Below are 56,790 nucleotides of genomic sequence, written 5' to 3'. Positions count from 1 at the left end.
GGATCTCGACCCCGCCTTCCATCGCCGCACGCATGATCGACGTGCCTTCCGGCACGCTGATGCTGCGGCCATCGACGGTCAGCGTAACCTGCTTTTGCGCCTTCGATTCCGGGGTTCCGTAGTCGAGTTCTTCGATGAGTGTCGGGAAGTCGGCCTTGATGTTCATCTGCCAGCTCCTATTCAGCAGCCACGCGCGCGGGCGCCGGCTTGAAATCCTCGGGGAAATGGGTGATCGAACTCATCACCGGGTAGGGCGTGAAGCCGCCCAGCGCGCAGAGCGATCCGAACTTCATCGTGTTGCAGAGGTCGGTGACCAGAGCGAGGTTCTTTTCCGGCTCGATGCCGGCGGCGAGCCTGTCGATGGTCTCCACCCCGCGCGTCGAGCCGATGCGGCAAGGGGTGCACTTGCCGCAGCTTTCGATGGCGCAGAACTCCATGGCGAAGCGTGCCTGCTTGAGCATGTCGGCGGTGTCGTCGAACACGGTGATGCCGGCATGGCCGATCAGCCCGTCACGCTTGGCGAATTCTTCATAGTCGAACGGCGTGTCGAACAGCGCGCGCGGGAAATAGGCGCCGAGCGGCCCGCCGACCTGCACGGCCTTCACCGGCCGCCCGGTGGCCGTGCCGCCGCCGATATCATCGACGATCTCGCCCAGCGTCAGGCCGAAGGCGGTTTCGAACAGGCCGCCATGCTTGACGTTGCCGGCAATCTGGATCGGGATCGTGCCGCGCGAGCGGCCCATGCCGAAATCCTTGTAGAAGGCGGCACCCTTGTCCATGACGACAGGGACGGAAGCCAGCGAGATGACGTTGTTGATCACCGTCGGCTTGCCGAACAACCCTTGGATCGCCGGCAGCGGCGGCTTGGCGCGCACCACGCCACGCTTGCCTTCGAGGCTGTTGAGCAGCGAAGTTTCCTCACCGCAGACATAGGCGCCGGCGCCGACGCGGATCTCCATGTCGAAGGCGTTGGGCGAGCCCAGCACGTTGGTGCCGAGCACGCCGGCTTTGCGGGCGACTTCGACGGCCTTGTTCATGACAGCCACCGCATGCGGATATTCCGAGCGGATATAGACGAAACCCTTGGTCGCGCCTGTGGCGATGCCGGCGATCGCCATGCCTTCGATCAGCACGAAGGGATCGCCTTCCATGATCATGCGATCGGCGAAAGTGGCGCTGTCCCCCTCGTCGGCATTGCAGACGATGTATTTGCGGTCACCCGTCGTATCCAGCACCGTCTTCCACTTGATGCCGGTGGGGAAGCCGGCGCCGCCGCGGCCGCGCAGACCGGACTCCGTCACCTGTTTGACGATGTCGGCGGGCGACATGGCCACCGCGTTCTGCAGGCCCTTCAGTCCGCCGAGCGATTTATAGGCATCGAGCGACAGCGGGTCGTTGATGCCGCAGCGCGCGAAGGTCAGCCTGGTCTGCTTGGCCAGGAAGGGGATCTTGTCCGGCGCGCCCAGCCAGCGCTTGTGATGGCCGCCGGTGAGGAAGCCGCTGTCGAACAGGCTCTTGACGTCGGAAGCCTTGACGGGACCGTAGGCGACGCGGCCGTTGGCGGTCGCGACCTCGACCATCGGTTCCAGGAAATAGGCGCCGCGCGAGCCGTTTCGCACGATCTTGGCCTCGATGCCGCGCTCGGCGAGCTCCGCGCGAACCGCCTTGGCGACCTTTTCGGCGCCCAGCGCCAGCGCGCCGGAATCGCCGGGAATGTAGATGCGGGGGATCATGAGCGCACCTCGGCGACGATCTCGTCGATCTTGTCGTCGTCAAGCCGTCCTATCACCTCGCCGTCGAGCATTGCCGAAGGCGAACAGGCGCAAAGCCCGAGGCAATAGACGGGCTCGAGTGTAACCGATCCGTCGCGGGTGGTCTCATGGAAATCGATGCCGAGCAGCTGCTTGACCTTGGCGGCGACAGCATCCGAGCCCATCGACTGGCAGGCTTCCGCCTGGCAAAGCTTGAGCACATGGCGGCCGGCCGGCCGGGCACGGAAATCATGATAGAAGGTCACGACGCCATGCACCTCCGCCCTGGAGAGGTTCAGCCCGTCGGCGATGACGGGCAGCACGTCATGCGGCACGTGACCGAATTCCTCCTGGATGCCGTGCAGGATCGGCAGCAGCGGACCCTCGACATCCTTCAACTCTTGGACGATCGCGGCCGTGCGCGATGCGATCTCGGTACTTGCAGGCTGCATCGTCATGCAGCGCCCTCCCTGGTCGTGGCTTTCCCTATGCATGTCGCCCAAAAATGCGAAGCGGTGTTAGGGCAACGACATGCATAAGGCGCAATATCGCTAAGTGCTTAAGAAATCAGAGGAAACCCCCGAAATCAATAAAGCGGTTTCGTCGCTCGATAGAAAATTTCTATCAAGCGTCTTCTCAGGCATTTCTAGCCTAGCGATGGGTGCGGAAATCGTCTGCCAGCGCCATCGCCTCGTCCAGCAGCGCCTGCACGAGCGGCGTGTGCGGCTCGCGCGGTGCCGCCACCAGCCCGACGGTATGGCTGGCATCCGGCTCGACGATCGGTATGGCCCGGATCGGCTCCGAAAAGCCGAATGTTTCCGCGAGGTTGAGAGGCATGATCGATGACCATTTGCCGGTCCGGATATGCGAGAACAAGACAATCATCGAGTTGGATTCCAGCGTCGGCCGCACCTGCACGCCGGCTTCCGCCAGATGCTGGTCGATGATGCGCCGGTTCTGCATGTCCGGCGTCAGCAGGCAGAGCGGCAGATGGCTGATCTCGGCCCACGTCACTTTGTCGCGGTCGGAATAGGGGTTTCCGACCGCCGTGATCAGCTGGTAGCGCTCGTCATAGAGCGGCACGCTGGTCACCCGCCCCAGGGGTTCGTTGTCGAGATAGGTGATGCCGGCATCGACATCGAAATTGCCGAGCAGCGTCAGCACCTCGATCGACGTCCGCGACAGGACGGAAAAAGTGACGCCGGGATGCTTTTCGCGGAACGGCGTTGTCAGCCGCGCCACCATGGCCAGCGCCGTCGGGACGGCGGCGATGCGGATGCGGCCGGCAAGGCCGTGGCGCGCCGCGCGCATTTCCTCGCGCATGGTCCTTGAGTCGCCGACGATGCGCCGCGCCCAAACCAGCACCTGCTTGCCTTCCGGCGTCAGGCCCTGGAAGCGCGAGCCGCGCAGCACCAGCATGACGCCGAGCTGGCCTTCCAGCTGCTTGATCCCGGCCGAAAGCGTCGGCTGGGTGACGCCGCACACTTCCGCCGCCCGGCCGAAATGCTCTTCCTTGGCCAGCGCGATGAAGAATTCGAGTTTGTCGATCATGCCATCCTTCCGGTCGTCGCGCAGGCTCGGGCAATTTGTCCTTTGCCGCAAGCGATATGCATAACGCCCGCATCCACATCTTTTCAGCCGGCTTACGGTTCCCCGCGGCGCCGTGCGGCGCTATGTCAGTAAAACGGTCGTGAACCGGCCGCGATGGGAGACTGACATGCTGGGCTGGTTCCGCAAGCTGCTGCCGCGCGAAGATCGCTTCTTTGATCTGTTCGAGCGCCATTCCCGCACGGTGGTCGGCGGCGCGGAGGCGCTGCAGCTCCTCCTCCAGGGCAAGGATATCGATCGCTGGTGCCAGAAGATCGTCGATCTCGAGGACGAAGCCGACCACATCACCGCCGAAGTCCTGCTTGCCGTGCGGCGCTCCTTCATCACGCCGTTCGATCGCGGCGACATCAAGGACCTGATCCAGTCGATGGATGATGCCATCGATATGATGCACAAGACCGTCAAGACGGTGAGACTGTTCGAAAAGAAGGAATTCGATCCGCTGATGCAGGAAATGGGCGGCGTCATCGTCGCTGCCGCCAAGCTGGTGGCCGAGGCGATCCCGCTGCTCGCCAAGGTCGGTACGCACACGGTGCGCCTCAACGCCATCGCCGAAGAAGTCATGCGCGTCGAAAGCCGGGCCGATGATCTGCATGAGCAGGGGCTGAAAAACCTGTTCAGGAAACACGGCAGCAGCGACCCTATGGCTTATCTGATCGGCAGCGAGATCTATGGCCAGCTCGAGAAGGTGGTCGACCGTTTCGAGGACGTCGCCAACGAGATCAGCGGCATCGTCATCGAGAACGTCTAGGCAATGGAAGCCACCATAGCCTTTCCCCTGCTGGCCGGCCTTGTCGCCGTCGCGCTGTTCTTCGATTTTCTCAACGGCCTGCACGACGCGGCCAACTCCATCGCCACGATCGTCTCCACGCGCGTGCTGAGGCCGCATTATGCGGTGTTCTGGGCGGCTTTCTTCAATTTCATCGCCTTCATGTTCTTCGGCCTGCATGTCGCTGAAACCGTGGGCAAGGGCATCGTCGACGTCAGCATCGTCACGCCGGCGGTGATCTTCTCGGCTCTCGTGGGCGCCATCGTCTGGAACATCGTCACCTGGATCGCCGGCATCCCATCGAGCAGCTCGCACGCGCTGATCGGCGGGCTGGTCGGCGCCGGCGTTGCAAAGGCGGGCGTCGGCGCCATCGTCTGGTCGGGGCTCGGCAAGACGGTCGCTGCGATCGTTCTGTCGCCGGCAACGGGTTTTGTCCTGGCGCTCGTCCTCATCCTCGTGGTTTCGTGGCTGTTCGTGCGCCAGACGCCGTTTGCCGTCGACAGCACCTTCCGCGTGCTGCAGTTCTTTTCCGCCTCGCTCTATTCGCTCGGACATGGCGGCAACGATGCCCAGAAGACCATGGGCATCATCGCCGTGCTGCTCTATTCGCAAGGCATGCTCGGCGAGAAATTCTACGTGCCGCTGTGGGTCGTCCTCACCTGCCAGTCGGCGCTGGCGCTGGGCACGCTGTTCGGCGGCTGGCGCATCGTTCACACGATGGGCTCGAAGATCACCAGGTTGAATCCGATGCAGGGTTTCTGCGCCGAGACCGGCGGTGCCATAACGCTGTTCGCCGCCACCTGGCTCGGCATTCCCGTATCGACCACGCATACGATCACCGGTGCCATCATCGGTGTCGGCGCCGCACGCCGCGTTTCGGCGGTGCGCTGGGGCATCGCCGGCAACATCGTCATCGCCTGGATCGTCACCTTGCCGGCGACGGCGGCGATTTCGGCTCTCACCTATCTCGCCGTCAACCTGACGGGCTGAGGCAACATCGCGGCGCCCGGACCCCCCGGCAATCGCGATGCGGTCTACTGGCTCACAAGATTGAGGATGTTGCCGTCCGGATCCTTGAACCAGGCGACCTTCATGCTTTGGCCGACATGGACGTCACCCTCGATCGTCAGCCCGGGCATTTCGTAGTGTTCGAAGGCAACGCCTTTCGATTTCAACGATTTGACGACAGTCTCGATCTGATCGCCGACCGTCCAGGTCACCGTCGTCGCCTTGTTGGTCCCGGCAAATTGTGAATGATAGACATTGATGAACGTGTCGCCGCTTTTGTAGACGATCAGTTCGCCACCCATGTCGTCGACCTGCTTGAGGCCCAGAGTCCCCTCATAAAAGGCCTTTGCTCTCGCCAGGTCCTTCACCGCGATGTTGGCCGTGGCGTTGCTGTTTTCGAGCATGATCCTATCCTTCCCTGATTGTCTTCCCTCATCCTCATTGAAATAGGTCGCGCGCCATGCTTGGCGACTTGTGCCCGCCGGTGCTCTCGTTCGCATCGGCCAAGGAGGCGTCAAGGGGTGCGTCGAGGCGGCTGCTTGGTTCTGCCCGAAAACTACACTATCTGAGGGGCCGAACGCCGAGGAAAAGATCATGTCCGTTACCAAGGAAATCGTCACCGAGCGCCTGAAGACGGTCAATGGGCCTGACTTCACCAGCAATATCGTCGATCTCGGCATGGTCTCCGAGATATTCATCGCCGACGCAAAAGTGTTCTTCTCGATCACGGTTCCCGCCGCCAGGGCGCAGGAGATGGAGCCGTTGCGCGCCGCCGCGGAGCGTGTCGTCAAGGCAATCCCCGGTGTCGCCGGCGCCGTCGTCGCGCTGACGGCGGAAAAGAAGGGCGGTGGCATGGAGGCGCCGGTTCCGGCGCGTCCCGCTGCCAGGCCGGCACCATCGGCTCCGCCCGCCGCTGCGCGCGCCGCGCCGCATGCCCCAGCTTCGCACAGCCATGGCAAGCGCGGCGTGCCCGGCATCGAGGCGATCATCGCCGTTGCTTCCGGCAAGGGCGGCGTCGGCAAGTCGACCACCGCCGTCAACATCGCGCTTGGCCTTGCCGCCAACGGCCTGCGCGTCGGCGTGCTCGATGCCGACATCTACGGCCCGTCGATGCCCAGGCTGCTCAACATTCACGGCCGGCCGCAGACGGTCGACGGTAAGATCCTGAAGCCGATGGAGAATTATGGGCTGAAGGTGATGTCGATGGGTTTCCTCGTCGACGAGGAGACACCGATGATCTGGCGCGGCCCGATGGTGATGTCGGCGCTGACGCAGATGCTGCGCGAGGTCGAATGGGGGCGGCTCGACGTGCTTGTGGTCGACATGCCCCCCGGCACCGGCGACGCCCAGCTGACCATGGCCCAGCAGGTGCCGCTGGCCGGCGCCGTCATCGTCTCGACGCCGCAGGACCTGGCGCTGATCGATGCCCGCAAGGGGCTGAACATGTTCAGGAAGGTCGACGTGCCGCTGCTCGGCATCGTCGAGAACATGAGCTACTTCCTGGCGCCCGACACCGGCAAGCGCTACGATATCTTTGGCCATGGCGGCGCACGCCGCGAGGCAGAGCGCCTCGGCGTCACCTTCCTCGGCGAAGTGCCGCTGGAGATGGGCATTCGCGAAAGCTCCGATGAAGGTTCGCCGGTGGTGGCATCGAAGCCCGACAGCGCCGAGGCGAAGATTTATCGCGATATTGCTTCGAAGGTCTGGGATCGGGTCAACGAGGAGCGTGGCGCCGCCGAAGCGGCGGTGCCGAACATCGTCTTCGAGTGATTCTCAAGGGCGAGGGCCTAGCCGCCCACTTTCTCGCCGAAAGTCGAAAAGAATTGTCCGGCCAGCTTCTTCGAGGTCGACTCGATCAGCCGGCTGCCAAGCTGGGCGATCTTGCCGCCGACATCGGCCTTGGCCGCGTATTTCAGGACGGTGGCATCCGGCCCATCCTCGGTCAGCGTCACGTCGGCACCGCCCTTGGCAAAGCCGGCAATACCGCCCTTGCCTTCGCCCTGGATGGTGTAGGCATGCGGCGGCTTGAGGTTTTTCAGCGTCACCTCGCCGTTGAAGGTCGCCTTGATCGGTCCGATCTTCAGGACGACCGTCGCCGCCATCTCGGTCGGCGACTTCATCTCCAGGCTCTGGCAGCCGGGAATGCTCTCCTTGAGTACCGCCGGATCGTTCAAAGCTTCCCATACTTTCTGTATAGGTGCGGCGATACGTTCCTCGCCTTCGATCACCAAAGCCATCAAAACCTCCCGGACCACCGATGTCGGATTGGTCGTAGCGTGCGGGTCGATACATGTCTATCGCACCAAAGTGCGGGTTCAGATCACGCGTGCCCCTTGCCTGCATCCGCGCGTTGTCATATCGATTTGTCATACAAATACGGAGACCATGATGGCTGGCGCCCCCACGAAGAAGAAAAAGTTTCGCTCGCAAGAGTGGTTCGACAACCCTGACAATCCGGGAATGACCGCGCTCTATCTCGAGCGCTACCTGAATTACGGGCTGACGCGCGCCGAATTGATGTCGGGCAAGCCGCTGATCGGCATCGCCCAGACCGGCTCGGACCTTTCGCCTTGCAACCGGCACCACATCGAACTCGCCAAGCGTGTGCGCGAAGGCATCGTCTCGATGGGCGGCATTCCATTCGAGTTTCCGTGCCATCCGATCCAGGAAACGGGCAAGCGCCCGACCGCGGCACTCGACCGCAATCTCGCCTATCTCAGCCTCGTCGAGGTGCTCTACGGCTATCCGCTCGACGGCGTGGTGCTGACCATCGGCTGCGACAAGACGACGCCAGCGCTGTTGATGGCGGCGGCCACCGTCAACATTCCGGCCATCGCGCTGTCGGTCGGCCCGATGCTCAATGGCTGGCACAAGGGCAAGCGCACCGGCTCCGGCACCATCGTCTGGGAATCGCGCCAGCGCCTGTCGGCCGGCGAGATCGGCTATGACGAGTTCATGGACATCGTCGCCTCCTCGGCGCCGTCCACCGGCTATTGCAACACCATGGGCACCGCCACCACGATGAATTCGCTGGCCGAGGCGCTCGGCATGCAACTGCCGGGTTCGGCCGCCATCCCGGCGCCCTATCGCGAGCGCGGCCAGATTTCTTACGAGACCGGCAAGCGCATCGTCGAGATGGTGCATGAGGACCTGAAACCGTCCGACATCATGACGCGCAAGGCCTTCGAGAACGCCATCGTCGTCAACTCGGCGATCGGCGGCTCCACCAACGCGCCGATCCACCTCAATGCGATTGCCCGCCATCTCGGCGTGCCGCTCGACAATGACGACTGGCAGAAGATCGGCCTCAAGGTGCCGCTCATCGTCAATCTGCAGCCGACGGGCGAGTATCTCGGCGAGGATTACCATCATGCCGGCGGCGTGCCGGCCGTGGTGGCCGAACTGATGAAGGGCGGGCTGTTGCCGCATCCCGATGCGCTGACCGTCAACGGCAAGTCGATCGGTGACAATTGCAAGGGGGTCGCCAACGAGAATGCCGAGGTCATCCGCAGCGTCGACAAGCCGCTGAAGGCCAATGCCGGCTTCATCAACCTCAGGGGCAATCTGTTCGATTCGGCGATCATGAAGACCAGCGGCATCTCGCCCGAATTCCGCGAGCGCTATCTGTCCAACCCGAAGGATCCCGAAGCCTTCGAAGGCAACGCCATGGTCTTCGACGGCCCCGAGGATTACCACGCCCGCATCGACGATCCGGCGCAAGGCATCGACGAGCACACCATCCTGTTCATGCGCGGCGCCGGCCCGGTCGGCTATCCCGGTGGCGCCGAGGTGGTCAACATGCAGCCGCCGGCCTACCTGATCAAGAAGGGCATCCACGCACTCGCCTGTATCGGTGACGGCCGCCAGTCGGGCACGTCAGGCTCTCCGTCGATCCTGAATGCCTCGCCCGAAGCCGCGATCGGCGGCGGCCTGGCGCTGCTCAAGACAGGCGACCGCGTCCGCATCGATCTCAGGAAGGGCACCGCCGATATCCTGGTCACCGATGACGAGATCACGCGGCGCCGTGCCGAACTGCAGAACAATGGCGGCTTTCACTATCCCAAACACCAGACGCCGTGGCAGGAGATCCAGCGCGGCATGGTCGACCAGTTCTCCGAGGGAATGGTGCTGAAGCCGGCGGTGAAATACCAGGATGTCGCGCACACCAGCGGCGTCCCCAGAGACAATCACTGATTGCTCCGGGGACAATCACTGATTGCTCCGGGGGACAATCACTGATTGCTCGGGGGACAATCATCGATTATTCACAGGGATAGTCATAGATTATTCCTGGCGACAATCACGGATGTTGGATCGACGGCTGGCGGCCTGCTTACTCAGGTCGCCAGCCGTGTTTCGTTTGGCGTGGCGCGTCGATGGCGGGCCGAGACCGTGCGCGATCCTTGACAAGGGCGCTCGACAAATCCACTGTCATGGCAAGGGGTGCATCGCGAAGACCCCGTGAGGCGTCAGCCCAACGTTCGCGTCCAGGCTTCTCTATCAGGAGGTGGACGCCATGCCGTCAACAACCGCTATCACCGTATCGCAACTGTCTCGTCTGGTCGGTCTGCCGGGTGCACCCATGATCATCGATGTCCGCATCGATGAGGATTTCGACGCCGATCAGCGCCTGCTGCCGGCCTCATGCCGACGCAATTTCAAAACCGTTTCGACCTGGGCTTCCGAATTTGCCGGCAGCCAGGTCGCGGTCGTCTGTCAGAAAGGTCAAAAACTCTCGCAAGGCGTAGCCGCATGGCTGCGGCATGAGGGTATTTCCGCTGAATCCCTCGAAGGCGGCTTCGAAGCCTGGCGCGACGCGAATGGGCTTTTGGTCCGCACCGAAAAATTACCGCCACGCGACGAAAGAGGCCGCACTGTGTGGGTGACGCGATCGCGCCCGAAGGTCGACCGCATCGCCTGCCCCTGGCTGATCCGGCGCTTCGTCGATCCTCATGCGATCTTCCTGTTCGTCGAGGCAGCCGAAGTGCCTGCTGTCGCCGACCGTTTTCAGGCCATGCCTTTCGACATCGACAATGTGTTCTGGAGCCATCGCGGCGATCGCTGCACCTTCGACACGATGATCGAGGAGTTCGGGCTGGAATCCGAGGCGCTCGATCGCCTTGCCCTGATCGTGCGCGCCGCCGACACGGCAAGCCTCGATCTGGTGCCCCAGGCCGCCGGCTTTCTGGCTGCATCGCTCGGCCTGTCGCGCATGTATCGCGACGATTTGGAGCAGTTGGAAGCAGGCATGCTGCTCTACGATGCGTTCTTCCGCTGGTGCCGCGACGCCACCGAAGAAACCCACAATTGGCCAGGAGCAGCTGGGGGTAAAACGGCATGAGCGCTCTTGTGCCGCAGGATGCGGCGGTAAACAGCGAGGCGCCGGCCGCACCGACCTTTGCCGAAGCCTTGAGGCTCTGGACGAAAATCGGACTGCTCAGCTTCGGCGGGCCGGCCGGGCAGATCGCCTTGATGCACAAGGAACTGGTCGAGGAGCGGCGCTGGATCGGTGAACAGCGTTTCCTGCATGCGCTGAACTACTGCATGCTGCTGCCCGGCCCGGAAGCGCAGCAGCTCGCCATCTATATCGGCTGGCTGCTGCACAGGACGATCGGCGGCCTCGTTGCCGGCATGCTGTTCGTCGTGCCGGGCGCGCTCGTCATGCTGATCCTGAGCGTTCTCTACGCACTCTATGGCGACGTGCCGCTCGTCGAGGCGCTGTTTTTCGGGGTGAAGGCGGCGGTGCTGGCCATTGTCGTCCAGGCGGTGATCCGGATCGGACGGCGCGCCCTGAAAAATCCGGTCATGGTGTCGATCGCGGTCGCGGCTTTCATTGCCATCTATGCGTTGAATGTGCCGTTCCCGCTCATCGTCCTGCTCGCGGGCCTGACAGGATGGCTGGGAGACCGCGTTGTTCCAGGCCTGTTTTCCGGCTCCGCCCATGGCAAGGGCGACATTGCCGATATCAAGGGCGCGGTCGACCTGATGTTCGAGCGCGGCGAACTGGCCCATGTCACGCCGACCAAATGGCATGCGCCGCGCACTGTCGCCATCTGGCTGCCGATCTGGCTCGGACCTGTCCTTGCGATCTGGTGGTTCACCGGCTCCGCGAGCGTCTGGACCGAGATAGGCCGTTTTTTCAGCCTGATGGCGGTCGTCACCTTCGGTGGCGCCTATGCGGTGCTTGCCTATGTCGCGCAGGCTGCTGTCCAGTCCTTCGGCTGGCTCGCCCCTGGTGAAATGGTCGATGGTCTCGGGCTTGCCGAGACCACGCCAGGCCCGCTCATCCTGGTGCTGCAGTTCGTCGGCTTCATCGCCGCGTTCCGCCACCCCGGGGGGCTGGACCCAGTGCTTGCCGGGTCGCTCGGAGCACTGCTCACGCTGTGGGTAACGTTCACGCCCTGCTTCTTCTGGATATTCCTCGGTGCGCCCTATATCGAGGCCCTGCGCGGCAACAAGGCCTTGTCGGCCGCATTGGGCGCGATCACCGCCGCCGTCGTCGGCGTCATCATGAATCTCGCTCTGTGGTTTGCCTTGCACGTCGTTTTCCGTGAGGTGCACACGATAGGTCCAGGCATGAATGTGCCGGTGCTCTCGTCGATCGACTGGCGCGCGGCGCTGCTTTCCCTGGCCGCCATGATCGCCATCCTGAAGCTGAAGATCGGCATGCTGCCGACGCTCGCCGGATCGGCTCTGGCCGGCGTCCTGTTGTTGGCGGTAAGCGGCTAATGCATGTCGCCCAAAAGTGACTCGGTTTTGGGAGAACGACATGGATCAAAACAAAGACCTAAAGCGCGGCGCTTTAGGATCCGTTGCCTTTGTAATCCGCTTGCGAACCACCTAAGTGGCTGGAAACGGATTGGACCATCATGGCAGGACGGCGCTCTTCCCTCGGCTTCCTCGGAATGTTCGGCCGCTCGGGCGATCTGAGGCAGCTCGACACGGCCTTGCGCGGCGCCGACCTGCATCCCGCCCTTGTGCCTGAGGGCGTAAAACTCACCATCGTCAATCTGATGAAGGACCATTGGCCCGACGAGCCGCCGCCGCAGGCCTATCCGCAAGTCGCGCGCCTGTTCAGCTATTGCATTGCCGGGCCGGAGACGTTCGAGCGGTCCCAAGGCCTGCAGCAGCGGCAGGATGCCGAGCACCGGATCGAAGCCGCGGTCGAGGCCGGCGACAGTTTCGACGCGAAGATCGTGCTGATGGCGCTGCACGCCAAGCTGATCGATGCCGAAGTCGTAGAACGCTACGGGCTCGGCACGGACTAGGGTGCGTCGATATTCAGGTGATGCCGGTCTGCAAACGATAGCTTGCTGCGCTTCCGTTGCTCACGTACCCAAAAGTACGCTCCGCTCCGGTTCTCGCAAGCCACCGTTTTCGACTCGGCCTGACCTGAATCTCAACACACCCTTTGACGAGAAGCGGCGCTACCCGCCCATATTGGCGCGCGGCAGCTTGATCATCTCGCCGAAACGCATGCGCAATTTGTCGTCGAGCGGCTTCGGCACGTGGCGCGGGAAACGTTCGGCAAGGACGCGCTTCTTCTCGATGATCGCGCGCTGCAGGATGTCGGGCCGGCCCTTCTCGTTCCATTCCTTCGGCGAGAAACGGTCGCCGACGGCGGGATAGAAATATTCCGTCTGCATCAGCCGCAGCGTCTGCTCGTTGCCGAGATAGTGGCCCGGTCCCCTCAGGCAGACATCGGCGATAGTGTCGATCGACAGCGCCTCGTCGGTCACCTCGATGCCGCGCACGCAGCGCAGGCAGTGGCCCAGCATGTCATTGTCGATGATCAGGCTTTCCAGGCAGAAGCCGAGCAGTGATGCATGCATGCCGGCCGATTCATAGACCAGGTTGAGCCCGGCAAGGCCGGCCATCACATCGGTGATGCCCTTCTCGTAGCCGGACTGAATGTCGGGCAGTTTCGAATCCGTCATGCCGGCGGCCGAACCACCCGGCAGATCGTAGAACTGTGCCATCTGCGCGCAGGCTGCCGTCAGCACCGCCTGTTCGGCCGAGCCGCCGGACATGGCGCCGGTGCGCAGATCGGAAACGAACGGCCAGGTGCCGAAGATCGCCGGATGTCCCGGCTTCAGGGCGTTGACATAGACGAGACCAGCCAGCACTTCGGCCACGGCTTGCACGACGGCGCCGGCAATCGCCGCCGGCGCGGTCGCGCCGGCCTGTCCAGCCGACAGCAACAGGATCGGGATGCCGCCATCGACGCAGGCTTCGAGCACGCCGCAGGCGTCCTCGGCGAACTTCATCGGCGGCACGACGAAGCAGTTCGAGTTCGACACGAACGGCCTGGCGCGGAAATTCTCCTCGCCGCCGGCGATGGCATAGAGCATTTCGAGCGCCGGCTGCACGTTCTCGCGCACCGTGAAAGAGGTGCCGACATGCTTGGACGTGCCCATCACGCAGGCGTAGAGCGTGTTGAAGTCCATTTCGAGCGGATCGGGAATGTCGCGCGGCACCATCGGCCGCTGGAAGAAATGGATGTTGTCGAGCCCCTCGACGATGCGGGCGGCGTCATAGATGTCCTGCAGCAGCGATTCGCGGTATTCGCGCTTTTCGACATCGACCAGGTGGACCGCGGCTCCGGCCGTGCCGTAGTGCACGCGCTTGCCCTGGATCACCATATCGTGTTTCGGGTCCTGGCCGTGCAAGGTGAAATTCCGGGCAGCTTTCTTGATCGTGTCGAGCACCAGCGCGCGTGGAAAACGAATGCGGCCATCGTCGCCATAGGTGGCGCCGACCTTGGTCAGCGCCTCGATGCAGGAAGGGATGGCATTGGCAAAGCCGACCGTCTCCAGCAGCGTCAGCACCGCTTCATGGATGCGCTCCCGATCATTGCCCGCCAGCGGTCCGTAGCTGCCGCCCTCGAGGCCTGCGCGCACCGGCTTGATGTCGTCGGCCAACGGCGCTGCCCGCATGGCGCGGCGCGCTTCGCGCCCGCCGGAGCGGCGCGAACGCTGGTCCGCCGCTTCCTGCTTTTCAACAACCACTGACATGGAGGCACTCCACCTTTTCTCGGAAACAGGGCGGCGGTTGGTCCACCATCGGCTGCTTCTTCCCCTTTGTGCCACGACTATGCCGCCGGCATTGGCACAGACTATGAGCCAGCCGGTCTGGTTGCATGTGCCAGGGCTAAAGGAGCCGGAGACGCTGTCGTGCGGCTCCGGTCAAGGGGATCGGGGAGTGGATCAGGCCGCTGCCGGCCTGCGTCCGGCCGCGGTGGCGAGCTCGCGAATGCCGGGCTCGATGTGCTGCAGCGCGATCGAGGAAATGCCCAAGCGCATGAAACGCGAAGGCTTTTCCGTGCGGTCGAAGAACCGGTCGCCAGGCTCTATGATGACACTGCGCGAGGCGGCGGCCTCGGCCAGTCCACGCGAATCGGTGCCGCGTGGACCTTCGAGCCACAGCGAGGTGCCGCCGGCCGAGTCGGTCGAACGCCATTCCGGCAGGAAGGCGGAAATCGCATGGACCAGGCGCTTGCGCCGTTCGTCGAAGGCGCTCGACAGCCGCCGCACCAGCGCTTCGTGATGCCCGAGCGACAGGAAGAGTGCCACGGCGCGCTGGTTGTTTGCCGGCGGGTGACGCAGCATGAAGCGGCGCAGCGCCCTGAGCTCCGCGATCAGTCCAGCCGACGCCACGATGTAGCCAAGCCGCAAGCCCGGAGCCAGCGTCTTCGACATCGATCCGACATAGACGACGCGGCCGGAGCGATCGAGGCTCTTCAGCGCCTGCTGCGGCGCCTCGTCGAGAAGCTGGCTGTCATAGCCGTCCTCGATGATGATCTGGTTGTGCCGGTTGGCACGCGCCAGCAGATCCTGCCGCCGCTCGGCCGACAACGGCACCATGGTCGGGCAATGATGGCTGGGCGTGACGAAGACGAAGCCGGAATCATTGGGGATAGAAGAGGTTACGATGCCGGACTGGTCGACCGGCACTGGCTGGATGTCGGCGCCCGCAAGCCGGAAGATCGAGCGGGCATCGGGGTAGCCGGGATCTTCCATCGCCACCTTGGAGCCCTTGGTCATCAAAAGTGTCGCCAGCATGTAGAGCGCGTTCTGGGCGCCCAGCGTGACGATGATCTCGTCGGGATTGGCGAAGATTCCGCGCCGGGGCAGGAGCCGCGCCTGGATCTGCTCGATCAGGAGCGGATCGTCGCGATCGACCATGTCGGACGCCCAGTTGCGGATTTCGAGCACTGCCAGGGCCATGCGGTTGCACTCGCGCCACTCGGCGGTCGGGAACAGCGCCGGGTCGAACTGGCCGTAGACGAACGGGTAGGACGACTTGATCCAGTTCTCGTGCTTGGCCGGCGGCGGCATATCGCTTGCCGCGATCTGCCGGCGTGCCTTCCAGTCGATCTCGTTGGCCTGGTCGGGCGCCTTCTGGTGCGGCTTGGCGGGTGTCGCCAGCACGTCGGGATTGACGAAATGGCCGCGACGCTCGCGCGCCACCAGGAACCCCTGGTCGACGAGCTGCTGGAAGGCCAGAACCACGGTTCCGCGCGCCACGCCGAGTTTCTCGGCCAGGATCCGGCACGAGGGGAGCGGCATCGAAGCGGCGATCTGCCGGTCTAGGATGGCGGCCACGATCGCCTGTCGGATCTGTGCCTGGAGGGTTTGGCCGGATTCGGCCGAAATCCGGAACAGGCCGGACCATATGGCCGTGTCATTGCGCTGTGGCATGGGAAATGTTCCTCGATGGCCAGCTTTTTTCGTTTGGCTGGACCAGTCGAATGTAACGGTGGCACAAGGGGTTGCGCCAATCAATTTTTCTGATCTTTGGGATTTATGCCAGTGATCCTTCGTCCGAAATCGACGGCTGCAAGCCGCGCCGATGTCACATTCTGTCATCGCATCGTGATGCGATGCGGCATAACCGCGTATTGACCGGACCGAGTTCGGCTCAATAGTTGTGGCGCGACGACACGCGCCGGAAACATCCGGTCTGATATGGTGCGTCGAAGACGCCAGGAGTTTCCCGCCAGTGGATCAGACAGCCTTCCAGAAACAGCTCGCCGCCTTGCGCGACTATCGCGCAAGCGCGCCGGGCGACATGCGCCAGGCCTTCGCCGCCGATCCGCAGCGGTTTGCGACATTCTCCGCCACCGACGGTGACATGTTGCTGGACTGGTCGAAATGCGCCGTCGACGCGACCACCATGGATTTGCTGGAAAAGCTCGCCAAGGCTGCCGATCTCGAAGGTCGCCGTGCAGCCATGTTCGCCGGCAAGAAGATCAACATCACCGAGGACCGCGCCGTGCTGCACACGGCGCTGCGCAACCTGAGCGGCAAGGGTGTCACGGTCGACGGCCAGGACGTCAAGGCGGACGTCATCGCCGTGCTCGACGCGATGGGCGCCTTCGCCGACGCGATCCGCTCCGGCAAGGCGGCCGGCGCCACCGGCAAGAAGATCACCGACATCGTCAACATCGGCATCGGCGGCTCCGATCTCGGTCCGGCCATGGTGACCCTGGCGCTCGCCCCCTATCATGACGGCCCGCGCGCGCATTATGTCTCCAACATCGACGGCGCCCATATCCACGACACGCTGAAGAGCCTGTCCGCTGAAACCACGCTGTTCATCATCGCCTCCAAGACCTTCACCACTGTCGAGACGATGACCAATGCGCAGACGGCGCGCGACTGGGTGCAGAAGGCGCTCGGCAAGGAGGCGGTCGGCAAGCATTTCGCCGCCGTCTCGACCGCGCTCGACCTGGTGGCGAAATTCGGCATCGAAGCGGATCGCGTCTTCGGCTTCTGGGACTGGGTCGGCGGCCGCTATTCGGTCTGGGGTGCGATCGGCCTGCCTGTCATGATCGCGGTCGGTCCACGGAATTTCCGCGCCTTCCTCGATGGCGCGCACGAGATGGACGAGCACTTCCGCACCGCGCCGTTGCGCAAGAACCTGCCGGCGCTGCTGGGGCTGGTCGGCTGGTGGCACCGGGTGATCTGCAAATACCCGGCCCGCGCCGTCATCCCCTACGACCAGCGCCTGTCCAGGCTGCCGGCCTATCTGCAGCAGCTCGACATGGAATCGAACGGCAAGAGCGTCACCCTCGAAGGCACCGCGGTGACCACACCGACCGGACCGCTGGTCTGGGGCGAGCCCGGCACCAACGGCCAGCACGCCTTCTTCCAGCTGCTGCATCAGGGCACCGATTTCATCCCGGTCGAATTCCTCGCCGCCGCCGTCGGCCATGAGCCCGATCTCAAGCATCAGCACGACCTGCTGCTCGCCAATTGCCTGGCGCAGTCGGAAGCCTTCATGAAGGGCCGCACGCTGGAGGAGGCGCGCGCGCAGATGCTGGCCAAGGGCATGAAGCCAGCCGACGTCGACCGCATCGCGCCGCATCGCGTTTTCTCGGGCAACCGGCCCTCGCTGACCATCCTCTACCGCAAGCTCGATCCGCGCACCTTGGGTCGGGTGATCGCACTTTACGAGCACCGCGTCTTCGTCGAGGGAACGCTCTTCAACATCAACTCCTTCGACCAATGGGGCGTCGAGCTCGGCAAGGAACTGGCCACCGGCCTCCTGCCTGTCGTGGAAGGCAAGGAAAGTGCCGCAAAGCGGGATGCCTCGACGGCCGGCCTTGTCGGACATATCCACCAATTGCGTGGTTCGGAGTGAAGCGTTTGGCCGACATCAAGGGAATATTGTTCGACAAGGATGGAACGCTTGTCGACTTCAACGCGACCTGGCTTGGCGTCGCCGACTTCATGGCCATGGACGCGGCCGATGGCGACCGCTGGAAGGCCGACAGGCTGCTTGCCGCGGCCGGCTTCGATTTCGCCAACCGCCGCTTCAAGCCTGATTCAATCTTTGCCTCGGGTACCAACATGGACGTCGTCGAATTGTGGTTCCCGCGGCTGTCCGACGAGGACCAGATGCTGGCCGTCGCCCGCTTCAACGAGATCACCTCGATGCAGGGCTCGGCGATGGCGGTGGCGCTGCCTGGTATCGTCGACACGCTGGCGGCACTGCATAAAAGAGCCTACCGCCTCGGTGTCGCCACCAACGATTCGACCAGCGGCGCTGAAAAGACGCTGGTCACGCTGGGCGTCGCCCAACTCTTCGATGCCGCCTATGGCTACGACGCGGTGGCCAATCCCAAGCCTGCCCCCGATACGATCCAGGCCTTCTGCGATCTTACCGGACTGAAGCCGGCGGCGATCGCCATGGTCGGCGACAACCGCCACGATCTCGAAATGGCGCGGGCTGGTGGCTGCGGCCTGGCGGTGGGCGTGCTCTCCGGCACCGGCACGCGCGAATCGCTGGCCGAAATCGCCGACGTCATCCTGGATTCGGTTGCCGACCTGCCGGATTTCCTTTCGGCGCGGGTCAAGGAGACGGTCTGACGACGGGCGCCTGGGGGTCAAAACTCAAATCAACTTGAGCTTGCCCGCCAATGGTCGAGATGGGTGGAGCCTTGGGCCGTGGCGGTGCCGGTGACGGCGGCCCTGGGTTGGAGCCGTGGAGCGAGCAGCAGGACGCCGAGCGCGAAGGGAATGAGGCAGGCAAGCGCGTTGCGCAGGCCGACCAGGTCGGCAATGAGGCCGACGACCGGTGGGCCGATGACGTAGCCGGAAAAGCAGATCAGCGATAGCGACGCGATGTTCATGGCGGCGGAGCGGCCGGGTTGACGGGCCGCGGCTGTAACCGATATCGGGAAGATCAGTGAGGCGGCAAAGCCCATCAGCGCAAATCCGGCCAACGCCGGCCACACGCCGGGGGCGACCCAGATCACCAGCAGGCCCAGGACGCCCGAGACGCCGCAGCAGTGGGCGATGAAGACCGGTCCGACACGATCGACGAGGCGGTCGCCGGTCAGCCGTGTTGCGGCCATGACGGCGGCGAAGACGCCGAAGCCGGCACCGGTGAGCGCAGCCTGAGCACCATGCTCGATCCGCAGGTACACAGCTGCCCAGTCGGCCATGGCACCTTCCAGCACGCAGGCGCAGAACGGCAGCAAGCACAGGACCAGCAGCGGGAAATCTGGCAAGGCCAAGGCCGGCCCCGGCTCCGACGAAATCGGGCTATGGCCGAGCCGGCCGGTCGAGGCGTAGGCCAGCGCCATCAGAATCGGGGCTGCGACGATGAAGGTTACGATGGCGTCCAGATGCAGCGACAGTGCCAGGCTGCCCAGCGCCGCACCGGTGAGGTTGCCGACGCTCCACAGGCCGTGGCAGCTCGACATGATCCGCCGGCCGACGCGGGACTCGACGGCATCGGCGGTGGCGTTCATGGCGACTTCAACGCCGGCAATGCCCGACCCGTAGAAGAACAGTGCGATCGCAAAGCTCGGAAAATCCCAGGCGAGGCCGGGAAGGGTCGAGGTCAATGCCAGCCAGAGGAAGGTGACGCGGATGGCGGCCCGCTCGGAGAAGCGCGAGATGACGAAGGTTCCGACCAGCGGTAGCGATGACATGATGCCGAGCGGCAGAGCGGCAAGCGCCAACCCGAGCTGGCCGACGTCGAGGCCCAGATGCGCCTGGATGTCCGGCAGGTGCGGCAACCACTTGGCGATGATCAATCCATCCATAAAGAAGATCAGGCGAATGGCAGTTACCGGCGACATTTCGAGCCTCCATGACCGACTTGGTCAACACTGCTCGGCCGCATGGCGTCGCAAGTCGTCAGCAGGACTTGCGATCCGATGGACAGACTCGTCCCCGTCGGATTGATCAGGAAGACGTGGGAATCGCCAATAAGCCTGTCGGCAAAACAGCGTGCCAGTGGCTGCTCGGGATCACGATCCTCGGTTCGGGGCGTGATGGCGTTGAGGGTGCAACCCTTGGCGAACGCCCTATGCCGGCTCAGTCCAACGCCAAGCCCGTCATTCTTCTCGCCATTGGCGACGTCAACATTGCTGGCGTGAGCACCCAGACGGAACAAGGCGCCAAATGCGTCAATCCCCCTGGAAAACGAACCGACCGTTCTCGCGGCAATTCTCGACACGCGCATTCCCCCCGCGAGCCAAGCCTGCGCTGACCCGATGACCTCTCGTCAGCGAAACATAAGTGAACTGCCGTAACGGCAGCGCTTGGTTGAACGCGTCGCCGAGCGCCGAACGTTAGATTCCAGTTAGGATATCGTCAGGCCGGAGAGAAAACTCGGTCCCTCGATCATTGCCTGTTGGCAAGTTGTCCCGGGCTGGGCGGGACGCCAGAGAAACCGGCTGATCTGTTGTTTGCCCTACGTCAATCGTGGCATCCGACCCCATGACCGCTATTGGCGCAAAGCGGTGCGCACTACGCTCGACATAAAGATCGGCTTTCTTGCCAGTCATCTTGAAAGCTGCCAGGCCGTTAACGGCCCAAGCGGCAAGTGCCCCGCACCGTTTCTCCTCCGGCCAATCAAGGCCGAGGAGAACTCACATGGGCCATTCTCAATTCGATGATGCCAACCGCGAACGCGCAGCTTGCGACCTGGTCAAGATCAGGATTCGCGATGTGGTCGCCGGACCGGAAATCAGGACCCGAGCAAGCGTCGTTCAACAGAAGACCGGTCGTCCCGTCCGGTTCGAGATCACGAGCGATGTGAGAGCCAGCCTTGTCTGTTGGCTCGAACGGCGTGGCTGCACGGTCGTAGATTATGCGTTCCCGAGCCGGATCAATCACGCCCACCACATGAGCACGAGGCAGTACGCCCGCTTGGTTGACGAATGGGTGACTGCGATTGCCGTCCACTGCGCCGGTTGCGCGCGCAGATATGCAGACGATCCGACTGCCGCTCTACGCTCACCGGCGTACTTTGCTACTCGTCCATCAAGCCACGTTTGCGCAGGACGTCGTACTTGAGAATTTCACCCCTAATGGTGTCGCCCCATCGACCAACGAACGCCATCGTGTCGGTAGCATGGAGATGTGCAGTGAGTGCGGCCTGGTCTCTCCACCGCTCGGCGACCAGGAGGCGGCCGGCAAGCGGATCGTCCACAGCCGCGTCATAGGAAAGATTTCCGTCCCGCTGCCGCGTAGCTATGGAGAGGTTCTGGATATCCTGGACAAACTCGGCAACCGACGAGGGCTCGACGTACATATAACCGGTAACAATCAGCATCATGGCTTACCTTGGTGGATCCCGCTCGACCGTCTGCACTTCCGACGATCGGGCGGCTGAAAGCAACAAATCAGACGGCCAGCACGATCTTGCCTTGAATACTGCCGTCGGCGGCGCGCTGGTGCGCGCGCGATGCCTCGGCCAGCGGGAATGTGCTGTCGATGACGACACGCACAATGCCGTCGTCGAGCAGGCGGGCGATTTTTGCCAACTGCGCGCCATTGGATCGAACCTGTGTGGATGAGACCGTGATTCCCAGCTTCTCTGCCTCCTCGTGACCCGTGAAGCCCAGCGGGTTGATCAGGAACAGCGCGCCGCCCGGCTTCAGGACATGGAAGAAGCGCTCCATGTCCGCGCCGCCCACCGCGTCGAGGACAAGGTCGACGTCTCGGACGACTTCTTCGGTCGCGGTCGTCTTGTAGTCGACGAACTGATCCACGCCGAGATCTCGCATCAGCCCCTCGTTCTTGGCCGATGCCACCGCGATGACACGAGCGCCCCGCCATTTCGCCAACTGGACAGCCAGATGCCCGACACCGCCTCCGGCGCCGTTGATTAGCACCGTCTTGCCGTCGAGCGGCACCGGCTCATGCCGGAAGGGCTGGAACGGATTCGGCTCGTCGTGGCCAAGTTCGATCAAGAACTGCCATGCCGTCAGAAGCGACATCGGTGCGCCGGCCGCATGAATATGGTCGATGCCGGCTGGTTTCAACGCAAGCTGCGATGCCGGCACACTGACATAATGCGCGTAGGCATTGCTACCCGTCACTAGGTCATGGGGAAAGCGAACCATTGCATAGACCTCGTCGCCGATGCTGAACTCACCGGCGTCGGCGCCAACCGCTTCAATGACGCCCGACACGTCCGTGCCGAGAATCAGTGGGAAGGATGCGTTGGGTCGCCATTCTGGCGGCAGTGCGCGATAGCCGTCCCGCAGATACCAGTCGGGCGGATTAAGCCCCGCCGCCTGGACGCGGACAAGCACCTCGCCGGGCTTCACATTTGGCCTCGGCGCGTCTTCGTACACCAGCACCTCGGGACCACCGAATGCGTGCAGACGGACTGCCTTCATCTTATCGCTCATTTGGTCAAATCTCCGCTCATCATGTCGTTGGAGCAGATTTAGCGGCATCATCCCCGGTTGATAATCGGCGCAGATGGCGCTTAAGTAATGCCGTGGTGGAACATATCGCTTTGGATCGGCTCACTGGTATCATCGCCTTCGCGCGTGCCGGATCGCTGGGCAGCTACACGGCAGCGGCGCGCGCGCTGTCGATTTCCCCGTCGGCGGTCAGCAAGAGCATCCAGCGGCTCGAGCGGCATTTAGGATTGTCGCTGTTTACCCGTACGACGCGCTCGCTCACCTTCACGCCCGAAGGGCGCGACCTGCATGAGCGCGCGCTGCGTCTGCTACGCGAGGCGGAGGAAATCGAGCAGGCGGCAATGACCGCGCGCTCCGAACCATCGGGCACGTTGCGCGTGGCCGCGTCGCTGCCGATCGGACTCCACCTGATCGCTCCGGCTTTGCCGGCTTTCCGTCGGCTCCACCCGAACCTGGTCGTCGATCTCAGGCTGGGTGACCAGACAGTGGACATGATTGAGGAAGGCATCGATGTCGCCATACGCATCGGTGATCTGGCTGACACCCGGCTGCTATCACGCAAGCTCGCACCCCATCGGCTTTGCTGCTTCGCCTCGCCGGCCTATCTCGAGGAACGCGGCACCCCGACCCATCCCGATGACCTGGTAGGGCACGACACCGTCAATCTTCGGTATCAGAGCACAGGCCAGACCTTTCGCTGGCCCTTCCGGATTGGCGACCACGAGATCGAGATCGTGCCCAATGCTGGTGTGGTCGCCGATGCCAGCGATGCCGTGCTCATCATGCTGGCAGCCGGTGGCGGGATAGGCATAGGCGCCTCCTTCATGGCGGCTCCCTATGTGAAGCGCGGCGATCTGGTCCCAGTGCTGTCCACGTTCGCCGTCGAGCGAAATAACGTCACCGTGCTCTGGCCGGCAAGCCGACGCGCCAACCCCGCGGTGCGCGCCTTTCTGACCATGCTCGACGCCGCTTTCATGCGGCGAATGGCAGTTTCAAGCATCGACTGATCTGGCGCGGAAGGGCCGCTTTCGACCCGCAAACTCGGTCATTCAGAGTGATTGGGTTGTGATCCTAGCGCCAGCGATCTTCTGCCCTCGAAACGAAAGACGCTGCTCGGTCTGGTCGCCGCACCCTTCGCGTCGCCAAAATCCGGCACCTTGTATTCGGCGACCAGGCGCAGCCGCGAGCGGGGCAGATAGGCCCGGCCCGGATCGCCGACCAGCACCTCGATGCCGGCAGCGCGGCAGCGGTCGAGGAAAGGCATGACGCGGCGCGCGACGTCCTGCCCGTAGAACACATCGCCGGCGAGCACCATGTCGACCGCCGGTGGCGCACCCTTGGTGACATCGTCTCCGACCACGGTGATGGCGACGCCGTTCGCCGCCGCATTGAGTGTAAGCGCGGCGACGCCGTTGCGGTCGATCTCGGCGGCAATCACCGTGCGCGCGCCGGCCTTCGCGGCGGCGATGCCGACGATGCCCGATCCCGCCCCGAGGTCGAGCACGCGGCGGCCCGTCACCGTCGACGGATTGTCCAGGATGTAGCGCGCCAGCACGGCGCCGCCGGCCCACGCATAAGCCCAGTAGGGCGGTTGCGGTTCGGGCCCGTCGTCGTCCGCATCACCTTCGTTTTCAGGGTCGACGAGCCGTCTCAAACCGCTGCCCGGATGGGCCGTGTAAAACCGGATTTCCGGAAGCGCGGGCACCGGGACGAGGCGCATGTTCGCCTTGATGAATTCAGCCGGGTCGAGGCGCAATCCATGATCCGGCCCACCATCGCCGGCACGATCGCTATCCAAGACCGTTCCTATTCGCGCAATGCCCGCCGCAGGATCTTGCCGACCGGCGTCTTCGGCAATTCGGTCCTGAACTCGATGTATCTCGGCCGCTTGTAGCCGGTCAGGTTCTCGCGGCAAAAGGCGGTGATCGTCTCCACGGTCAGGGCCGGATCCTTCTTGACGATGAACAGCTTCGGCACCTCGCCCGAGTGCTCGTCCGGCACGCCGATCGCCGCCACCTCGAGCACGCCCGGATGCATCGCCACCACCTCCTCGAGTTCCGTCGGATAGACGTTGAAACCCGAGACGAGGATCATGTCCTTCTTGCGGTCGACGATCTTGGTGTAGCCGCGCTCGTCCATGAAGCCCATGTCGCCCGATTTGAAGAAGCCGTCCTTGGTCATCACCTTGGCGGTCTCGTCCGGCCGGTTCCAGTAGCCGGCCATCACCTGCGGCCCCCTGATGCAGATCTCGCCGACTTCTCCCAGCGGGACGTTGTTGCCGTCATCGTCGCGGATGGCGATTTCGGTCGAGGGCAGCGGCAGGCCGATGGTGCCGGTGAAGTCGCCGGAACTGAATTTGTTGGCCGTCGCCACCGGCGAGGTCTCCGACAGGCCATAGCCTTCCGAGACCGGGCAGCCGGTCAGCGCCTTCCAGCGCTCGGCGACGCCCTTCTGCACCGCCATGCCGCCGCCCAGCGTCAGGACCAGCGGCTTGAAGTCGAGCTTGCGAAAATCCTCGTTGTTGAGCAGCGCGTTGAACAGCGTGTTGAGACCGGGAAAGATATGGATCGGATACTTTCCCAGTTCCTTGACGAAACCTGGAATGTCGCGCGGATTGGGAATCAGTATGTTCTGGCCGCCCATCTGCATGCCCATCAGCGCATTCACGGTCAGCGCGAAGATATGGTAGAGCGGCAGTGCGCAGATGAGGTTGAGATGCGCGGGTTTGGGCTTGATCGTATAGGCGTCCTCGACCCAGAGCGAATTCTGCGCGACATTGGCCAGCACGTTGCTGTGCAGCAGGGTCGCACCCTTCGAGATTCCCGTGGTGCCGCCGGTATATTGCAGGAAGGCGACGTCATTGGCGGCCACCGTGGCCGGCTTGAAATTCATCCCGCCGCCAGCCTTCAGGGCGGCGTTGAATTTGACATGGCCGGGCAACGACCAGGCCGGTACCATTTTCTTGACGCGGCGCACGACCAGATTGACGATCGTGCCCTTCAGGCCGCCGAGCATGTCGCCCATGGCCGCGACGACGACATGCTTGACCGAGGTCCTGGCGACGACCGCCTGCAAGGTGTTGGCGAAGTTTTCCAGGATGACGATGGCCTGCGCGCCGGAATCCTTGAGCTGATGTTCCAGTTCGCGCGGCGTGTAGAGCGGATTGATGTTCACCACCGTGTAGCCGGCGCGGACCACCGCCATCATCGCCACCGGATACTGCAGCACATTCGGCATCATCAGCGCGACGCGTGACCCCTTCTGCAAACCCGTCGACTGCAGATAGGCGCCGAAAGCCGCCGAAAGCCGCTCGAGCTCCGCATAGGTGATGGACTTGCCCATGCAGGTGAAGGCCGGCTGGCCGGCAAACTGCTTGCAGGCGCCAACGAGGAAGTCGCCGATGGAGTTGTAGGGAAGGGCCCCGATTTCGGCCGGCATGTTCTTGGGATAGCTCTTCAGCCACAGTTTTTCCGGCAGACCGGCGGTAAGTTCGGTGAGTGCTTTCGGCAGCCGCTTGGCCGGCGCCGGCTTCGGTGCCGGGACTGCCTTGGCCGGCAATGCGGCCTTCGCCGCCCCGGTCTTGTTCGCCCCAGTTTTTGCTGGAGAGGCCTTTGCTGGAGAAATCTTTGCGGCAGGGGCCTTTGTCGGAGAAGTCTTTGCCGGGGCGGCTTTCGCCGCCGGATTGGTGACGCTCTTGGTGGCAGCGGCCGCTTTTGCCGCGGGTGCCTTCTCGGCGGGCTTGGCTGCTGTCTTCGCGGCCGCGGTTTTGGCCGTGGCCTTTCCTTGCCCGTCGGTGCCGGCGGCTGGTTTCGAGACTGCCTTGGCCGACGCCTTCACCGGCGTCTTCGATGCTTTTGCCACCCGTTCCTCCCTAGCAATTCCTGTTCGACTGTTTCTTGGTTGCCGGTGCCGCGCCCACCTCCGATTGATGGAGACGTTCTCCGCTGCCGCCAGCCTGTCCATCCCAGCCTGTTTATCTATGTATTGCCTCTATCGGCGGCGGTGCAAGTCTTGCCCCAGCGGCAAGGCGCCGAAAGATTTGCCGTCGAAAATCTTTCCCGACGGCGACCTCTGGAACCGGCATCTTTCCCGGCACCTTCGAAGCCGTGGATTGGCTGGAAGCGGTCGCGGCATCGATTCCACCAGATGGCAGATCAATAAAAAAATGCGGTCGTTAATAATAGCGTGAATGGAAAAAACTGCTAATTTTTTCTGCCATTTAGCAAAATCGCGGATTTTTTTCCTGCTTCCCGCGGGGTAAGCAAACGGGGTGTTCCAAAGCCGGAAAAACGGTGCTTATATGCGCGCTTCGCGAGCCTGATAGAGGGGCTTGGAAGAACATCAGGGAGTGCTCAATGAAGAAGAAACTGACTTTTGCAGCCGCGTTGCTGGCTGCAAGCGTCCTGGGAGGCGTGGCCAACGCGAAAACTCTGGTTTATTGCGCGGAAGCATCGCCAGAGGGTTTCGACCCGGCGCCGTACACCGCGGGCCAGACGTTCGACGCGTCCTCGCGTACCGTCTTCAACCGCCTCGTCGAATTCGATCACGGCAAGACCACGACCTCGCCGGGACTGGCTGAAAGCTGGACGATCTCCGACGACGGCAAGGAATATACGTTCAAGCTGCGCAAGGGCGTCAAGTTCGCCGCCACCGACTATTTCACCCCGACGCGCGACTTCAACGCCGACGACGTGGTGTTCTCGTTCCAGCGCCAGGTCGACAAGACCGGCCCCTGGTTCCAGTACATCCCGGGCATCGCCTACCAGTATTACAATGACCAGTTCGGCGACAACATCACCAAGGTCGAGAAGGTCGACGACCTGACGGTGAAGTTCACCCTCAAGGAGCCGGCGATCACCTTCATTCCGACGCTGGGCATGGATTTCGCCTCGGTCGTCTCCAAGGAATATGCCGACAAGCTGCAGGCCGACAAGACGCCTGAACTGTTCAACCAGAAGCCGATCGGCACCGGCCCGTTCATCTTCGTCGACTATCAGACCGACGCCGCCATCCGGTACAAGGCCAACCCGGACTATTGGGGCGGCAAGCAGAAGATCGACGACCTTGTCTTCGCCATCACCACCGATCCGGCGGTGCGCGCGCAGAAGCTCAAGGCCGGCGAGTGCAACATCATGTCGTATCCGGCACCGGCCGACATCGCCGGCCTCCAGGCCGATGCGAACCTGAAGGTCGACGAGCAGGAAGGCCTCAATGTCGGCGCGCTGATGTACAACACCCAGCAGAAGCCGTTCGACGACGTGCGCGTCCGCAAGGCGCTCAACATGGCCATCAACAAGAAGGCCATCATCGACGCGGTCTTCCAGGGTGCTGGCCAGGTGGCGGTCAACCCGATCCCGCCGACCATGTGGTCCTACAACAAGGACGTGAAGGACGATCCGTACGATCCGGATGCGGCCAAGAAGCTGCTTGAGGAAGCCGGCGTCAAGGATCTCAAGATGAATGTCTGGGCCATGCCGGTGTCGCGTCCGTACATGCCGAACGCGCGCCGCACCGCCGAGCTGATCCAGGCCGATTTCGCCAAGGTCGGCGTCACCGTCAACATCGTCAGCTACGATTGGGGCGAATACCTCAAGCGCGCTTCGGCGGTCGATCACGACGGCGCCGTCATCGTCGGCTGGACCGGCGACAATGGCGATCCGGACAACTTCCTCGGCGTGCTCCTGAGCTGCGCTTCCGTCGGTTCGAACAACCGCGCGGAATGGTGCAACAAGGACTTCGATGCGCTTATCAACAAGGCCAAGACGGTTTCGGACCAGGCCGAGCGCACCAAGCTCTACGAACAGGCACAGGTCATCTTCAAGGAGCAGGCACCGTGGGCGACGCTCGCTCACTCCAAGGTGTTCATGCCGATGCAGAAGACCGTTTCCGGCTTTGCGATGGATCCTCTCGGCATCCACCGCTTCGACGGCGTCGATATCGCCGAATAAGGTTCGCGAAACGGGGGCGGCGCCGCACGGTGCCGTCCCCACTCGCCCGCCATGCTGCGTTATATCCTCGGTAAGCTCGCCCTCATCATCCCGACCTTCATCGGGATAACCATCCTCGCCTTCGGCTTCGTGCGCATCCTGCCCGGTGATCCGGTGCTGGTGCTCGCGGGCGAACGCGGCCTGTCGCCCGAGCGCCATACGGCGCTGATGCATCAGTTCGGTTTCGACCTGCCGATCTGGCAACAATACCTGACCTACCTGACCAACATCCTCAGTGGCGATTTCGGCACCTCGTTTTCCACCAAGACCCCGGTGCTCAAGGATTTCCTGGTGCGGTTCCCGGCAACGGTCGAGCTCGCCATCTTCGCCATGATCTTTGCCGTCGTGCTCGGCGTCGCCGCAGGCATCTTCGCCGCGATCCGCCGTGGCTCCTGGTTCGACCAGCTCACCATGGGCACCGCGCTTGCCGGCTATTCCATGCCGATTTTCTGGTGGGGCCTGCTGCTGATCATCGTGTTCTCCGGCACGCTGCACTGGACCCCGGTTTCCGGCCGCATCGACCTTCTCTATTTCTTCAAGCCGGTCACCGGCTTCATGACCATCGATTCCCTGATCTCGGGGCAGAAGGGCGCCTTCCGCTCGGCACTGTCGCATCTCGTCCTGCCCACCATCGTGCTCGGCACCATACCGCTGGCCGTCATCGCCAGGCAGACGCGGTCGGCCATGCTCGAGGTGCTGGGCGAGGACTATGTGCGCACCGCGCGCGCCAAGGGCCTGGCGCCGCGCCGCGTCATCGGCCTGCATGCCTTCCGCAATGCGCTGATCCCGGTCGTCACCACCATCGGCCTGCAGGTCGGCACGCTGTTGACCGGCGCCATCCTGACCGAGAGCATCTTCTCCTGGCCCGGCATCGGCAAATGGATGATCGATGCCATTTCCAAGCGCGACTATTTCACCGTGCAGGGCGGGTTGCTTTTGATCGCCCTCATCGTCATGTCGGTGAACCTTATCGTCGACGTGCTCTACGCCGTCATCAACCCGCGCATACGGGCGAATTGACATGACCAACGAAGGCCCAGCCACAATCGAAGCCGCGACCGTCGTCAAGCCACAGGACGCGCGGCTGCAGATGTTCGCCGAGTTCTGGCACTACTTCTCCGTCAACAAGGGCGCGGTGATCGGCCTTTTCGTCTTCGCGCTGCTGATCCTGATCGCCATCTTCGCGCCGTTGCTCGCTCCGCATTCGCCTGATGACCAGTTCCGCGATTTCTTCCTGACGCCGCCTGCCTGGCAGGCGGGCGGCAACGCGCAGTTCCTGCTCGGCACCGACGCCGTCGGCCGCGATATGCTGTCGCGCCTGATCTATGGCTCGCGCTTCTCGCTCGCCATCGGCTTCGTCGTCGTCACCACGGCGCTGATCTCCGGCGTCATCCTCGGCCTGCTCGCCGGCTACTGCCGCGGCTGGGTCGACACGCTGATCATGCGCATCATGGACATCATCCTGGCCTTCCCGTCGCTGCTCCTGGCGCTGGTGCTGGTCGCGGTGCTTGGGCCTGGCCTCGTCAATGCCATGATCGCCATCGCCTTCGTGCTGCAGCCGCACTTTGCCCGGCTCACCCGCGCCGCCGTGATGGCGGAAAAGAACCGCGAATATGTCATCTCCGCCAAGGTCGCCGGCGCCAGCCATCTCAGGCTGATGCTGGTCACCATCCTGCCCAACTGCATCGCGCCCTTGATCGTGCAGGCGACGCTGTCCTTCTCCAATGCCATTCTCGAGGCGGCCGCACTCGGCTTCCTCGGCATGGGCGCGCAGCCGCCGACGCCGGAATGGGGCACGATGCTGGCCGAAGCGCGCGAGTTCATCCTGCGCGCCTGGTGGGTGGTGACCTTCCCGGGCCTCGCCATCCTGATCACCGTCTTTGCCATCAACCTGATCGGCGACGGCCTGCGCGATGCGCTCGACCCCAAGCTGAAGAGGTCGTGAGCATGTCTCTGCTCGAGATCAAGAACCTTACCGTTTCCTTCGACACCGCGGCCGGGCCGTTCATGGCCGTGCAAGGCATCGACCTTTCGATCGAGCCGCGCGAGGTGCTGGCGATCGTCGGCGAGTCCGGCTCCGGCAAGTCGGTGTCGATGCTGGCGGTGATGGGGCTGCTGCCCAACACCGCGACGGTCAAGGCCGACCGCATGGCATTCGACGGCGTCGACCTCCTGAAGCTCAGCCCGTCCGAGCGCCGCAAGATCGTCGGCAAGGACATCTCGATGATCTTCCAGGAACCGATCGCCAGCCTCAACCCGTGCTTCACGGTCGGCTTCCAGATCGAGGAGGTGCTGCGCTTCCACATGGGCATGGATCGCGCCCAGCGCCGAGCGCGTGCCATCGAATTGATGAAGCTGGTCGGCATCTCCGATCCGGAAGAGCGGCTGAGTTCATTCCCGCACCAGATGTCCGGCGGCCAGTGCCAGCGCGTCATGATCGCCATCGCCATTGCCTGCAATCCGAAGCTGCTGATCGCCGACGAGCCGACGACCGCGCTCGACGTCACCATCCAGAAGCAGATCCTCGACCTCCTGGTTTCGCTGCAGGCCAAATACGGCATGGGCCTGATCATGATCACCCACAATATGGGCGTGGTGGCCGAGACCGCCGACCGCGTCATCGTCCAGTACAAGGGCCGCAAGATGGAAGAGGCCGACGTGCTGTCATTGTTCGAATCGCCGAAAAGCAATTACACGCGCGCGCTGCTCTCGGCCTTGCCGGAGAACGCCGTCGGCGACCGGCTGCCGACCGTTTCCGACATGCTGTTCGAGCCGGCCCCCTCGGCCGCGGGAGCCACCGCATGAGCACGACGGTCCTCGAAGGCAAGAACATCGTCCGCGACTACCATATCGGCGGCGGCCTGTTCACCGGACCGCGCACCGTGCACGCAGTCAAGGGCGTCTCCTTCACTGTCGACAAGGGCAAGACGCTTGCCATCGTCGGTGAAAGCGGCTGCGGCAAGTCCACGCTTGCCCGCATCATCACGCTGATCGATCCGGCGACGTCGGGTGACCTGTTCATCGACGGCAACAAGGTCGATATCGCCAGGGGCGGATTGACCAGGGAGATGCGCCGCAAGGTGCAGATCGTCTTCCAGAATCCCTACGGCTCGCTCAATCCGCGCCAGAAGATCGGCGACGTGCTGGGCGAACCGCTGCTGATCAACACCGACAAGCCAGCCGCCGAGCGGCGCGACCTGGCGATGAAGATGCTGAAGAAGGTCGGCCTCGGCCACGAGCACTATAACCGCTACCCGCACATGTTCTCGGGCGGCCAGCGCCAGCGCATCGCCATTGCCCGTGCTCTGATGCTCAATCCAAGTCTTCTGGTGCTGGACGAACCGGTTTCGGCGCTGGACCTCTCCGTGCAGGCGCAGGTGCTCAACCTGCTCGCCGACCTGCAGGACGAATTCCAGCTGACCTATGTCTTCATCAGCCACGATTTGTCCGTCGTGCGCTACATCGCCGACGACGTGATGGTGATGTATTTCGGCGAAGCGGTCGAATACGGCTCGCGCGACGAGGTCTTTTCAGACCCCAAGCACAGCTACACCAAGACACTCTTCGCCGCGACACCACGCGCCGACGTCGCCTCGATCAAGGCGAGGCTTGCGAAGAAGAAGGCGGCCTGAGGTCGAGCGTCACCGTGCCAGGCGAAGGTGGTCCGTCGCGGAGACCGCCATACCGCGAAGATAGCGATCCTTCGCGCCCCCCTCTGTCCTGCCGGACATCTCCCCCACAAGGGGGGAGATTAGCAGCTTCGGCGCCCCGCTTATCGCTGAGGCGTTGACGATTAGCGAAAGCCGCGATGACGTCCAATCTCCCCCCTTGTGGGGGAGATGTCCGGCAGGACAGAGGGGGGCGCTGTCCCGCCGGCATCTCGCGAAGAGATCAGCTCACGACAGCTTCGCAACAATCGCGCGCAACGCCTCGCCGAAGCGCGTGATCTCCTCGACCGTGTTGTAGTGCACCAGGGAGGCGCGGATGGCGCCGCTGTCCATCGACAAATTGAGCCGCTTCATCAGGCGCGGGGCATACATGTGGCCGTCGCGGATGCCGATCTGCATCTCGGCCATTTCCTCGACGATCCGTTGCGGCGACAACTTGCCGATGTTGAAGCAGAAAGTCGGCACGCGCTCATGGATGCGGCCCTCCTCGGCGACGCCGTAGATTGTCGCCCCACACCCTTTCAGCACAGCCAGCATCTCGCGCGCTAAAAGTAGCTCATAGTCACGGATGGCGCCCATGCCGGCGACGATGTTCTCGCGCCGCGAGCGGTTGTTGGAAGGTGCTAGATTGCGGCCGATCAGTTCCAGATACTGCACGGCGGCATCCATGCCCGACACGTTCTCGTAGATGAAGGTGCCGGCCTCGACCTTGTAGGGCGGCTCGTCGGGGATGAAATCCTCGCGGAAGGTCGGCAGCCGCTTCAGCGTCTCGAAGCGGCCCCATAGGAAGCCCATATGTGGCGAGAAGTTCTTGTAGCCGGAGCAGACGAGATAGTCGCAGTTCCAAGCCTGCACGTCGATCAGCCCGTGCGGTCCGTAATGGACGCAGTCGAGGAACACTTCCGCGCCGGCTGCGTGCGCAATTTTTGCCACCGAAGCGACATCGACGATCGAGCCGATCGAATGCGCCGTCACCGTGCAGGCGACGAGGCGGGTGCGCTCGGAGACCAGCGGGCGCAGATCGTCGACATGCAAATTGCCGTCCTCGCGCATCCGCCACCACTTGAATTTGGCGCCGGCGGATTCCAGCGCGAGCCACGTCGCGATGTTGGCATCGTGGTCCATGTCGGTGATGACGATCTCGTGTCGCTCCCCTTCCGTGTCCTTGGCAAGCATTTGGCCGATGCCGAGGCTGACCAGTCGGATGAACGAGGTGGCGTTCATGCCGAAGCAGATTTCCGCCGGGCTGTAGGCGTTGATCAGCAGCGCCACGCTCGCGCGCGCGTCGGCAACCGATTGGTCGACGGTGACGCTGCGGCCATAGCGGCCGCCGCGCTGCACATTGTGCGAAACCAGATGGTTGGTCATCGCGTCGAGCACGCTCTGCGGGATCTGCGCGCCGGCGGCGTTGTCCAGGAAGATGAAATCGCCGGCCCGTTGCAGGGCGGGAAACATGGCGCGGATGGCGTCGACGGGGAACGCGGCGGCGCTCGCATTGTCGGTTTGGTGCTTGTTCACGGGCAGGCTCCTGCGAAGGACTTGGTCGGGGTGGGTTAGGTTGGCGAGGTCAGCGCGTCTTTTCGGTCTTGAAGCGGTCTTCAAGCAGGCTGACGAGACGGACCATCGGCCAGAGGAAGATGAGATAGACCAGCGCCGCGCCGATCAGCGGCGAGGGATTGGCGTAGAGCGACTGCGCATTGGTCGCTTCCTTGAGCAACTCCGGCAGCGCCACGGTCGAGGCGAGCGAGGTGTCCTTGAACATGGAGACGCAATTGCTGGTCATCGGCGGGATCACCACGCGGACCGCTTGCGGCAGCACCACCTTGCGCAGGGTCAAAAGGAACGGCAGGCCAAGCGCCTGCGAGGCCTCGAACTGGCCGCGCGGAATGCTCTCTATGCCGGAGCGGAACACTTCCGCCGAATAGGCCGACATGATGATGGCGAACGCCGTCACGGCGGACGCCCAGGACGACAAGCGAATGCCGAGGAAGGGCAGCGCGTAGTAGATCAGGATCAGTACCACCAGCACCGGCAGGGCGCGGAAGATGTCGGTGTAGCCGACCGCCAGCCAGCGGAGCGGCTTCGGCGCATAGAGCCGCAGCAGGCTGATCACCAGGCCGATCGGGATGCCGATGCCGATGCTCAGGATTCCGAGCAGCAGCGTGTTCAGGAAACCACGCAACAGCGCCGGCAGGCTCGACGCGATGACATCGGCGTTGAAGAAAGTGTCGATCAGCGACATGGAAGCGTTCCCGAGAGCAAAGCATGCTCAGGTTGAAACCAGTTGACCCGCGCCTGCAGCGGGGCGGCCCGCGGCAGCCGATGCCGGAGCATGAAATGAGTCGTGCCGGCGTGGAAGGCCGGCACGATGTCAATGCATTGCCGCTCAGGCCTTCGGCAGCGGCATTTCCTTGACGGTCGACGAATCGGCCGGCGCGTCGCTGCCGAACCACTTCTTGTGGATCGCGGCCAGCGTGCCGTCCTTTTTCATCGCGGTCAGCGCGTCGTTCAGCTTGCCGAGCAGCGGATGGTCCTTGGTCATCATCAGGCCGTACTGTTCGCCGGTCTTGATGCGCTGCTTGACCTTCAAATCCTTCATCTTGGTGAAGGAGTATTCCATGCCCGGAATGTCGCTGACGGCGGCATCGACGCGGCCGGCGCTGAGGTCGAGCAGCAGGTTCTGCTGCGTGTCGTAGCCCTTCACGTCGCTGAAGCCGTCGGCTTCTTGGTGCCCCTTGACCCAGGTCTCGCCGGTCGAGCCCGAAAGCACGCCGACGATCTTGCCCTTGAGGTCGGCCTCGGTGTTGACAGCGCTGTCGGTCTTCGTCGCGATGCCCATGTCGGAATCATAGTAGGGCTGCGTGAAGGACTGCGATTTCAGCCGCTCCGGGGTGATGGTGATCGACGAGATCGCGACATCGATGCGCTTCGAGGTGGTAGCGGCGAACAAGGCCTGGAAGCCGAGATCGGCGATGTCGGTGGTCATGCCGGCGCGCTTGGCCGCTTCGTTGACGATGTCGACCTCGAAACCCTCGAAGGTGCCGCTCTCGTTTTTGTACTCGAAGGGCGGATTGGTTGGGTAGGCGCCGACATTGAGCACATCGGCGGCATAGGCGGTGGCAGGGCCGGCGGCGATACCGATGGTGGCCGCGAGCAGGATGAGATTGCGACGGGTGAGCTTCATTTGGTGTTCCCTCTAGGGTGTTCCCTCTGGTTGTTGATCGGGCGGGATTTCCCCGCACGGTTTTTTGCCGTCCCACCTCCCAGCGGGGCGTCAATTCATGGCGGCGAGCCTGCGCGCGCGATTGATGAGATTCTCTGTATGCGGATCACGGGCGCGCACGCCATCGAAACCATAACGCGCGTTCGACGATGACTGGGCCGGTACAAACGACAAGGACTGAACCCCTCCCACCCCGAACTCCACGACGGACTGGCCAGCAACCCCTTTGGCTCGGCGGTCGCCCATCGACTTTGAATGCTATCCAAAGTGAGGCGCTTTTCAAGGCGAAAGTTTTAAGCTTAAAAAGCTTGGCTGGCCTGTTGCCTGGCCGATACGCCTTTTTGCCTGGCTGCGCCCGTCTCAAGCCAATTCGTCGCGTGCGGCGGCACAGTTGGCGGCGGTGCCGGCGCCAAGAAACATCGTGTCGCTGGCCAGCACGAAGAAACTCGCCCCGATGGCCGCCCATCGGCTGATAGTCTGCGGGCTGGCGCAAAATATGCCCGATGTCCTGCCATGGGCGACCGTCGCGCCGATGATCGTCCGGATTGCATCCGTGAGTCTGTCAGCGCCGTTCGGCCCGACCGCATCGATCGACACCGAGAGATCGCCGGGGCCGACGAAGACCATGTCGACGCCGTCCACGGCCGCGATCGCCTCGATGTTGGCCAACCCCTCCGCTGTCTCGACCTGGACCGCGACGACGATCCTGTCGTTGGCGCCGGCCAGATATTCGGGAATGCGATAGCCATAGCCGGCGGCCCGGCCGGGTCCGACGCCGCGCTCGCCCTTTGGCGGATAGCGAGATGCCTTCACCGCCGCTTGCGCCTGGGCGGCGGTCGAGACGCGCGGCACCAGCACGCCTTGCGCGCCGCTGTCGAGTGCGGCCTGGATCGCTTCCGGCGCATGGCCGGGAACGCGCACCATCGCCGGCACGCGGTGGACATCGGCCGCACGCACCATGGTCTCGATCATGTCGCGCGAAATCTGGGCATGCTCCCAGTCGATGCAGAGGAAATCGAGGCCGGACTGCGCCATCACTTCGACCGCGACGGGATGAGGAATGGCGGCGAAGGAACCGACGAGGTTCGTCCTGCCGATGCATTTCTGGCGGAATTCGCTCATGCCGTCCCCTTTTTCATGCTGCCTGGATTCATATCCGCAAACCATCTCCGGACGAAGCTATTTCATGCTTGAAATATTTTCGCGGGGCCGTAGCGTGCAATCTTCGCCGGGAGGTCGCGACATGAAACCACATCCCCTGCACGGTCCCAACAAACTGAAGCTCGGCGTCTTTTCCACCAATGCCGATGGCGGTCTGGCCATCACCGATGTGCCGGAACGCTGGACGGCAAGCTGGCAGGACAATCTGACGGCCGCCCAGATCGCCGACCGCGCGGGGCTGGAGTTCATGCTGCCGATTGCCCGCTGGCGCGGCTTTGGCGGCCGCAACAATGTGCGCGAATGGTCGTTCGAGACTTTTACCTGGGCGGCGGCGCTCGCCATGGCCACCGACCGGATCGGCCTGTTCATGACCGTGCATGTGCCGCTGGTGCATCCGCTCTATGCCGCCAAGGCGCTGGCAACGGTCGACCACATCAGCCAGGGCCGCGCCGGCCTCAACATCGTCTGCGGCTGGAACCCTAGGGAATTCGGCATGTTCGGCACGCCGCTCGTCGAAAAGGGCTACGACCAGGCTGCGGAGTGGATCGAGATACTCGAAAGGCTTTATACATCGAGCGAGCCTCTCGACTATGAGGGCACCTACTATCGTCTCAAGGAAGCCGTCAGCCGGCCGGCCAGCCTGCAGGTTCCGCGCCCGGTGACCATGAACGCCGCGTTCGGCGGCCCGGGCCGCGATTTCGCCGCCGCCCGATGCGACTATCTGTTCACGACCTTCTCCGAGATGGGCGATGCCGGCAAGCATGTCGCCGACATCAGCGAGCGGGCCGACAGAGTGGGCCGCAATGTCGGCGTCTACACCGTGGCGCATGTCGTCTGCCGCCCGACCATGGAGGAGGCGCAGGCCTATTACACGCGCTATGCCGTCGATATGGCCGACCACGACGCGGTCGATGCCCACATGGCCGGCAAGAAGGAATTCTCGCAGTCGCACGACCCGCATGCCTATGACCGCTACCGGCAGCGTTTCGCCGGCGGCGCCGGCACTTATCCGCTGATTGGGACGCCGGAAACGATCGCCGCCGACATGGCCGCCATTGCCGGGCATGGCTATCAGGGCATCGCCCTGTCCTTCGTCAATTACACGCAGGAGCTGCCCTATTTCTGCGATCACGTGCTGCCGATTTTGCGGAAGGCGGGGCTGCGCGAATAAATTATTCCGGAATCACCGCCGTCGCCTGGATCTCCACCTTGGCGCGGTCCTCGACCAGCGCCATCACCTGCATGGCGGCCATCGCCGGAAAATGCCGGCCGATCACCTCGCGATAGGCCTCGCCGATCCCCCTGAGATTGGCCAGATATTCGGCCTTGTCGGTGAAATACCAGGTCATCGAGGTGATGTGCTGGGGCGTGGCGCCCGCCTCGGCCAGTACCGCGACGATATTCGCAAGCGTTTGCTTCACCTGGCCGACAAAGTCGTCGGTTTCGAACTGGCACTGCCCGTTCCAGCCGACCTGTCCGCCGACGAAGACGAGCCGCCCACGCGCCGCGACGCCATTGGCGTAGCCGACCGGTTTGGCCCAGCCCGCCGGCTGCAAAATCTCGTGCATTTCAAGCCTCCCGGTATTTCAAAAACTCAAGTCTCAAAATCGAATGCCGCTCGCCGTCAGGCCGCGCCCATCACTTGCCGCGCGATGACCACTTTCTGCACGTCCGAGGCGCCCTCATAGATGCGCAGCGCGCGGATCTCGCGATACAGGCTCTCGACGATATGGCCTTTGCGGACCCCGTCGCCGCCATGCAGCTGCACGGCCTTGTCGATCACCTCTTGCGCCTTGTCGGTGGCGAACAGCTTGGCCATTGCCGCCTCGCGCGTCACCCGGGCCGCGCCCATGTCCTTGGTCCAGGCGGCGCGGTAGACCAGAAGGGCCGCCGCGTCGACGTCGAGAGCCATGTCGGCGATGTGTCCCTGCACCATCTGCAGTTCGCCCATCGGCGCGCCGAACAGCTTGCGCTCGGCCACCCTCTTGATGCTCTCATCCAGCGCGCGGCGGGCAAAGCCGAGCGCTGCCGCGCCGACCGTCGAGCGGAACACGTCCAGCACCGACATGGCAATACGGAAGCCGTCGCCGGGCTTGCCGATCAGTGCGGCGGCAGGCAGGCGGACCTGATCGAAAGACAGCCGCGCCAGCGGATGCGGCGCGATCACTTCGAGACGCTCGGCAATGCCAAGTCCCTTGGCGTCGCCAGGCACCAGGAAGGCCGAGAGCCCCTTGGCGCCCGGCGCCTCGCCGGTGCGGGCAAACACGACATAGAGATCGGCGATGCCGCCATTGGAGATCCAGGTCTTTTCGCCGGACAGGACATAGCTGTCGCCGTCGCGGGTCGCCGTCATCTCCGTGTTGGCGACATCCGATCCGGAGCGCGGTTCAGACAAGGCAAAGGCCGAAATCGCCTTGCCGGCGCGTGTCTTCGAAAGCCATTGCTGCTGCTCCGGCGTGCCGAACAGGCTGAGCGCGCCAGTGCCCAATCCTTGCATGGCAAAGGCGAAGTCGGCTAGCCCATCATGCCGCGCCAGCGTCTCGCGCGTGATGCACAAAGTGCGCACGTCGAGTGGTCCCGGATTGCCGGTGTCGAGTGCCGTCGGTTTCAGCCAGCCGTCGCGGCCAAGTTTCGCCACGAGTTCGCGGCAGGCGGCGTCGACGTCGTGGTGATCGACGGGGAGGTTTTGTTGGCACCAGGATTCGAGGTTTTCGGCCAGTTCCCGGTGGCGGTCTTCGAAGAAGGGCCAGTTGAGGAAGGAACGGTCAGGCATTGGTGCCTCCGCGGTTGAGGCGTTGCGCTCTACGGCGCCCCCCTCTGTCCTGCCGGACATCTCCCCCTCTAGGGGGGAGATTGGCAGCGTCGGCGTAGGCGCTCTTCCTGCGACGGTGGCGATTTGCGAAAGCATGTACGACAGCCGATCTCCCCCCTAGAGGGGGAGATGTCCGGCAGGACAGAGGGGGGCGCTGTCCCGCCAACGTCTCCATTGAACCGCCCATCTCAATCCCCCTCGAACACCGGCTTTTCCTTGGCCACGAACGCCTTGTAGGCGCGCTCGAAATCGCGTGTCTGCATGCATATCGCCTGCGCCTGTGCTTCCGCCTCGATCGCCTGGTCGAGGCCCATCGACCATTCCTGGTTGAGCTGTGTCTTGGTGATGCCATGTGCAAAAGTCGGGCCGGAAACGATCCGCGCCGCCATGTCGAGCGCGTCGGCCTCGAGCGCTGCGGCATCGACCAGCCTGTTGTAGAACCCCCAGCGCTCGCCCTCGGCGGCCGTCATGGTGCGGCCGGTGTAGAGCAGTTCGGCGGCGCGGCCCTGGCCGATGATGCGCGGCAGGATGGCACAGGCGCCCATGTCGCAGCCGGCGAGGCCGACGCGCGTGAACAGGAACGCGGTCTTGGCTTCCGGGGTGGCGATGCGGATGTCGGAACTCATGGCGATGATGGCGCCGGCGCCGACCGCGACGCCGTCGACCGCCGCGATGATCGGCTTGCCGCAGTTGAGCATCGCCTTGACGAAATCGCCGGTCATGCGGGTGAAGGCCAGGAGCTCTTTCATGTCCATCTTGACCAGCGGACCGATAATGTCGTGGACATCGCCGCCGGAGCAGAAGTTGCCGCCGTTGGAGAGGAATACGACGGCATCGACATCGTCGGCATAGACAAGGTCGCGGAATGTGTTGCGCAGTTCCGCATAGCTGTCGAAAGTCAGCGGGTTTTTGCGCTCCGGCCGGTCGAGCCGGACCTTGGCGATCCTGCCCTCGACTTCCCAGAGGAAATGCTTCGGCTTGAGCCCGGCCATCCCGGTCATTCGCGTCCCTCCCAGTTGCTGCGGAACGAGGTCAGCATGCCGGTCAGCCGGCGCGCGTCGTCCTCGCTGACCTTGCCCAGCAGTTCACCGATCCAGCCCTCATGCGCGGCGGCGATGGTGGCAAAGGATTTGGTGCCTTCATCGGTCAGCCGCACCATCGAGGTGCGGCGGTCGCCGTTGCGGCGCGCGCGGGCCACCAGCCCTTCCGAGACCAACCGGTCGACAATGCCGGTGACATTGCCGTTGGACACCAAAAGGAAGCGCGACAGGTCGCTCATCAGCATGCCTTCCGGGGCGCGATAAAGTGCAGCCATCACGTCGAAGCGCGGCAGCGTCGTGTTGAAGTCCTTCTTCAGCCGCTCGCGCAGTTCGGCCTCGATGGTGCGCGAGGCGCGCAGCAGCCTGATCCACAGGCGCAAGCGGTCCTTGCCGGGTCCCGATGGCGCGGGCAGGGGGCCGGCTACCATGTTTCACCTCCCGAAATGGAAATCGCCTGTCCGGTCACCGATTGCGCCGCGTCGCCGCACAGCCACAGCACGGCGGCGGCGACCTCTTGCGGCTGGATGAAGCGGCCTTGCGGATTGGTCGAGGCAAGGCTTGCCCGCGCTTCGCCGGCCGAACGGCCGGTCTTTTCGATGATGCGCTGGATGGACTCTTCCAGCATGTCGGTCTCCACGAAACCAGGACACACCGCGTTGACAGTGACGCCGGATTTCGCCGTCTCGGCGGCAAGCGCCCGCATCAGGCCGACGACGCCATGCTTGGCGGCGACGTAAGGCGCGACATAGGCGTAGCCTTTCAATCCGGCCGTGGAGGCAATGAACACGATCCGCCCTGCCTTGCGCGCGGCCATCCCCGCCAGGGCCGGTTTCACCGTCAGGAAGGCTCCGGTCAAATTGACGTCGAGCGTGCGCTGCCAATCGGCGAGCGTCGTCTTGTGCGCCGGCGTGCTGCCGGCCATCCCGGCATTGGCAACGACAATGTCGAAGGCCCCGCGCGCGGCTTCCGCCGTCTTGTAGAGCGCGGCCATAGACTCCTCATTGGTGACATCGGCGCTGATGCCAAAAATGCCTTCGCTTTCGCCGGCCACCTTGGCAAGCTCGGCTTCCCGGCGACCGCAAATGGTGACGTCGATGCCGACGCCCGCCAGCGCCAGCGCGATGGCCCGGCCGACGCCGGAGCCGCCACCGGTGACCAGCGCATGCTTGCCGGGGATCCCGGTCGCGCCCGTCATACTTTCAGCCCCGCGGCCGCATCGCGCTCGGCCAGGCGGTAGAGCTGGTCGCGTCCGGGCAGATAGGGATCCGGCCATTTCACGCCGCGGTCGCCGAGCGTCACGGCGGCGTGCAGCGTCCAGTAGGGGTCGGCGAGATGCGGCCGGGCCAGTGCCACCAGATCGGCGCGGCCGGCCATCAGGATCGAATTCACATGGTCCGGCTCATAGATGTTGCCGACAGCCATCGTCGCCATGCCGACCTCGTTGCGGATGCGGTCGGAAAACGGCGTCTGGAACATGCGGCCATAGACCGGCTTCGCCAGTGCCGATGTCTGGCCGGCCGAGACGTCGCAGATGTCGACGCCGGCCTCATGCAGCAATCTTGCGATCTCGACCGCGTCGGCCGGTGTCACGCCTTCGATGCCCACCCAGTCATTGGCCGAAATGCGCATCGAGATCGGCTTTCCCGCCGGCCAGGCGGCACGCACCGCGCGGAAGATTTCGAGGGGATAGCGCATGCGGTTTTCCAGGGAACCGCCATATTGATCCGTGCGCCGGTTGGTGACCGGCGTGATGAAGGACGACAAGAGATAACCGTGCGCGGCGTGGATCTCGAGCATGTCGAAGCCGCATCGGTCGGCCATCTCGGCCGAAGCCACGAATTCGTCGCGCACCTGGTCCATGTCGGCGCGGTCCATCGCCTTCGGCATCTGATTCTGCGGCGACCACGCGACGGCCGACGCCGCCATGACCGGCCAGTTGCCCGAGGTCAGCGGCACGTCGGTGCCTTCCCAACCGAGCCGCGTCGAGCCCTTGGCGCCGGAGTGGCCGATCTGGGCGCAGATCTTCGCTTCGGTCTCGGTGTGGACGAAATCGACCAGCCGCTTCCATGCCACCTCGTGTTCGGGCGCGTAGAAACCGGGACAGCCGGGCGTGATCCGTCCCTCGGGGCTGACGCAGGTCATCTCGATATAAATGAGGCCGGCGCCGCCCTTGGCCCGCTCGGCATAATGGGTGAAATGCCAGTCGGTCGGGCAGCCGTCGACGGCCTTGTACTGCGCCATCGGCGAGACGACGACGCGGTTGCTGAGCTGCATGTCGCGCAGCTTGAACGGGGCGAACATCGGCGCGCGGCGCAGGCTGTTGCCGCCGGCGCCGGCCTGGCGCTGGAACCATTCTTCCGCACCACCTAGCCATTCGGCATCGCGCAGCCGCAAATTCTCGTGGCTGATGCGCTGCGAGCGGGTCAAAAGCGAATAGTTGAACTGCACCGGATCGAGACCGAGATAGCGTTCGACTTCCTCGAACCATTCCAGCGAATTGCGTGCCGCCGATTGTAGCTTCAGCACCTCGGTGCGCCGTGCATCCTCATATTTGCGGAAGGCGGCGTCGAGGTCCGGTTCGGTCTCGACATACTCGGCCAGCGCCACGGCGCTTTCCAGTGCGAGCTTGGTGCCGGAACCGATCGAGAAATGCGCCGATGCCGCCGCGTCGCCCATCAAGGCCAGGTTCTTGTAAGACCAGCGCTCGCACAAGACGCGCGGGAAATTGATCCACGCCGAGCCACGGATGTGGTTGGCATTGGTCATCAGCGAATGACCACCAAGATGTTTGGCGAAGATCTTCTCGCAAACGGCGATCGATTCCTGCTGCGTCATCGCGCCGAAGCCGAAGGCAGCCCAGGTCTGTTCGCTGCACTCGACGATGAAGGTCGCGGTGTCGCTGTCGAACTGGTAGGCGTGCGCCCACACCCAGCCATGCTCGGTCTTCTGGAAGATGAAGGTGAAAGCGTCGTCGAATTTCTGGTTGGTGCCGAGCCAGACGAACTTGCACTTGCGGGTGTCGATGTCGGGCTTGAAGATATCGACGAAGCTGTTGCGCGCCCTGGAGTTCAGCCCGTCGGCGGCAACAACCAGATCGTGCGTCTCCATGTAAGGCCGGGGATCGGCGATATCGCTCTCGAACATCAGCTTGACGCCGAGTTCGCGCGCGCGCCGCTGCAGCAGGATCAACAGCCGCTTGCGGCCGATGCCGCAGAAGCCGTGGCCCGACGAGACTGTGCGCACACCGTCATGGATGACGGCGATGTCGTCCCAATAGGCGAAATGCTTCTTGATCCAGACGGCGCTGACCGGGTCGTTCTTCGACAGATTGTCGAGCGTCTCGGCCGACAGCACGACGCCCCAGCCGAACGTGTCGTCGGCGCGGTTGCGCTCGAACACCGTCACATCATGCGCGGCATCCCTGAGCTTCATCGAAATGGCAAAGTAGAGGCCGGCTGGTCCGCCGCCGAGAACCGCAACCTTCATCCGTGCGATCTCCTCTTCGCTTGCTGCATCTCAAGTATCGCGCCGGAAGCCAGATATTTCAAGCTTAAAGTTTTATGCCGAAATCATTGGCTACCATCGGGGCGGCGCGCTTGCGTGTCGCTCCGCAAGCGCACCGCCAGAGGTCACTTTTCCGGGTTCTTCGGGCTCCACAGAACCGTCTCGGCACCCTTCTCATAGGCCATCCCCGTGGGATAGCTGATCGCTTCCAGTTGCAGTCCCCAGGGCGCCTGGAAGTAGAGGATGGTCTGGCCGGCGGCGGGCCCTTCCTTGACCGGCAAAGGTCCCAGGCGTGTCTTGACGCCCTTGCCATCGAGATAGGCTTTGGCGGCGGCGACATCGTCGACATAGAAGGCGATGTGGAAGCCGCCAATGTCGCTGTTCTTCGGCGTCAGGTCCTTCTGGTCGGGCGCGGTGTATTTGAACAGCTCGATGTTCGATCCATAGCCGCAGCGGACCATGGTGACCTGCTCGATGACAGCCTTGGGATCGACACCCAGGAGATCCTGCATGAAGGTGCCCTTGTCGTCGGCGAACGGGCCGAACGACATCGCCTTCTTGCAGCCGACCACTTCGGTGAAGAAGTCGACCGCTTGCTTCATGTCGGGAACGGTGATGCCCGTGTGGTCGTGGCCGCGCATGCCCGGAATCGAGCTGGCGGTGGCCATGCCGGCGCTGCCGAGCATCGCGGCGGCGAGCGTTGCAATTGTGATTGTGGTCTTCATGTCGGTCCTCTCCATTTGACGGGACTTGGGTCTTTGTGGCCGCACGTCCGGACCCGCTCTTCGGCGTGCGTATGCATTCATGTCGGCGCCTTGGCGGCGGAAGGAATGTCCAGCCAGCCCGCATCGATCTCGGGCAGCGGAATGGCTGCGATGAGGTCGCGCGTGTAGGCCTGCCGCGGCTTGTCGAACAGCGCGTCGGTGGCGCTCGCCTCGACAATCACTCCTTCGCGCATGACGATCACTTGCCGGCACAGCCGCCGGATGACGGACAGATCGTGACTGATGAAGGCGACCGTCAGCCCCATCTCCGCCGCCAGCTTTTCCAGCAGAGTGAGGATCTGCGCCTGCGTCGAGACGTCGAGACCGGAGACGATCTCGTCGGCCAGCACGAATTTCGGCGACAGCGCCAGTGCGCGGGCAATGCCGACGCGCTGGCGCTGGCCGCCAGACAGTTCGTGGCGGTAGCGGCTGGCGAAGCTCTGCGGCAGGCCGACCCGCTGCAAAGCTTCGGCGACGCGGCTCTTGAGGTTGTCGCCAAGGCCGTTCTGCTTGAGCGGCGCGGCGATGATGCTGGCGATGGTGCGGCGCGGGTTGAGCGACGACATCGGATCCTGGAAGATCATCTGCAGGTCGCGGCGCAACGGCCGCAGCTCCGTCTCCGGCAGATGCGTGATATCGCGGCCGTCGAAGCGGATGCTGCCGGCGCTGGGTTCCGAGAGCCGCACCAAAGCACGGCCGAGCGTCGATTTGCCGGAACCGGATTCGCCGACGATGCCGGTCACCGATCCCCTCGGCAGGTCGAAGTCGAGACCCTTCAGAATCTGGGCTAGGGGTGCGCGGCCGATCAGCGGCTTGCGCGTCATGTCGGGCAACGCGACCTTCAGCCCGCGCACGCAAAACAGCGGCTCAGCCATGCGGCCGCCTCCACGCTTGGTCGGCAGCAGTGATCTCGGCGGCGAGCCCGGCCAGCACCGTCTCGTCCACCGGTTTCAGCGAGGCGAGCGGGTCCGTGTAGCGCGGCGTGGCAGCCATCAGCGCCCGTGTGTAGGGATGCTGCGGCGCGGCGAACAGAGCAGCTGTGTCGGCCTCTTCCACCACCTTGCCGGCATAAAGCACCGACACTTTCTGGCTGATCTTGGCGACGACGCCGAGGTCATGAGTAACGAACAGGATCGCCGTGCCGTGTTCGCGCTGCAATTGCGCGATCAACCGCAGGATCTGCTTCTGCACGGTGACGTCGAGCGCCGTCGTCGGCTCGTCGGCAACGATCAGCCTTGGCTCGGCGGCGAAGGCGGCGGCGATCAGCACGCGCTGGCGCATGCCGCCGGAAAGCTCGTGCGGATAGCTTCTCAGCACGCGGTCGGGGTCGCGGATCTGCACCTCGTCCAGCAACTGCCGAATTCGAGTATCGGCCTTCTCTGCGCTCCAGCCGAGAATGCGTACCAGCCGGTCGGTCATCTGCGAGCCGATGCGGCGTGACGGGTTGAGTGCGGTCAATGGATCCTGCGGGATCAGAGCCGTGCGTGCGCCGATCAGCGTGCGCCGTGCCTTGGGCTGAAGCTTGCCTAGGTCCTCGCCCTCGAGCCGCATGTCGCCTTCGACGATGCGCACGCTCGACGGCAATGCGCCGAGCACCGCCTTGCCGATCATCGTCTTGCCGGCGCCGCTCTCGCCAACCAGCGCACGCACCTCGCCGGGCTGTACCGAGAGTGAAACCGAGCGCAGCACGCGTTGGCCGTTCGGCAGCAAGGCGCTCAGATTGGCGATGTCGAGACAGGCGCTCATCGCAGCACCGGATCGAAACGCGTCTTCAGCGCTTCGCCGAACTGGCTGAACGACAGCACGGTGAGGATCAGCGTGACCAGCGGGAACACCAGCACCCACCAGGCCTGATGGATCGACAGCCGGCCTTCGGCGATGATGCCGCCCCAGGTCGGATCGTCGGTCGAGATCGACAGATTGACGAAGGACAGGATCGCCTCGACGATGACGGCGATGCCCATTTCCAGCGACAGCAGGGCGACGATCGACGGCACCACATTGGGCAGCACTTCGCGCAGCATGATGCCGATGCGGCCATAGCCGGCGATGCGGGCATTCTCGACATAGTCCATGCGCGACTGGCCCATCGTCTCGGCCCGGATCACCCGGCAGAAGCGCGTCCAGTCGATGACGGCAATGGCGATGATGACCGAGCTGAGGCCGGTGCCGAGCACGGCAACCAGCAGGATGGCGAACAGCACCGGCGGGAACGCCATCCAGACATCGACGATGCGCGAGATGATGCGGTCGGCCCAGCCGCCGAAATAGCCGGCGATCAGTCCGAGCGTCGAGCCGACCAGGCAGGCGGCGATGGCCGCGGCAAAGGCGACGATAAAGGCGATGCGTCCGCCGAAGATAAGCCGAGACAACAGATCGCGGCCGAGGCTGTCGGTGCCCAGCCAATAGCCGGGTTCGGCTCCATCGATCCAGAACGGCGGCAGCCGTTCCAGCATCAAATCCTGCGCCAGCGGATCCTGCGGTGCGACCAGTGGTGCCAAGATCGCCGCTAGAAGCGCCAGCAGCAGCCAGCCGCCGGCCAGCCACAGCCTGGGACTTAGCCCGCGTCGTGAGGTGCGCGCGTTATCCATGGCGCAGCCTCGGATTGAGCAGTGCATACATCATGTCGACGGTAAGGTTGATCAGCACGAAGAGCAGCGCGAAGACCAGCACGATGCCCTGGATCAGCGGGAGGTCGCGGTTGATGACGGCATCGATTGCCATGTTGCCGAGGCCCTCATAGGAAAACAGCCGTTCGACGATGACCGTGCCGCCGATCAGAAAGGTGAACTGCACGCCGACCAGTGTCAGCGTCGGCAAAGCGGCGTTCTTCAGCGCCTCGCGCAGAATGACCTGCGTTTCCGAAAACCCCTTCACCCGCGCCAGCACGACATAGTCGAGGTCGAGCACTTCCTTCAGCGACTGCTTCAGCAGTTGCGAGATGATCGCGGCCAGCGGCAGCGCCAGCGCCACAGCCGGCATCAGCATGTGCTTCAGCAGGTCCCAGGTCAGGTCGAAGCGCAGGCGTAAAATGCTCTCGAACAGATAGAACTGGGTGACGAAGGGCAGGTCGAGTTGCGGCGACACGCGGCCGGAAATGTCGAAGATCGGCACCAGCACGCCGAACAAAAGGATCAGCACCAGGCCCCACAGGAAGTCGGGAATGGAGAGTGCCGCCCCGCTGGCGATGTCGATGCCGGCCTCGACCGCGGTGCCGCGTTCACGAGCGCCGAGGACCGCCGTCGTGCCGCCGAGCGCCACCGCCATGACGAGCGCGACGATGGCGAGTTCCAGCGTCGCCGGCAGCCGGTTGAAGACAAGGCCGAGCACATCTTGCCTGAGCGAAATCGAGGTGCCGAAATCGCCCCGGGCCACGCCGGACAGCCAGATGAAGAATTGCTGCACGATCGTCTTGTCGAGCCCATAGAGCGCCCGCAGCCGGGCAATGTCGGCATCGGTCGCGCCGGGCGGCAGCATCATCGCGATCGGATCGCCGGGCGCGACGCGGATCACGACGAACACGACGACGGCCACGCCGAACAGCGTGATCAGCATCGTCAAAAGACGGATCAGGAAACGTTGCAGGAGCATGCCGGCGTAAGCCCAGTGCGTATAAGCGACTGATGGAACGAACGGCCCCCTCATCCGGCCGCTTCGCGGCCACCTTTTCCCGAGGGGAGAAGAGGTCACGGATGGCTGCGCCCGTTCCTTCTTCCCGGCGGGGAGAAGGTGGCCCGAAGGGCCGGATGAGGGGGCCTGCGTAAGTTGGAGAGGCACGCCGTCTTTGCGACGGCATGCCTCCTAGCTTGTCTCAGGCCGGGGTCATCAACGCCGGCAAAAGGGCGCCGGACACATGCTGGACCACGTTGACGCCCTTGGCATGCACGATCGGCTGCGCGTACTGCATCAGCGGCAGCACATAGGCCTGCTCGGCGATGTATTTGTCGACCGCCTTCCAGCCGGCAATGCGCTTGGCTTCGTCCTTCTCGCCCCACAGCGGGTTGATCATGTCGATCAGGTCCTGGCTGTCCCACACGGAATGCGGGCTCGGGCCATACATGGCAAAGCCGGTCGAAGTGGTTGGGTCGCCGATGGCATTGCCCCAATTGTAGAAGGCGGCTGGCGCCAGCTTGTCGGCGGCACGCAATTCATAGTGCTTGGCGATTTCGTAGACCTCGATCGTCGCCTCGATGCCGACCTTGCGCCACATGCCGACGATCGCCTGGATCATCTCATAGTCCTTGGGCTTGAAGCCCTTGGTCGTCTGGATGGTGAACTTGACCGGCTTCTCGGGCGAATAGCCCGAGGCTGCCAGCAATTCCTTGGCCTTTTCCGGATTGTGCTCGACCTTGATTGAGGCGTCGAAGGCCGTGTACTCCGGTGTCTCCAGCGTAGCGATCGGCTGGCCATAGCCTCGCAGTAGCCGCTTGACCAGAAGCTCCTTGTCCACCGCCATGACGGCGGCTTGGCGGACATTCTTGTCCAGCATCGCTTCAATGTCGTTGAAGAAGATCATGCCGATGTCGGAAACCGGCTTGCACGAGCCGGCAAGTCCGTCCTTGGCGATCAGCCGGTCATACTCCTCATAGGGGATTTCGAGCGTCACCTGCGAGGAGCCGGACTCGATCTCGGCGACGCGGCTCGCCGCATCGGCGACGAACTTGATCGTCACATTCTCGAAGGCCGGCTTGCCGCCCCAGTAGGTCGGGTTGGCCTTCAGCCGCAGGAAGGCATTGCGCTCGAACTTCTCGACCATGTAGGGGCCGGTGCCGATCGGCGCTTTCTCGAAACCTTCGGCGCCTACCTTCTCGTAATAGGCCTTGGGCAGGATGTAGCCGGTCAGGAACGACATCCATTTGAAATAGACCGGGTCGAACTGCACGACATCGCCGGTGATCTTGTTGCCGTCGATCTTGAAGTTGTTGACGTTCTTCCAGACGAACTGGATCGGGTTGCCGGTCTTTTCGTCGCCCGCCCGCTGCAGCGACCACACCACGTCCTCGGGCGTGAAGGGCGAGCCGTCATGCCATTTGACGCCTTCGCGCACCGTCATCATCACCTTGGTGCGGTCGTCGTTCCAGCCCCATTCGGTGAGCAGGCCCGGCGCGAAGGACAGGTCCGGCTTCTGCGGGATGAACTGGTCGAACACCGACTGGTAGAGGCCCTGGATCGTCGGGTTGACCGCCGAGGGTCCGGTGGTCGGATCCCAGGACGGCAAGTTGACATTATAGGCGATGGTCAGTTCGCCGGCGGCAGCCTTGGCGATCTGTGGCAGGCCGACGGCGGCCACCCCGAGTGCCGCGGCACTGTATCCGAGCAATTCGCGTCTGTTGATTGTCATGGTCGTTCCCCTTGTTGGTTATTGTCGTTGCGCGGCGGTGTCGGTTCATTGTCTCAGGCTTCGTGGGCAGCAGCGCCTTGCCTCTCGTCGCCTCCATAAAATCTTCGGGCCTACCTCCCGCCAAGCTGTTGCGCGAGCATGAAGCCCGAGGCCGCACCGGTGCCCGCGCCCGGCCATGTCGCGGCCCCGGTGAGATGCAAATTGGCGACCGGCGTGTTCCAGCCGGCATAGCCCCGTGCCGGGCGGAACAAAAAGTTCTGCGCCAGATGATGGCTGCCGCAGACCTGGTCACCGCCGACGAGGTTCGGGTTCTCGCGTTCGAGGTCGATGGGTGAAAACACCGCCCGGCCGAGGATTTTGCTCCGCAGGCCGGGCGCGTAGGTCTCGATGATATCGAGCACGCGCTCGGCGTAGACATCCTTGACCTGGTCCCAATGCGCGGGCGCGATCTTGCCGGCGGCATCGCCCAGGATTTCGGCGGGCAGCATGCGCACCTGCACCCACAGCACATGCTTGCCCTGAGGCGCGCGTGACGGATCGACCGCCGTCGGCTGGCCGACGACCAGCACAGGTTCGTCCGGCAGCGTGCCTGCCATCGCCTGCTGGTACGTGCGCGACATGGTGTCGAGCGACGGCGACAGATGCACATAGGCGAATTGCCGCAACTTCGCTCCCGCGCGCCAATCCGGCAAGTCGTCGAGCGCCAGGTGGATCATCATCGTGCCCGGCGCATGGCGGAATTTCTGCATCGCCGTGTCGAAGCCGGCATCGCCCGAACCGTTCGGCAGCAGCTTGCCGGTCAGCGCCTTGGGCGCGACGCCGGCGATGACCGCCTTGGTGGCTGTATGCGTTTTACCCGAAGCGAGCCGCACGCCCGTTGCCTTGCCGGCGGAAACCGTGATTTCCGCCACCTCGGCGCCGGTCACGATCCTGCCCCCGGCGGAGGTGACCATGCCCGAGAGCGCCCGGATGATGGTGTCGGCGCCGCCCTTGCCGAGCACCATGCCGAAGCTCTGGTTGGCCATCGATTCCAGATAGGGAAAGACGGCGCCGCCGGCGATGTCCGGCGCGAAGTCGAGATGCATGCCCCAGGTGGCGAGCGTCGCCCGCACATGCGGCGACTCGAAGTTTTCCTCAAGCCAGGCGCGGGGTGAGGACAACAGCAGCCGGCCAGTGTCGAGCGCGCCGGCAATGCCCTTCTTGCGCCACAGGGTCCACGCCGTGCCGGTCAGTGCGCGGGCGCTCATCGGCGAGCCCAGCAGCCGGAAAAGATGCTCGGCCTCGGCCGGGAAGGCGGCAACCAGCCTGCGCCATGTCGCGGCATCGGCGGCCGAGAAGGCGGCCATGCGGCTCGCTGTCTTCTCCAGGTCGTTGCTGACGCCGAACCAGCGCCCGTCGGGAAAGGCGCTGGCGAAACAGTCGGCGACCGGCGCGAACTCCAGCCCCTGGGCTTTCAATTCATTTGCATATTTCCGATGGAAGGCGGAGCCGGCAAACAGGCTGAGATTCATCGCGCCGAAGTCGTGGCGGAAGCCGGGAAGAGTATATTCGCGCGTCTGGACGGCGCCGCCGATTGCTGCGCTGCACTCGAAAATCCCGGTTTTCCAACCTTTGAGCGCCAGATGCGCGGCGCATGCCAGACTGTTGTGGCCCGCCCCGACAAAGATGGCGTCGAACTCGCTCACGCCCCGTTCCCATTTCCTTTATGCTTAAAGATAATTGCAGATGCATATGTTTTCGTCTAGTAGGATATTAAGGGCCGAGACGAGCCTTGATCATCATCGAAAAGAGGGAACAGAGACCATGGACACCCAAAAACTCCTCGGCGAGGTCGCCGGCCAGTTGCTTTCAGGCGCCATCAGGGTGGTCGACCTGTCGGCGCCGCTCGGGCCGGATACGCCGCTGATCAAGCTGCCGCCGGAGCTTGCCGTCGACACCCCGAAGATCGAAATCCACAACATCTCCCGCTATGACAAGAACGGCCCGTGGTGGGCATGGAACTGGCTGAAGCTCGGCGAGCATTCGGGTACGCATTTCGATGCGCCGCAGCATTGGATCAGCGGCAAGGACTATCCGGACGGCGCTACCGACACCATTCCGGCACAGAACTTCGTCGGCCCGGTCAATGTCATCGACTGCTCGAAGGAAGCCGCCGCCGACCATGATTTCCTGCTCACCGTCGACCACATCAAGGCATGGGAAGCCGAGCACGGCGCGATCAATGCCGGCGAATGGGTGGTGATGCGCACCGACTGGTACAAGCGCAACGGCTCTGAAGCCGAGTTCCTCAACGCCAACGAGACCGGCCCGCACACGCCCGGCCCGACGGCCGAAGCCATCCAGTTCCTGATCGGCAAGAACATCAAGGGCTGGGGCTCGGAGACGATCGGCACCGATGCCGGCAAGGCCGGCGGCATGGAACCGCCATTCCCGGCGCATACGCTGATGCACAAGGCCAACCGCTACGGGCTGGCCAGCCTTTGCAATCTCGACCAGTTGCCGCCGAAAGGCGCCATCCTGATCGCCGCGCCGCTGAAAATCGAGCACGGCACCGGCAGCCCGATCCGCGCCCTGGCGCTGGTGTCGGGAAAATAGGGCGAGGTGGGTCTTCGGGAGAAGATCATGAGTGAAGGCGATGCGTTGGTGACAGGTGAGGGGTGGCAGGCTTGCAACGCCGCCACTCTACGGCGCCCCCCTCTGTCCTGCCGGACATCTCCCCCTCAAGGGGGGAGATTGGCCTTCACCACGATCGTTTTCGCGAATCTACGACGCTGCAAGAATGAGCAGAGCGCCGAAGCTGCCAATCTCCCCCCAAGAGGGGGAGATGTCCGGCAGGACAGAGGGGGGCGCCGTAGAGCGCAATCCCACGCGATTGAACTGCAGTGTCCGCCCACAGGAAACCCCCGATGAAAGCCCCCGATCACATCATCGTCGGCAGCGGCATCAACGCGCTGGTCTGCGCGGCGATGCTGGGCGGCAAGGGCGCGAAGGTGCTGGTGCTCGAGCGCAACGACCGCATCGGCGGCTGCATGCGCACCGAGGAGATCACCGCGCCGGGCTTCGTCCACGATGTGATGGCGACGACCTTCGTGCTGTTCATCACCTCGCCGGCCTTTGCGGCATTGGGCGCCGATCTCGCCCGGCACGGCCTGGAATTCTGCAGCACCGGCACGCCGACCGGCGTGCTGCGGCCAGACGGCAGCCATGCCGTGCTCGGCACCGACCGCGCCGCCAACGTTGCCGCGCTCAACGCGATCGCGGCTGGTGACGGCGACCGCCACGCCGACGATGTCGGCGGCATCGAGCGCAATGCCGGCCTTTTGTTCGGCCTGCTCGGCGGCAGCCTGTGGTCCTACCCGACGGCGAAGCTGCTGGCCGGCGATGCCTGGCGGCGCGGTCCGCGTGGCCTTGGCGCCTTTCTCGGCGAAGCTTTGGTGCCGGCGCGCGGCTGGCTGGAAAGCACCTACCAGTCCGAGACCATCCGCGCGCTGTGGGCGCCCTGGGTGCTGCATGCCGGGCTCGGGCCTGAAGATGCGTTCTCCGGCCAGATCGCCAAGGTGATCGCCTTCGCGCTGGAAGCGGCCGGCGCGCCGATCGTCAAGGGCGGGGCGAAGAACCTGCTTTCGGCCTTCGAGGCGTTGATCACCGAACGCGGTGGCGTCATCTCCACCGAAGCCGACGTTGCCTCCATCATCCTGGCTGGCGGCCGCGCCACCGGCGTGCGGCTGGCCTCGGGCGAAACGGTCCACGCCAGCAAGAGCGTCATCTGCTCGGTGACGCCGACGCAACTCTACGGCCGGCTGCTCGGCGCGGAGGCGCCCAAGGTCGATATTGAGGCGACGCAGAAATATCGCTACGGCAAGGGCAATTTCCAGATCCACTACGCCCTCGACAAGCCGCCGGCATGGCGGGGCAATGGCTTGGACAAGGTGGCGCTGCTGCATCTGACGCCTGGACTGGACGGCGTATCGAAGGCCTGCAACGAGGCGGCGCGCGGCATGCTGCCGGAGGTGCCGACCATCTGCGTCGGCCAGCCGCATGCGCTCGATCCGTCGCGCTGCCCGGAGGGCAAGGCGATCCTGTGGCTGCAACTGCCAGAGGCGCCTCGCTTTATCAAGGGCGACGCCGCAGGCAAACTGCAGGCCCCGGCCGACGGGCAATGGACCGACGCGTTGCGCGAGGCCTATGCCGACCGTGCCGAAGCGATCCTCGCCAGCCACATCGATGGCTTCAAGGACAGCATCATCGCGCGCCGCGCCTATTCGCCGGCCGATCTTGAAGCGATGAACATCAACCTGGTCGGCGGCGATCCCTATGGCGGTTCGTCGGCCCTCGATCAGTCCTTCCTGTGGCGGCCGTTCAAGACCAGCCGCAACCATCAGACCGGCATCAAGAACCTCTACCATATCGGCGCCTCGACCCATCCGGGCGCGGGCCTCGGCGGCGGTTCCGGCTTTCTCCTGGCGGGGAGGATGTGATGGAACAGAAGGTCGCCGAAAAGCGCCAGCGCATCTCGACCCTCGGGCAAATCGGCCTGCAGCAATTCGCGCCCTACCTGATGAACCGCATCATGGGCCGCTACAACGCCACCTTGCGCGACGATTTCCGCAAGCAGGGCCTGACCATTCCGCAGGTCCGCACGCTCGCCGTGCTGTCCGTCACCGACGGCATCACCGTCAATGATCTTTCGGTCTATACGGTGATCGAGCAGTCGACCTTGAGCCGCACGCTCGACACGCTGGAGAGCCAGGGCCTTGTGCGGCGCGAGCAAGGCGTCACCGACAGCCGCATCCGCCATGTGTTCCTGACCGACGATGGCCGCGCCGAGTTCGCCCGCGCCTGGCCGGCCATGCATGACGCGTTCGAGGCGATGTTCGACGATGTCGACGATGCCGAATATGCAGCCCTCATCGCCACGCTGCAGAAGATGCTGAAGAACATTCGTAAGCACGACATCTGATGCATGTCGCCCAAAAGTGGATCCGATTTTGGGGAAACGACATGCATGAACAAGGACTTTAGATGGACGCCGCCAATTTCGGCGGCAACGGAAGGAGGCAGAGATGGCCGAACGGTCTTTTGCCAAGGAAGTTGAAAAGCTCAGGCTCGGCGCCGGCGAGGAATTCGCCGGCGAGGGCATCCTCGCCATCACCAAGGCGCTGCTGCAATGCGGCGTCGGCTATGTCGGCGGCTATCAGGGCGCGCCGATCAGCCATCTGATGGATGTGCTGGCCGACGCGCAAGACATTCTGGGTGAGCTCGGCGTGCATTTCGAGGCCAGCGCCTCCGAAGCCACCGCCACCGCCATGCTCGCGGCCTCGGTGCATTATCCTATCCGTGGCGCCGCGACCTTCAAGTCGACCGTCGGCACCAATGTCGCCTCAGACGCGCTGGCCAATCTCGCCTCCGGCGGCGTCACCGGCGGCGCGCTGATCATCGTCGGCGAGGATTATGGCGAGGGCTCCTCGATCATGCAGGAGCGCAGCCATGCCTTCGCCATGAAGAGCCAGGTCTGGCTGCTCGACCCGCGTCCGAACCTGCCGTCGATCGTCAAGGCGGTGGAGGACGGTTTCGAGCTGTCCGAAATCTCCAACACGCCGGTCATGCTGCAGGTCCGCATCCGCTGCTGCCATGTCCACGGCCATTTCATCGCCAAGGACAACAAGCGGCCGCCGATGACGGTGGCCGATGCGCTGGAAGCACCGCGCCGCGACACCGGCCGCATCGTGCTGCCGCCCGCCTCCTTCCTGCATGAAAAGGAGAAGGTGCAAAAACGCTGGCCGGCGGCGGTGGATTTCATCGCCAAGAACAAGATCAACGAGTTCTTCGGGTCGGATCACGGCTCGGTCGGCATCGTCATGCAGGGCGGCATGTACAATTCGGTCATCCGCGCGCTGCAGCGGCTCGGCCTTGCCGACACTTACGGCGACACCGACGTGCCGCTCTACGTGCTCAACGCCGTCTATCCGCTGATCGACGACGAGTTCCTGTCGTTCTGCGAGGGCAAGCAAGCGGTGCTGGTCGTCGAGGAAGGCCAGCCTAATTTTATCGAACAGGCCTTTGCCGCCATGCTGCACAAGGCCGGGCGTGGCACCAGGCTGGTCGGCAAGGAACATCTGCCGATGGCCGGCGAGTACACTGGCCAGGTCATGCTCGACGGCATCGGCACCTTCCTGCGCGCCGAGGCACCGCATCTTCTACCCGGCGAAGTCCGCGCGCCCAACAAGGTCGGCGACGGCGTTGACACCGCCGACCTCATCAACGTCGTGCCGGGCCGTCCGCCGGGCTTCTGCATCGGTTGCCCGGAGCGGCCGATCTTCGCCGCGACAAAACTGGTCGAGCAGGAGCTGGGCAAGCACCACATCGCTTCCGACATCGGCTGCCATTTGTTCTCGATCATGCCGCCTTTCGAATTGGGCGCCACCACCATGGGCTATGGGCTGGGGCCGGCCTCGGCGTCGGCGTTCAATTCGCCCGACGCAAAGCGCCGCTCCATCTCCTTCGTCGGCGATGGCGGCTTCTGGCACAACGGCCTGACCTCCTCGATCGGTAATGCGGTGTTCAACAAGAACGACGGCGTCATCGTCATCGTCGATAATTTCTATTCGGCAGCCACCGGCGGCCAGGACATCCTGTCGTCGCGCGCCGGCAACAAGACCAAGTCGACGAAACATCCGATCACCGAGGCGGTGAAGGGCATGGGCGTCAAATGGCTGCGCCATGTCGACCGCACCTATGATGTCGGCAAGATGCAGGACACGTTGCGCGAGGCGCTGACGACGGAGGAGAAGGGGCCGAAGGTCATCGTCGCCTCGTCCGAATGCATGCTGAACCGTCAGCGCCGTGAAAAGCCGCTGGTCGACAAGGCGATCAAGGGCGGCGAGCGGGTGATCAAACCGAAGTTCGGCGTCGACGAGGACATCTGCACCGGCGACCATGCCTGCATGCGGCTCTCCGGCTGCCCGTCGCTGTCGGTGA

At 63.8% G+C, this 56,790-nt stretch carries 52 protein-coding genes (2 of these 52 only partly in view); 22 read left to right on the top strand and 30 right to left on the bottom strand.

Annotated features, from left to right (window positions below; translation table 11 throughout):
- From fdhF to FJ978_RS03640, 4 genes are all read right to left on the bottom strand, one after another.
- On the bottom strand, nucleotides 1-166 hold the beginning of the coding sequence (gene fdhF / locus FJ978_RS03655; protein WP_140570330.1) for a formate dehydrogenase subunit alpha. 2,747 nt of this gene lie to the left of the window's left edge; the window shows 166 of its 2,913 coding nt (coding positions 1-166); it begins with the start codon at nucleotides 164-166; its stop codon lies off the left edge, out of view.
- Nucleotides 167-176: 10 nt separating this feature from the next.
- Entirely contained in the window at nucleotides 177-1,733 is a 1,557-nt protein-coding gene (locus tag FJ978_RS03650) for an NADH-quinone oxidoreductase subunit NuoF (RefSeq protein ID WP_013891385.1), read from the bottom strand.
- Nucleotides 1,730-2,209, bottom strand: a complete 480-nt coding sequence (locus tag FJ978_RS03645; protein WP_013891384.1) for a formate dehydrogenase subunit gamma — start codon at nucleotides 2,207-2,209, stop codon at nucleotides 1,730-1,732. Before FJ978_RS03645 ends, FJ978_RS03650 begins: the two co-directional genes overlap by 4 nt.
- 193 nt (nucleotides 2,210-2,402) lie before the next feature.
- The gene (locus FJ978_RS03640; RefSeq protein ID WP_013891383.1) at nucleotides 2,403-3,302 is read right to left on the bottom strand and encodes a LysR family transcriptional regulator; all 900 of its coding nucleotides are present in this window, start codon (nucleotides 3,300-3,302) and stop codon (nucleotides 2,403-2,405) included.
- A 166-nt stretch (nucleotides 3,303-3,468) separates the two neighbouring features.
- Between FJ978_RS03640 and FJ978_RS03635 the strand changes: the two genes are divergently transcribed.
- Nucleotides 3,469-4,110 (top strand): DUF47 domain-containing protein, encoded by a 642-nt coding sequence (locus FJ978_RS03635; protein WP_013891382.1) that lies wholly within the window; start codon nucleotides 3,469-3,471, stop codon nucleotides 4,108-4,110.
- Between the two features lie 3 nt (nucleotides 4,111-4,113).
- Entirely contained in the window at nucleotides 4,114-5,118 is a 1,005-nt protein-coding gene (locus tag FJ978_RS03630) for an inorganic phosphate transporter (RefSeq protein WP_013891381.1), read from the top strand.
- A gap of 44 nt (nucleotides 5,119-5,162) precedes the next feature.
- On the opposite strand, the gene FJ978_RS03625 is transcribed toward FJ978_RS03630, so the two are convergent.
- Nucleotides 5,163-5,540 carry a VOC family protein gene (locus tag FJ978_RS03625; RefSeq protein ID WP_140570327.1) on the bottom strand — a complete coding sequence of 126 codons (378 nt, stop codon included), beginning with the start codon at nucleotides 5,538-5,540 and terminating at the stop codon, nucleotides 5,163-5,165.
- 187 nt (nucleotides 5,541-5,727) lie between these two features.
- Here FJ978_RS03625 and FJ978_RS03620 point away from each other — a divergent pair, with 187 nt between their 5' ends.
- Nucleotides 5,728-6,906, top strand: coding sequence for an Mrp/NBP35 family ATP-binding protein (locus tag FJ978_RS03620; RefSeq protein WP_245265113.1), 1,179 nt, complete (start codon nucleotides 5,728-5,730; stop codon nucleotides 6,904-6,906).
- 17 nt (nucleotides 6,907-6,923) lie between these two features.
- On the opposite strand, the gene FJ978_RS03615 is transcribed toward FJ978_RS03620, so the two are convergent.
- On the bottom strand, nucleotides 6,924-7,373 hold the full coding sequence (locus FJ978_RS03615) for a carbon monoxide dehydrogenase subunit G (protein WP_013891378.1): 450 nt from the start codon (nucleotides 7,371-7,373) through the stop codon (nucleotides 6,924-6,926).
- A 151-nt stretch (nucleotides 7,374-7,524) separates the two neighbouring features.
- On the opposite strand from FJ978_RS03615, the gene FJ978_RS03610 reads away from it, so the two are divergent.
- From FJ978_RS03610 to FJ978_RS03595, 4 genes are all read left to right on the top strand, one after another.
- Complete coding sequence (locus tag FJ978_RS03610; RefSeq protein WP_013891377.1) at nucleotides 7,525-9,330, top strand: IlvD/Edd family dehydratase; 1,806 nt, start codon at nucleotides 7,525-7,527, stop codon at nucleotides 9,328-9,330.
- A gap of 322 nt (nucleotides 9,331-9,652) precedes the next feature.
- On the top strand, nucleotides 9,653-10,477 hold the full coding sequence (locus FJ978_RS03605) for a sulfurtransferase/chromate resistance protein (protein WP_140570324.1): 825 nt from the start codon (nucleotides 9,653-9,655) through the stop codon (nucleotides 10,475-10,477).
- Nucleotides 10,474-11,865, top strand: a complete 1,392-nt coding sequence (gene chrA, locus FJ978_RS03600) for a chromate efflux transporter (protein ID WP_140570321.1) — start codon at nucleotides 10,474-10,476, stop codon at nucleotides 11,863-11,865. The genes FJ978_RS03605 and chrA overlap by 4 nt, the downstream gene beginning before the upstream one ends.
- A gap of 140 nt (nucleotides 11,866-12,005) precedes the next feature.
- Nucleotides 12,006-12,404: a hypothetical protein gene (locus tag FJ978_RS03595; protein ID WP_140570318.1), complete on the top strand. Its 399-nt coding sequence runs from the start codon at nucleotides 12,006-12,008 to the stop codon at nucleotides 12,402-12,404.
- A 159-nt stretch (nucleotides 12,405-12,563) separates the two neighbouring features.
- Here the strand turns inward: FJ978_RS03595 and FJ978_RS03590 are convergent, their stop codons facing one another.
- The gene (locus FJ978_RS03590) at nucleotides 12,564-14,150 is read right to left on the bottom strand and encodes a trimethylamine methyltransferase family protein (RefSeq protein ID WP_140570314.1); all 1,587 of its coding nucleotides are present in this window, start codon (nucleotides 14,148-14,150) and stop codon (nucleotides 12,564-12,566) included.
- A gap of 192 nt (nucleotides 14,151-14,342) precedes the next feature.
- Nucleotides 14,343-15,836 carry a PLP-dependent aminotransferase family protein gene (locus FJ978_RS03585; protein WP_013891372.1) on the bottom strand — a complete coding sequence of 498 codons (1,494 nt, stop codon included), beginning with the start codon at nucleotides 15,834-15,836 and terminating at the stop codon, nucleotides 14,343-14,345.
- A gap of 301 nt (nucleotides 15,837-16,137) precedes the next feature.
- Between FJ978_RS03585 and pgi the strand changes: the two genes are divergently transcribed.
- Nucleotides 16,138-17,781 carry a glucose-6-phosphate isomerase gene (gene pgi, locus FJ978_RS03580; protein WP_140570311.1) on the top strand — a complete coding sequence of 548 codons (1,644 nt, stop codon included), beginning with the start codon at nucleotides 16,138-16,140 and terminating at the stop codon, nucleotides 17,779-17,781.
- Between the two features lie 5 nt (nucleotides 17,782-17,786).
- Entirely contained in the window at nucleotides 17,787-18,509 is a 723-nt protein-coding gene (locus FJ978_RS03575) for an HAD family hydrolase (protein ID WP_140570307.1), read from the top strand.
- A 29-nt stretch (nucleotides 18,510-18,538) separates the two neighbouring features.
- Here the strand turns inward: FJ978_RS03575 and FJ978_RS03570 are convergent, their stop codons facing one another.
- A complete protein-coding gene (locus FJ978_RS03570) occupies nucleotides 18,539-19,729 on the bottom strand; it encodes an MFS transporter (RefSeq protein ID WP_140570302.1) in 1,191 nt (396 codons plus the stop codon).
- Nucleotides 19,730-19,740: 11 nt separating this feature from the next.
- Between FJ978_RS03570 and FJ978_RS03565 the strand changes: the two genes are divergently transcribed.
- A complete protein-coding gene (locus FJ978_RS03565) occupies nucleotides 19,741-20,142 on the top strand; it encodes a hypothetical protein (RefSeq protein ID WP_140570299.1) in 402 nt (133 codons plus the stop codon).
- A gap of 765 nt (nucleotides 20,143-20,907) precedes the next feature.
- On the opposite strand, the gene FJ978_RS03555 is transcribed toward FJ978_RS03565, so the two are convergent.
- Both FJ978_RS03555 and FJ978_RS03550 read right to left on the bottom strand, forming a co-directional pair.
- The gene (locus tag FJ978_RS03555) at nucleotides 20,908-21,213 is read right to left on the bottom strand and encodes a putative quinol monooxygenase (RefSeq protein WP_140570296.1); all 306 of its coding nucleotides are present in this window, start codon (nucleotides 21,211-21,213) and stop codon (nucleotides 20,908-20,910) included.
- A 67-nt stretch (nucleotides 21,214-21,280) separates the two neighbouring features.
- Nucleotides 21,281-22,294: an NADP-dependent oxidoreductase gene (locus FJ978_RS03550; RefSeq protein ID WP_140570292.1), complete on the bottom strand. Its 1,014-nt coding sequence runs from the start codon at nucleotides 22,292-22,294 to the stop codon at nucleotides 21,281-21,283.
- Between the two features lie 92 nt (nucleotides 22,295-22,386).
- Here FJ978_RS03550 and FJ978_RS03545 point away from each other — a divergent pair, with 92 nt between their 5' ends.
- Nucleotides 22,387-23,319 carry a LysR family transcriptional regulator gene (locus FJ978_RS03545; protein WP_013891366.1) on the top strand — a complete coding sequence of 311 codons (933 nt, stop codon included), beginning with the start codon at nucleotides 22,387-22,389 and terminating at the stop codon, nucleotides 23,317-23,319.
- A gap of 38 nt (nucleotides 23,320-23,357) precedes the next feature.
- On the opposite strand, the gene FJ978_RS03540 is transcribed toward FJ978_RS03545, so the two are convergent.
- Nucleotides 23,358-24,032, bottom strand: a complete 675-nt coding sequence (locus FJ978_RS03540) for a methyltransferase (RefSeq protein WP_246678052.1) — start codon at nucleotides 24,030-24,032, stop codon at nucleotides 23,358-23,360.
- An 86-nt stretch (nucleotides 24,033-24,118) separates the two neighbouring features.
- Nucleotides 24,119-25,822 (bottom strand): long-chain fatty acid--CoA ligase, encoded by a 1,704-nt coding sequence (locus FJ978_RS03535; RefSeq protein WP_246678050.1) that lies wholly within the window; start codon nucleotides 25,820-25,822, stop codon nucleotides 24,119-24,121.
- A gap of 37 nt (nucleotides 25,823-25,859) precedes the next feature.
- Between FJ978_RS03535 and FJ978_RS33080 the strand changes: the two genes are divergently transcribed.
- The 6 genes from FJ978_RS33080 (at nucleotide 25,860) to FJ978_RS03510 (ending at nucleotide 31,931) form a co-directional block, all read left to right on the top strand.
- Entirely contained in the window at nucleotides 25,860-26,501 is a 642-nt protein-coding gene (locus FJ978_RS33080) for a hypothetical protein (protein ID WP_246678038.1), read from the top strand.
- 166 nt (nucleotides 26,502-26,667) lie between these two features.
- Nucleotides 26,668-28,260 carry an ABC transporter substrate-binding protein gene (locus FJ978_RS03530; RefSeq protein WP_013891363.1) on the top strand — a complete coding sequence of 531 codons (1,593 nt, stop codon included), beginning with the start codon at nucleotides 26,668-26,670 and terminating at the stop codon, nucleotides 28,258-28,260.
- A gap of 51 nt (nucleotides 28,261-28,311) precedes the next feature.
- Nucleotides 28,312-29,319: an ABC transporter permease subunit gene (locus FJ978_RS03525; RefSeq protein WP_013891362.1), complete on the top strand. Its 1,008-nt coding sequence runs from the start codon at nucleotides 28,312-28,314 to the stop codon at nucleotides 29,317-29,319.
- A 70-nt stretch (nucleotides 29,320-29,389) separates the two neighbouring features.
- A complete protein-coding gene (locus tag FJ978_RS03520; RefSeq protein ID WP_174324787.1) occupies nucleotides 29,390-30,244 on the top strand; it encodes an ABC transporter permease subunit in 855 nt (284 codons plus the stop codon).
- Nucleotides 30,245-30,246: 2 nt separating this feature from the next.
- Nucleotides 30,247-31,104, top strand: coding sequence for an ABC transporter ATP-binding protein (locus FJ978_RS03515; RefSeq protein WP_140570281.1), 858 nt, complete (start codon nucleotides 30,247-30,249; stop codon nucleotides 31,102-31,104).
- Nucleotides 31,101-31,931: a dipeptide ABC transporter ATP-binding protein gene (locus tag FJ978_RS03510; RefSeq protein ID WP_013891359.1), complete on the top strand. Its 831-nt coding sequence runs from the start codon at nucleotides 31,101-31,103 to the stop codon at nucleotides 31,929-31,931. The genes FJ978_RS03515 and FJ978_RS03510 overlap by 4 nt, the downstream gene beginning before the upstream one ends.
- 264 nt (nucleotides 31,932-32,195) lie before the next feature.
- Here FJ978_RS03510 and FJ978_RS03505 read toward each other — a convergent pair whose 3' ends face one another.
- The 4 genes from FJ978_RS03505 to FJ978_RS03490 form a co-directional block, all read right to left on the bottom strand.
- Nucleotides 32,196-33,485, bottom strand: a complete 1,290-nt coding sequence (locus tag FJ978_RS03505; protein WP_140570277.1) for a cysteine desulfurase-like protein — start codon at nucleotides 33,483-33,485, stop codon at nucleotides 32,196-32,198.
- A gap of 49 nt (nucleotides 33,486-33,534) precedes the next feature.
- Entirely contained in the window at nucleotides 33,535-34,209 is a 675-nt protein-coding gene (locus FJ978_RS03500; RefSeq protein ID WP_023766380.1) for an amino acid ABC transporter permease, read from the bottom strand.
- Between the two features lie 144 nt (nucleotides 34,210-34,353).
- Nucleotides 34,354-35,151: an ABC transporter substrate-binding protein gene (locus FJ978_RS03495; protein WP_013891356.1), complete on the bottom strand. Its 798-nt coding sequence runs from the start codon at nucleotides 35,149-35,151 to the stop codon at nucleotides 34,354-34,356.
- A 399-nt stretch (nucleotides 35,152-35,550) separates the two neighbouring features.
- Nucleotides 35,551-36,312, bottom strand: a complete 762-nt coding sequence (locus FJ978_RS03490; RefSeq protein WP_140570274.1) for an HpcH/HpaI aldolase/citrate lyase family protein — start codon at nucleotides 36,310-36,312, stop codon at nucleotides 35,551-35,553.
- A gap of 121 nt (nucleotides 36,313-36,433) precedes the next feature.
- Here FJ978_RS03490 and FJ978_RS03485 point away from each other — a divergent pair, with 121 nt between their 5' ends.
- On the top strand, nucleotides 36,434-37,522 hold the full coding sequence (locus FJ978_RS03485; protein WP_140570271.1) for an LLM class flavin-dependent oxidoreductase: 1,089 nt from the start codon (nucleotides 36,434-36,436) through the stop codon (nucleotides 37,520-37,522).
- Nucleotide 37,523: 1 nt separating this feature from the next.
- Here FJ978_RS03485 and FJ978_RS03480 read toward each other — a convergent pair whose 3' ends face one another.
- The 13 genes from FJ978_RS03480 to FJ978_RS03420 form a co-directional block, all read right to left on the bottom strand.
- Nucleotides 37,524-37,919 carry a RidA family protein gene (locus FJ978_RS03480; RefSeq protein ID WP_013891353.1) on the bottom strand — a complete coding sequence of 132 codons (396 nt, stop codon included), beginning with the start codon at nucleotides 37,917-37,919 and terminating at the stop codon, nucleotides 37,524-37,526.
- Nucleotides 37,920-37,975: 56 nt separating this feature from the next.
- Nucleotides 37,976-39,124 (bottom strand): acyl-CoA dehydrogenase family protein, encoded by a 1,149-nt coding sequence (locus tag FJ978_RS03475; protein WP_140570270.1) that lies wholly within the window; start codon nucleotides 39,122-39,124, stop codon nucleotides 37,976-37,978.
- Nucleotides 39,125-39,351: 227 nt separating this feature from the next.
- Entirely contained in the window at nucleotides 39,352-40,164 is an 813-nt protein-coding gene (locus tag FJ978_RS03470; RefSeq protein WP_140570268.1) for an enoyl-CoA hydratase family protein, read from the bottom strand.
- A complete protein-coding gene (locus FJ978_RS03465; protein ID WP_013891350.1) occupies nucleotides 40,161-40,631 on the bottom strand; it encodes a MarR family transcriptional regulator in 471 nt (156 codons plus the stop codon). The genes FJ978_RS03470 and FJ978_RS03465 overlap by 4 nt, the downstream gene beginning before the upstream one ends.
- Complete coding sequence (locus FJ978_RS03460; RefSeq protein WP_140570265.1) at nucleotides 40,625-41,398, bottom strand: SDR family NAD(P)-dependent oxidoreductase; 774 nt, start codon at nucleotides 41,396-41,398, stop codon at nucleotides 40,625-40,627. The genes FJ978_RS03465 and FJ978_RS03460 overlap by 7 nt, the downstream gene beginning before the upstream one ends.
- Nucleotides 41,395-43,689, bottom strand: coding sequence for a bifunctional salicylyl-CoA 5-hydroxylase/oxidoreductase (locus tag FJ978_RS03455; protein ID WP_140570261.1), 2,295 nt, complete (start codon nucleotides 43,687-43,689; stop codon nucleotides 41,395-41,397). Before FJ978_RS03455 ends, FJ978_RS03460 begins: the two co-directional genes overlap by 4 nt.
- 143 nt (nucleotides 43,690-43,832) lie before the next feature.
- Entirely contained in the window at nucleotides 43,833-44,432 is a 600-nt protein-coding gene (locus FJ978_RS03450; protein ID WP_140570258.1) for a VOC family protein, read from the bottom strand.
- Between the two features lie 77 nt (nucleotides 44,433-44,509).
- The gene (locus FJ978_RS03445; RefSeq protein WP_140570254.1) at nucleotides 44,510-45,346 is read right to left on the bottom strand and encodes an ATP-binding cassette domain-containing protein; all 837 of its coding nucleotides are present in this window, start codon (nucleotides 45,344-45,346) and stop codon (nucleotides 44,510-44,512) included.
- Nucleotides 45,339-46,217: an ABC transporter ATP-binding protein gene (locus FJ978_RS03440; RefSeq protein WP_140570251.1), complete on the bottom strand. Its 879-nt coding sequence runs from the start codon at nucleotides 46,215-46,217 to the stop codon at nucleotides 45,339-45,341. Before FJ978_RS03440 ends, FJ978_RS03445 begins: the two co-directional genes overlap by 8 nt.
- Nucleotides 46,214-47,062, bottom strand: a complete 849-nt coding sequence (locus FJ978_RS03435) for an ABC transporter permease (protein WP_140570247.1) — start codon at nucleotides 47,060-47,062, stop codon at nucleotides 46,214-46,216. Before FJ978_RS03435 ends, FJ978_RS03440 begins: the two co-directional genes overlap by 4 nt.
- Nucleotides 47,055-48,062: an ABC transporter permease gene (locus tag FJ978_RS03430; RefSeq protein ID WP_140570243.1), complete on the bottom strand. Its 1,008-nt coding sequence runs from the start codon at nucleotides 48,060-48,062 to the stop codon at nucleotides 47,055-47,057. Before FJ978_RS03430 ends, FJ978_RS03435 begins: the two co-directional genes overlap by 8 nt.
- 220 nt (nucleotides 48,063-48,282) lie before the next feature.
- Entirely contained in the window at nucleotides 48,283-49,812 is a 1,530-nt protein-coding gene (locus tag FJ978_RS03425) for an ABC transporter substrate-binding protein (RefSeq protein ID WP_140570239.1), read from the bottom strand.
- Between the two features lie 110 nt (nucleotides 49,813-49,922).
- Complete coding sequence (locus tag FJ978_RS03420; RefSeq protein ID WP_140570236.1) at nucleotides 49,923-51,497, bottom strand: NAD(P)/FAD-dependent oxidoreductase; 1,575 nt, start codon at nucleotides 51,495-51,497, stop codon at nucleotides 49,923-49,925.
- A 118-nt stretch (nucleotides 51,498-51,615) separates the two neighbouring features.
- Between FJ978_RS03420 and FJ978_RS03415 the strand changes: the two genes are divergently transcribed.
- The 4 genes from FJ978_RS03415 to FJ978_RS03395 form a co-directional block, all read left to right on the top strand.
- On the top strand, nucleotides 51,616-52,407 hold the full coding sequence (locus FJ978_RS03415) for a cyclase family protein (protein ID WP_140570233.1): 792 nt from the start codon (nucleotides 51,616-51,618) through the stop codon (nucleotides 52,405-52,407).
- 311 nt (nucleotides 52,408-52,718) lie between these two features.
- Nucleotides 52,719-54,290: an NAD(P)/FAD-dependent oxidoreductase gene (locus FJ978_RS03405; RefSeq protein WP_140570230.1), complete on the top strand. Its 1,572-nt coding sequence runs from the start codon at nucleotides 52,719-52,721 to the stop codon at nucleotides 54,288-54,290.
- Complete coding sequence (locus tag FJ978_RS03400; protein WP_140570227.1) at nucleotides 54,290-54,772, top strand: MarR family transcriptional regulator; 483 nt, start codon at nucleotides 54,290-54,292, stop codon at nucleotides 54,770-54,772. The genes FJ978_RS03405 and FJ978_RS03400 overlap by 1 nt, the downstream gene beginning before the upstream one ends.
- A 103-nt stretch (nucleotides 54,773-54,875) precedes the next feature.
- On the top strand, nucleotides 54,876-56,790 hold the 5' portion of the coding sequence (locus FJ978_RS03395; RefSeq protein WP_140570223.1) for an indolepyruvate ferredoxin oxidoreductase subunit alpha. It continues 239 nt past the right edge of the window; the window shows 1,915 of its 2,154 coding nt (coding positions 1-1,915); it begins with the start codon at nucleotides 54,876-54,878; its stop codon lies beyond the right edge, outside the window.

The sequence above is a fragment of the Mesorhizobium sp. B1-1-7 genome (genome assembly GCF_006442705.1).
GTDB classification, from domain to species: domain Bacteria; phylum Pseudomonadota; class Alphaproteobacteria; order Rhizobiales; family Rhizobiaceae; genus Mesorhizobium; species Mesorhizobium opportunistum.
This window is presented reverse-complemented; position numbering and strand designations above follow the sequence as displayed.

Bases quoted from the DNA above. Each gene is read 5' to 3' on its own strand.
- FJ978_RS03650 (WP_013891385.1), bottom strand. From the start codon at position 1,733: ATGATCCCCCGCATCTACATTCCCGGCGATTCCGGCGCGCTGGCGCTG.
- FJ978_RS03645 (WP_013891384.1), bottom strand. From the start codon at position 2,209: ATGACGATGCAGCCTGCAAGTACCGAGATCGCATCGCGCACGGCCGCG.
- FJ978_RS03640 (WP_013891383.1), bottom strand. From the start codon at position 3,302: ATGATCGACAAACTCGAATTCTTCATCGCGCTGGCCAAGGAAGAGCAT.
- FJ978_RS03635 (WP_013891382.1), top strand. From the start codon at position 3,469: ATGCTGGGCTGGTTCCGCAAGCTGCTGCCGCGCGAAGATCGCTTCTTT.
- FJ978_RS03630 (WP_013891381.1), top strand. From the start codon at position 4,114: ATGGAAGCCACCATAGCCTTTCCCCTGCTGGCCGGCCTTGTCGCCGTC.
- FJ978_RS03625 (WP_140570327.1), bottom strand. From the start codon at position 5,540: ATGCTCGAAAACAGCAACGCCACGGCCAACATCGCGGTGAAGGACCTG.
- FJ978_RS03615 (WP_013891378.1), bottom strand. From the start codon at position 7,373: ATGGCTTTGGTGATCGAAGGCGAGGAACGTATCGCCGCACCTATACAG.
- FJ978_RS03610 (WP_013891377.1), top strand. From the start codon at position 7,525: ATGGCTGGCGCCCCCACGAAGAAGAAAAAGTTTCGCTCGCAAGAGTGG.
- FJ978_RS03605 (WP_140570324.1), top strand. From the start codon at position 9,653: ATGCCGTCAACAACCGCTATCACCGTATCGCAACTGTCTCGTCTGGTC.
- chrA (WP_140570321.1), top strand. From the start codon at position 10,474: ATGAGCGCTCTTGTGCCGCAGGATGCGGCGGTAAACAGCGAGGCGCCG.
- FJ978_RS03595 (WP_140570318.1), top strand. From the start codon at position 12,006: ATGGCAGGACGGCGCTCTTCCCTCGGCTTCCTCGGAATGTTCGGCCGC.
- FJ978_RS03590 (WP_140570314.1), bottom strand. From the start codon at position 14,150: ATGTCAGTGGTTGTTGAAAAGCAGGAAGCGGCGGACCAGCGTTCGCGC.
- FJ978_RS03585 (WP_013891372.1), bottom strand. From the start codon at position 15,836: ATGCCACAGCGCAATGACACGGCCATATGGTCCGGCCTGTTCCGGATT.
- FJ978_RS03570 (WP_140570302.1), bottom strand. From the start codon at position 19,729: ATGTCGCCGGTAACTGCCATTCGCCTGATCTTCTTTATGGATGGATTG.
- FJ978_RS03565 (WP_140570299.1), top strand. From the start codon at position 19,741: ATGACCGACTTGGTCAACACTGCTCGGCCGCATGGCGTCGCAAGTCGT.
- FJ978_RS03555 (WP_140570296.1), bottom strand. From the start codon at position 21,213: ATGATGCTGATTGTTACCGGTTATATGTACGTCGAGCCCTCGTCGGTT.
- FJ978_RS03550 (WP_140570292.1), bottom strand. From the start codon at position 22,294: ATGAGCGATAAGATGAAGGCAGTCCGTCTGCACGCATTCGGTGGTCCC.
- FJ978_RS03540 (WP_246678052.1), bottom strand. From the start codon at position 24,032: ATGCGCCTCGTCCCGGTGCCCGCGCTTCCGGAAATCCGGTTTTACACG.
- FJ978_RS03530 (WP_013891363.1), top strand. From the start codon at position 26,668: ATGAAGAAGAAACTGACTTTTGCAGCCGCGTTGCTGGCTGCAAGCGTC.
- FJ978_RS03525 (WP_013891362.1), top strand. From the start codon at position 28,312: ATGCTGCGTTATATCCTCGGTAAGCTCGCCCTCATCATCCCGACCTTC.
- FJ978_RS03520 (WP_174324787.1), top strand. From the start codon at position 29,390: ATGTTCGCCGAGTTCTGGCACTACTTCTCCGTCAACAAGGGCGCGGTG.
- FJ978_RS03515 (WP_140570281.1), top strand. From the start codon at position 30,247: ATGTCTCTGCTCGAGATCAAGAACCTTACCGTTTCCTTCGACACCGCG.
- FJ978_RS03510 (WP_013891359.1), top strand. From the start codon at position 31,101: ATGAGCACGACGGTCCTCGAAGGCAAGAACATCGTCCGCGACTACCAT.
- FJ978_RS03500 (WP_023766380.1), bottom strand. From the start codon at position 34,209: ATGTCGCTGATCGACACTTTCTTCAACGCCGATGTCATCGCGTCGAGC.
- FJ978_RS03495 (WP_013891356.1), bottom strand. From the start codon at position 35,151: ATGAAGCTCACCCGTCGCAATCTCATCCTGCTCGCGGCCACCATCGGT.
- FJ978_RS03490 (WP_140570274.1), bottom strand. From the start codon at position 36,312: ATGAGCGAATTCCGCCAGAAATGCATCGGCAGGACGAACCTCGTCGGT.
- FJ978_RS03485 (WP_140570271.1), top strand. From the start codon at position 36,434: ATGAAACCACATCCCCTGCACGGTCCCAACAAACTGAAGCTCGGCGTC.
- FJ978_RS03480 (WP_013891353.1), bottom strand. From the start codon at position 37,919: ATGCACGAGATTTTGCAGCCGGCGGGCTGGGCCAAACCGGTCGGCTAC.
- FJ978_RS03475 (WP_140570270.1), bottom strand. From the start codon at position 39,124: ATGCCTGACCGTTCCTTCCTCAACTGGCCCTTCTTCGAAGACCGCCAC.
- FJ978_RS03470 (WP_140570268.1), bottom strand. From the start codon at position 40,164: ATGACCGGGATGGCCGGGCTCAAGCCGAAGCATTTCCTCTGGGAAGTC.
- FJ978_RS03465 (WP_013891350.1), bottom strand. From the start codon at position 40,631: ATGGTAGCCGGCCCCCTGCCCGCGCCATCGGGACCCGGCAAGGACCGC.
- FJ978_RS03460 (WP_140570265.1), bottom strand. From the start codon at position 41,398: ATGACGGGCGCGACCGGGATCCCCGGCAAGCATGCGCTGGTCACCGGT.
- FJ978_RS03455 (WP_140570261.1), bottom strand. From the start codon at position 43,689: ATGAAGGTTGCGGTTCTCGGCGGCGGACCAGCCGGCCTCTACTTTGCC.
- FJ978_RS03450 (WP_140570258.1), bottom strand. From the start codon at position 44,432: ATGAAGACCACAATCACAATTGCAACGCTCGCCGCCGCGATGCTCGGC.
- FJ978_RS03445 (WP_140570254.1), bottom strand. From the start codon at position 45,346: ATGGCTGAGCCGCTGTTTTGCGTGCGCGGGCTGAAGGTCGCGTTGCCC.
- FJ978_RS03440 (WP_140570251.1), bottom strand. From the start codon at position 46,217: ATGAGCGCCTGTCTCGACATCGCCAATCTGAGCGCCTTGCTGCCGAAC.
- FJ978_RS03435 (WP_140570247.1), bottom strand. From the start codon at position 47,062: ATGGATAACGCGCGCACCTCACGACGCGGGCTAAGTCCCAGGCTGTGG.
- FJ978_RS03430 (WP_140570243.1), bottom strand. From the start codon at position 48,062: ATGCTCCTGCAACGTTTCCTGATCCGTCTTTTGACGATGCTGATCACG.
- FJ978_RS03425 (WP_140570239.1), bottom strand. From the start codon at position 49,812: ATGACAATCAACAGACGCGAATTGCTCGGATACAGTGCCGCGGCACTC.
- FJ978_RS03415 (WP_140570233.1), top strand. From the start codon at position 51,616: ATGGACACCCAAAAACTCCTCGGCGAGGTCGCCGGCCAGTTGCTTTCA.
- FJ978_RS03405 (WP_140570230.1), top strand. From the start codon at position 52,719: ATGAAAGCCCCCGATCACATCATCGTCGGCAGCGGCATCAACGCGCTG.
- FJ978_RS03400 (WP_140570227.1), top strand. From the start codon at position 54,290: ATGGAACAGAAGGTCGCCGAAAAGCGCCAGCGCATCTCGACCCTCGGG.